This window comes from Geovibrio sp. ADMFC3, from assembly GCF_054687035.1.
In genome coordinates, this window is the sequence record NZ_BAAFZG010000002.1 from 1,607,283 (window position 1) to 1,664,953 (window position 57,671).

Consider the following 57,671-nt stretch of genomic DNA (forward strand, 5'->3'; position numbering starts at 1 on the left):
TTACGCTGTGACACTCTATACAGCTGTCTTCCTTATGGCAGGTCGTACATGAACTTCTGTCCCATCTCGCCTCAAGTCCGTGACCTTTCTTCGTCCACGAAGGCGTATGGTTTCTCGGAGATACCTCCTGATGACACTGGATACAGCTCACCTGATCCGTATGGCATTCAAGGCATTCCTGCTTGTTTACCTTGCTGGCTGAACCGTGTCTGTTCATCCAGGACATGTCATGGCTGGAGGGTTTATTGGATTCCACGGCAAAGGCATACATCGCTATAAGCAGCATACCCATTACCATAGAGAGTACAGTTATCTTCGCTTTCATAAATCTCCTCCCTAGAAAATAATGTTAGCCCACAGCTCTGCCGTGTAGTTCTTGTCAAGGCTGGAATCAACATCATCATAAAACTCTGTGTCTTCCATGCTCAAGTCAGCCATAAGGCTTAAGTACTGCACAGGCTGATACTGTCCGCCCACATAGTAGCTTCTCACGGAGTCCTTCCTCTTGTCGTTTACGTAGTCATACTCGTAACGGTTGAAGGAGGTTCCTGCCCAGACATCCATAGTGCGTCCTACTTTCTGGCTTATCTGAACACCGTACTGAAGACGCTCGTTGTCGTCTGAGTCCGCTGTGTTCTTGATGTCCCAGTAGTCTACACTGAACGATATGTAAGTGTTCTCTGAAGGGAGTCCGAAAATGTCGAATTTACCTTTGATTCTCGAATAATCACGGTTGTCGAAGTTCTCTTTACCGCCCACTGCCTTAGCCTCATAGGCGAGACCCGCTGCGAAGTTCTGAAGAAATGACTGATAAACTGCCGCTTCATACTTGTTGTACTTGCTTGCAGCAAGAAGAGTGTTCGTCAGAGGGTTCACTACGTAAGAGTTATCATAGTCAACCTCGTCAAGAAGACCCTCATACTTCAGGGTGACGATAGTGCCTGTGGCAGCTACTTCATACACGCCTTCGGCGTTCACTGTGGCTGCATCATTCAGAAGCGTGTACTCAAGAACAACATTACCGTTAGGGATAGCCTGATCAACTCTCAGCTTAGTGTAGTCGTCTTCTATGTCTGTTACATCAAGACGGACATACTCGGCACCTATCTTAGTTGTTTCCATCACCTTTACATTGATTCCGCCGCCGAAAACAGTGTCGTCATCAATATCGTAATAGTAGCTTACGGGCTTGCCTCCGAAGGCATAGACATCAACCATATCACCGAGTTTCACTGAAGCGTCTGCTCCGTCAAGCTGGAAGGTGTTCTGGTGTGAAAGATAGAAGCGTCCTACGTTGAGGACTGTGTTCTTGATTACGCCGTCGAACTGAGCGTAGCCGTGGTAAAGTCTCGGAGCCCAGTCATCGTAACCAAGCTGGGTATCAAGAGCGTCACGGTGATAATAGTAGTAATCATCGCCCCAGCTCTTCTTGTGGTCTCCGTCAATGTCATCAGCGAATCTTGCAAAAGCGGCAAATCTTACCGTTCCGTCTCCAAGCTTAACTGAATCTGTGTGGACTCTCAGATACTGATAAAAGTCCTGATCGTCTGCGTAGTCATTCGTACGCAGTCTGTAGCGTGACGTCAGCGTGAGGTAGACCTTAGTGTCATCTGTAAGACCTATACCTTCATAGCTCTCCTTAAACTGTCCGGGAGAGACCTGCTGCGTCCAGCTGTCCGGCGTGTTTGACGCGCCGTTCTCAAATGCTTCCGCCTTCATTGTCAGCGTGGACAATAAAAAACAGAAGAGCATACACATAACCGACAGGTAGCGCATACTTCCTCCTTAATGGATTTGAATAAATTTGCACATCAACGATGTTCTATTCAGAATAAACCTTTTTGATGCACGGGTAACAGTGAATAAACAGTAAAAAAGAAGGTACTAAGCGGGTAGAACAGCCATAAATAATTTCAATGCTAACAATAAGATATATCCCCATATAAATAATATTCATTAATAACTATATGCAGCTGTTAAACTTAGTGTTAAATATCAAAAGGATAGGCTGGCTGAATTTTCAAGAATGAATTTATTTACATAATGGAGCATTCGGGTTATTATTTTCGGCTCTAAATAACTTCGGGGACATTGCTGTGAGTACAAATATAAAGAACGAAATTTCAAGAAGACGCACATTTGCCATCATATCCCACCCTGATGCGGGTAAAACCACGCTCACCGAAAAACTGCTGCTTTACGGCGGGGCTCTGGATCTGGCTGGTTCTGTAACGGCAAAGAAAAAACAGCGTGAAACCTCCTCCGACTGGATGGAGCTTGAAAAAAAGAGAGGGATATCCATCTCCTCCACAGTTCTTCAGTTTGAATACAACGGCTACCAGTTTAACCTGCTTGACACCCCCGGTCACAAAGACTTCTCAGAAGACACTTACCGTGTTCTCCTTGCGGTGGACGCCGCCATAATGGTAATCGATGCGGGTAAGGGAATAGAAAACCAGACATTGAAGCTCTTTGAGGTTTGCAGAAAAAGGGGAGTACCCATTTTCACATTTATGAACAAGCTGGACAGACCGGCGAAATCACCCCTTGAGCTTATTGATCAGGTGGAAAAAGAGCTTAACATACAGACTTTTCCTGTAAACTGGCCTTTGGAAAGCGGTCCTTTTTTCAAAGGCGTTTATGACCGTGTGAAAAATCAGGTTCACCTTTTTGAAAAAGTCCCGGGCGGAGCTTACAAAGCACCTGTTTCTGTGCATGACTTCTCTGACGACAGTGTCAGGGAAAAGCTCAGCGAAAAAGCCTATGATGAAATAGCCGAAGAACTCGAAATGCTTGAGTTCGCTCACAACGGACTTGATATGGATGAAGTTCTTTCAGGCAGAACCACTCCTGTATTTTTCGGCAGTGCGGCAAACAACTTCGGTGTTGAGCTTCTCCTGAAAGGCTTTCTTGAATACTCCGGCGAACCGGTGCCCAGAAATGCAGGCGGCGAACCTGTACCCCTCGATAAACCGGGTTTCACAGGCTTTGTTTTTAAGATACAGACAAACATGAACCCCAAGCACCGTGACAGGATTGTCTTTATACGTGCCTGCTCCGGTAAATTCACAAGGGACATGACCGCCTACAATACCCGCACAGGCAGGGAAGTCCGCCTTGCCAACTCACAGAGCGTCTTTGGTCAGGAGAGAGAGATCAAGGAGGAGGCATACGCAGGCGATATAATCGGCTTTATCACCAACGCCGACCTCCGCATAGGCGACACCCTCACCACTGATCCCAAGATTATATATAACGAGATACCACGCTTCGCACCCGAAGTATTCGCATATATGGAAAGCAACACCGTATCAAATTACAAGGCATTCAGAAAAGGGATCGATCATCTTCTGGCGGAAGACCTTGTTCAGTCCTTCGAGCTTGCCGGCTCAACAAGCGCAACTCCTCTTTTGGGAGCTGTCGGTCCCCTTCAATTTGAGGTTCTTCAGTACAGGATGAAAGACGAATACGGCGTTGATGCGGTGCTAGTTTCAAAACCGTGGACAGTTCTCCGCTGGGTTGATCCTTCGGTTTCCGCTGATGATCTTAAACGTGTTGTCCCCTATGACTGTTCTTACGGAAAGGACGATAAAGACAGGCTCGTGATTCTCTTCCCGAACTCATGGACAATGCGTTATTTTGAAGAGAAGAATAAAGATATAGTTCTCCACGAGTCACCGGCATCGGAAGATTAGGGGAGACTTTCTTTTAGAATACTTTCCAGTTCCCTGTCCGCTTTAATTTTATCGCCAAGAGCCGCAGGCATCTCGTTCCAGAGAATATCCCTGTATATTTTCAGCAGGTTGTCGTCAATAATATCATGTGCGGCAAACTCTGCTGTCAGGCAGGCCGTGTCGTGAAAGAAAGCGGTATCCATTCCCAGGATACTCATGATTCGGAATTTAAGCTGATTTCTGTTTTTCATTAAAGACAATGTAAAATCTGGGCTTTTTTCTCTGCCGTAGTAGCCGTTTTCCCCATGAAGGCGGTAATAGATAAGCTTTTGATTCAAAAAACAGGTTCTTGACATAAAAGCAGACTGAATAACCACAGTGTCATCAGCCTGTATTCTCCAGTCATTTTCATTTTCCACAGGAAAAATTTTTTCTGCAAGACGTCTCGAGACGGAAAGAGTTGATGTGATACTGCCCGGATATGCGTATCCGTAATAAGCGGGGAACATATTCCAGCCGGAATACACGAATCTCTTCAAGGAATCGCTGCATTTGCTTCCGTCCTCGTTAAGACCCTGATGGTCGGTGTAAATATATTCACGCCCGCTCTTGTGAAGCTTTGCTGTCTCTTCAAGTTTTTCAGGGAAATACATGTCGTCACTGTCAAGAAAGCAGATGTATTCACCGGATGATGCTTCAAATCCGGCATTAAAAGCACTTGCCTGCCCGCCGTTTTCCTTGAAAACGCAGATAACCGATTCATTTTTGGCCGACAGCTTCTCCGCAATCTTTCTCGAATCATCAGTGGAACCGTCATCGACCAGAATAATCTCATAGTCAGTGAAAGTCTGCCTGAAAACAGAGTCAACAGCATCTTTTAAGTATCTGCCGTAATTATAGTTATTAACAATCACCGAAAAGAATGGTCTTTTTTTCATAGCTTGTTCCAAACTGTTTTTCAGGTGAGTTCTTTTTCTATCTTCTTCATTCTTTCTATGAGATACCTTTTAATAAGCGCTTCCTGTGAATGGTCGGGGAAGGTTTCCAGCCCCATTTTACATATTTCCTCGCAGAAAATATATTTGAGCTTTCCTCTGAGAATCATCTCCTTTCCTTCATCAAGCGGAAGAATGAAACTGAGCCTCATTTCTGATTCAACGGCTGCTATATTCTCCTTAAGACTCAAAGAAATGCCCCTCAGAGACACATCAACAATCTCAACATCCGTACGGTTTCCTTCCGCAAATAAAATAGCAGGAATAGGTTTTTCCGGCTGAAGACGGTATATCTTCCTTCTGTCAAAGGGTTTTTTAAGTACGACAAGATTAACAAACTCAACAACACAGGTTTTCTTGTCAATACTCTTAACATCCGCTGTGATCTGTTGTGGGAGGAGTTTATGGGTTATACATGTATATTTCTCTATCTCAAGGGCTTTTATCTGTTCGGGATGAACCTGCATAGTTATACGGTCATCTCCGAATATTTCAAGAATATCGGCAGAGTGAAACACCCGAAGCCCTTTATAGGAGTTGAGCAATTTTGCGGACGTGTCGCTGTTTTTAATAAACCTGAACATTTCACGTATTTCAGAGCTTTCAGTATCAAACTTTTTAAGGGGCTTACGCAGAACTTCAAGGGCTTCCAGAAGGCGGACATGAGTATCCGGTTCAAGAATGCTCTTTTCTATATCACCGCAAAGCCTGCACATTGCCCACGCTATGGTTCTGGTAAGAGGCATCACAGCAGCATTCCTGTTTAGTCCGGCGTCTCTCATTGCATTGCTAAAGTCCTCAGCAGGCTTATTTCCGGGAATATCAGTAAAGCAATTATCAAAAAACTGTCCGGCACTGAAGAGAACCTCATGATCGGGCATAGAACTGTTTTCTTTTTCGTAAAAGCCGCAGAACACCGAAATAAATTCTTTTTTCTCAAATGTGCAGTCTTTCAGCATAATCCACCCTCAGACTTTATATGTCAGGTAATTTTTATCGTATTATAGTGGCAAGAATACATTAAAACAATGATGAAACCAACAATCAATTCAGACAGTTGTAATTCTTGAGCATAAAACATGCTTATATTGATAAACTATTCGTTTATTAGTTCACCAGAGATAAATTGTTTTTTTATCAAAAAAGAAATTATAGCGATTTGATGTGATTTTATGAAAAATAAGTTTGAATTTCCAGAAATTATGTTATAGTAATTTCCGAGGGGGGAGTCCTTCTTCTTTCGGAAGGCTCTCATGGGAATAGCTTTATTTTCTTATTCAGGCTGTATTCCCGCATGTTTTCTTAAAATGAGTCCAAAAGAATGAAGGAGGCGTATGCCTCCTTTTTTACTATATGGATTTTTACTGAACAAAATTACTCTGCCATGTTCAGATATTATAACTCATATGAATACTTTTTAATTTTCGGAGGAGAAATGAAAAAGATCTTTATACCTGTATTTTTACTTGCAGTCGGTTTTTTGATTCTCATGAGTGCATGGCCGACCATAGTTGAATCCAGAAAACCGATTAACATGTTTATAGCAAAAGCGAAAGCAGAAGGCGCACTACCACTTCTGCAATTTGTAAATACTGCTGAAGAAGGCACAACTGCCGAGTCAGAAGTTGCTAAGTTTAACAAAATGTCCGGAGGGCTCACGCTTGCCGCAGGTGTTTTCCCTGCATCAGAAAATGCCGACTCACTTCTTCACTATAATATACAGTCCCCTTCTTTCATTATTTTCGATGCTGACGGGAAAGTAGCTGTTCAGCAGAACGGATTGGCAAATGCCGCAGAGCTGCTGAAAATGACACAGGATGTCCATACCCATTAAGAGGCGACATGCGCGACGACGCTGACATATGCCCGATATGCGGGAAAAACAACAAGTGTACTGCTCATAAGCAGGACTCCGGTAAAAAGTGCTGGTGTGTGGGCAAGCCTCCGCTCCCTTCTGAAATCCTTATGCAGTATGAGTGGCGTCCGTGTTTCTGTGAATCCTGTTACGATAAAATAATTTCGCAAACCAAAGATAATAAGCAATAGATACCCCCGGGTAAACCCGGGGTTCTATGCTTTCGCCATGCTATCGCATGTTTTTTACAGCTCAATCTTGAGCTGTCCTGAATCCTGTTGCCCTTGCATTTCGACGTAATTTTTAATTACGTCTTCATTCAAACCAATACTGCTAACGAAGTAGCCTGGCGACCACACTATATTTTCATTCCAGTATACTTTTTCTAACCAATCAAAAAATTTTCGCATACGGGAAGCCAATTGGCTTTTTAATCTACCCATAACATCTGAAATACTATATTTGGAAGGAATAATTATAACCATATGCAAATGATCTAAGTCAAAGCCAATGGCTTCTATTTCAACGCCAGGCATACTTCTCAATAAACTGGGCAACGTTTTACGAATATAAGAACAGACACCAGGCTTCAGGATCTTTCGACGGTATTTACAAACCCAAACTACATGATATTTCAAGTAATAAGCACTGTGAGAGGTCTTAATGATTTCCATAGAAAAGTATACCGTCGAAAGGCTCATTCATCCACGCTTAAAAGCGTGGTGTTCTGTCTTCGACCGCATAAAAAAGGGCGGCAAAGCCGCCCTTCGTTTTTTATAATCCAAGAACATCATACATATTGTAAAGCCCCTTACCTCTGCCCTTCAGCCATGCTGCGGCGGAGATAGCTCCTTGCGCAAAAGTGTCTCTGGTGTGCGCCCGGTGAGTTATTTCTATGCGCTCACCCTGCCCGCAGAACATTACTGTGTGTTCGCCTACAATATCTCCTGCACGGAGAGTCTGCATGCCGATTTCTCTATCAGTACGTTCACCGATTATACCTTTGCGGCAGAAAGCACCGTCCTTATCAATATTCCTGCCTGTGGCATTTGCCACAACCTCTCCCATCTTCATAGCTGTTCCGCTGGGAGCGTCTTTCTTCAGCCTGTGATGAGCTTCAACTATTTCTATGTCATATGTATCGCCGATGGCTTTTGCCACCATCTCAAGGACTTTGAAAGTAAGGTTTACGCCCAGACTCATATTAGGAGACAGAAGAAGGGGCATTTTTTCCGCCGCCTGCTTCAGCTTATCCGTCTGTTCGGGTGAGAAGCCTGTGCTCCCCACGACAACAGGCACGCCGAGGCGCACATAGCTGTCCAGAATATTCATTGTGGGCTCACATCCGGTAAAATCTATTATTACATCACAGTCTTTAGCCGCAGTCTCAAGATCAGAGGTTATAGCCACGCCGTTTTTGCCGCAGCCTGCAACTTCTCCGGCATCCATACCGAGAAAAGTGCTTGCAGAATGCTCAAGAGCACCCTTAAGCTCCGCCTTGGTGCTTTCCGCCAGAAGACATATTATGCGGCGACCCATTTTGCCCGCCGCACCGACCATACAAACTTTTGCTTTATCCATTAATAATTACCTTACAAGTTTTATGCCCGCATTAGTGAGGGCGGTTCTGAGTTTTGCTGTTCCTTCATCTGTCATGGGAACAAGGGGAAGCCTGATCTCTTCTCCGGCAAGCCCCATGAGATAAAGCCCCATTTTCACCGGAATGGGGTTTGTTTCAAGGAAAAGCGCCTTAAAAACTGGAAGCAGCTTGTAGTGCAGCTTTCTGGCTGTTTCCATATCGCCTTTTTCAAACGAGTCCCACATGTCGCCCATGTCTTTAGCCACAACGTTTGTTGAAGCAGAGATAACGCCTTTCGCTCCGATGCAGTAAAGGGGATATGTAAGAGAATCTTCACCGCTTAGGAGAGCAAAGGAGGAATCTGTTCCGTCAATAATTTCAGCCGCCTGATCCATTGAACCGCTGGCTTCTTTTATACCCACTATGTTATCAATCTTAGAAAGCCTGATAACAGTCTGCGGGAGGACATTTACCGCTGTTCTTCCGGGAACATTGTAAAGCAGAAGGGGTATCTTCACTGATTCGGCAATTGTTTTAAAGTGCTGATACAGACCTTCCTGAGTGGGTTTATTGTAATAGGGGGTGATAACAAGCGCACCGTCAGCTCCTGCTTTTTGTGCGTGCTGTGTAAGGAAAACAGATTCATGCGTGCTGTTGGAACCCGAACCGGCGACAACCGGAACACGCTTTTTTACCTGATCTATGACAATTTCAATTACTCTGCAATGCTCTTCATAAGTGAGAGTGGCGGATTCTCCGGTTGTTCCGCAGGGGACAACGCCGTCTGTTCCGTTCTCGATCTGGAATTCGACAAGGTTTCTTAAAGCCTCCTCATCTACTTTTCCGCTTTTCATGGGGGTCGCTATAGCTACAAAGCTGCCTCTGAACATCTATTCCCTCCGTTCATCAGTACATATATGATTCTTCGGTGAACTCTCCGGTGTAGATAACTCTTGCCTCACCTTCAAGGTAGACCTTTTCATCGCTTTCAATATAAACCTTAAGATCTGTCCCGCCCATTGTGCGGAGAGTTACCGGACTTTTCGCCAGACCGTCCTTAACGGCAAAGATGGCGCAGGCAACAGAGCCTGTTCCGCAGGCGAGAGTTTCATTCTCCACGCCTCTTTCGTAGGTTCTGATCCTGAAAGTGTCTTCCCCTGTTTTTGTATATGCGTTGAAGTTTGTTCCCTTCGGTGCAAAATACTCATGGTAACGGACTGCTCTTCCTGTGCCTGATATATCAAAAGAGTCAATATCATCGACAAGGAGAGAAGCATGGGGGACACCTGTATTTATAAAGGAAAGCTCACGTTTGCTTCCGGCAACGTCAAGCGCTATACCCTTTTTATAATCAAAAGGTTTTGTCATAAGCACCTTGACATTAACGTCCTCCCTGACCTCCGCCTCAATAATTCCCGCAAGGGTTTTAAAGCGCATGGTTTTACCGGCTATTCCGTTTAGGAATGCGTATCTGGCAACGCATCTTGCGCCATTTCCGCACATTTCCGCCACAGAGGCATCGGAGTTAAAGAACTGCCACTGAAAATCCGCTTCATCCGAATTTTCTATGTAAAATACACCGTCAGCACCCACAGAAAGACTTCTGGCGCATATTTTCGGTATAAACTTTTTAGGATCAAACCTGTTCATTTTGCCGTCACGGTTATCGACAATAATAAAGTCGTTTCCGCTGCCGCTCATTTTCCAGAACGCAATACCCATGTTCACCTTCTGCAAGAGATAAAAAGATTACGGGCTAAACTCCCGCATTCACGAATAACACTTTGAGGTAAAAATAACACCGAGGGCTTTTTTTGTCAAAATAACATTTGGAATTTATTCAGCCGGAATACGGGCAGAGAGAAAATTTTTTATTTCTTCCTCAATATATTTTTTTAATTTAGGACAACCTGAGGCAACTTCCGGTGAAAGTGTCATGTCCATTTGAATTGATTTTACCTGAATACCGTAGAGAACCACAACAGGCGGACGGTATCCGGCCAGTTCGGCTGTGAGCAGAAGATCTTTCATGCCCATCTGATGAGGGGAAAGTTTATTTTCAAATACCGGAGCAACATCCTCACCCTCAATCTTCACAACTGTTCCGGCGGGAAGGTCAAGATCCACAGCATCAGCGATCACAAGTCTGTCCGCCCACTCAACAAGAGGCAGTAGATCAAGCCCAAGTGTTCCTCCCTCAATAACACGCAGATTTTCATCCTTATCTGCATATTTTTCCTCAAGCTCACGGACAACCAGCGCACCTGCGGCATCATCATTCATAAGCACGTTTCCTATGCCAAGAACAAGAAGTTTCATCAATCACCATTTAAAATAAGGGAGCCCCGAAGGACTCCCCATAATTTGTTTAAAGTATCTGCACTTTGCTCTTAAGCTCATTTTTATCATCATACACATGAACGGCGCATGCAAGGCACGGATCATAGGAGTGTATGGTTCTGAGTATTTCAAGGGGTTTTTCAGGGTCAGCTATGGGAGTGCCGATGAGCGCCTCCTCATACGGGCTTCTCACACCCTTGTCATCTCTGGGGGCAGCATTCCACGTTGTAGGAACTACCGCCTGATAGTTTTTAATCTCTTTATTCTGGATAACGATCCAATGTCCCAGAGCACCTCTGGGAGCTTCATGCCAGCCGTAGCCCTGTGCCTGTACAGGCCATGTTTCAGGCTCCCACTTGGAGTTATCCTGTATTGCGTAGTCTCCGGAGCCGATGTTCGCCGCCAGAGCCATGAGCCATTCTTCCATTTTCTGAGAGACAACAAGAGTCTCCACAGCCCTTGCCGCTGTTCTTCCGAGGGTGGAGAAAAGAACCTCCGGTCCGACACCAAGAGTGGTAAGAACGTAGTTTACAGCATCCTGAACCTCTTTCTGTCCGGAAGCGTAAGCCACAAGCATCCTCGCCAAAGGTCCGACCTCCATAGGTTCGTCTTCATATCTGGGTGATTTTACAAAAGAATACTTCTGCTCAACATCAAGATATTCATAAGGCGGTTTGGGGCCGGTGTATTTTCTTTCAGTTTCTCCCTGCCACGGGTGGAGAGGACCTGTGTCCTCATACCATGAGTGTACAACATCTTCGGTAATCTTAGCCTGGTCAACAGGGTGAATTGTTGACAAATCACCGTTTTTGATTATTCCTGCAGGAAGCCAGAGATTGTTGGGGTAACCTTCTCTGCCGTCAGGGAACTCCCCGTAGCAAAGATAGTTGCCGGATGTTTTGCCTATTGAAGCCCAGTCAAGATAGAAGGGTGCAACGGCTATAATATCCGGTACATATACTTTTTCCACAAACTCTCTGGCGAGCTTGTTGCACTCCATTATCATAGCTATTTTATCAGCATTGATCGCATTCTGGCTGTTGGGGTCGCACGGGATAGACATTCCGCCAGTGAGGAAAGTCTGCGGGTGCGGGTTTTTTGAGCCGAGAATAGCGTGTACTTTTATTATCTCTTTCTGCACTTCAAGAGCCTGCAGATAATGAGACGCAGCCATAAGGTTTGCTTCAGGGGGCAGTTTATAAGCCGGATGTCCCCAGTAGGCATTGCCGAAGGGTCCGAGCCTGCCTGTTTTTGCAAAAGCGGCAAGCCTGTCCTGAACACCTTTGAAATAATCCTCGCTGCTGTATTTCCAGTCGGATATTGACTGCTGGAGAGCAGCAGTTTTTGCCGGATCGGCAGACAGGGCAGAAACTATGTCAACCCAGTCGAGGGCATGAAGATGATAAAAATGAACCATATGATCCTGAACATACTGCATGCCCATAATCACATTTCTTATCATCTCAGCGTTAAAGGGAACTTTCATCCCTACGGCATTTTCAACCGCCCTGATGGACGCAATGGAGTGAACAGTGGTACAGACACCGCAGAATCTCTGCGTAATGTACCATGCGTCACGGGGGTCACGCCCTCTGAGGATTTTTTCTATACCTCTGAACATGGTGCTGCTTGACCATGCGTCGGTTATTACTCCGTTCTCGACCTTTGCTTCTATTCTTAAATGCCCCTCAATTCTGGTAATGGGGTCAACGACAATTCTGTCAGCCATCTAAACACCTCGCCTACTTCTTCTCGTCTTTTTCGTAGTACTCTTCTTCCACACGCTTCACTGTTCCGCGGTTGCGTATAATGCTCACCACGCCGTGAACGGCGAAGAATGCCGTAGCCACACCCACAAGCTTGAGACCGACACTTGTTGCGCTGGATTCCACGCCGAAGCCCGGTACTTCCGGCAGCCTTCTGTAGAACGGGCTCATAGTGTCTATGAAGCCGGGCTCTGAACAGCCCACACAGCCGTGGCCAGCCATAACAGGCCAGCTAACACCGTCATTCCAGCGTATAGTGGGACAGTTATGCCATGTCTGCGGACCTTTACAGCCCATTTTATACAGACACCAGCCCTGTCTGTGACCTTCGTCTCCCCATTTTTCCACATACTGACCTGCGTCAAAATGACCTCTTCTTTCGCAGTTGTCATGAATGCGTTTGCCATGGGCAAATTTGGGACGAAGCTGATTATCAAGAGCGGGAAGTGTTCCGAATATGAGATAGTGTACGATGAGAGCGGTAAGATTGTCACAGTTCATGGGACAGCCGGGGAGATTAACCACAGGAACCCCTTTAACTATATCGGCAACGCCCTTCGCCCCAGTGGGGTTAGGATACGCGGCAGGAATTCCGCCAAAACTCGCACAGTTGCCCACTGCAATAACCATTGCGGCACCCGCCGCTGCTTTTTTAAGCTGGTTTTCCGCCGTGTCCCCTGCGATACAGCAATATACGCCGTCATCATCAACAGGTATTGAACCTTCAACTATGAGAACATATTTGCCTTTATTTTTTTCCATTGAATCATGTTTCGCCTGTTCAGCCTGATGCCCTGCGGCAGCCATAAGCACTTCGGCATAATCAAGGGAGATTACGTCAAGCACAAGATCCGCCGCCTTGGGGCGTCCCGAACGGAGAAGAGATTCAGAGTCGCCGGAGCAGCTCTGGAATTCGAGCCAGATCACAGCCGGACGATTATCATCCTCCAGCGCCTCTGCAACTTTGGGAGCGAGAGCCGGCGGCAAAGCCAGCGTTGCGCTCACGGCTGTACAGAATTTCAGAAAGTCTCTTCTGCTGACACCCAGCAGTTCCAGTTTCTCACGCAGTCCCATGAACAGTACCTCCATTTTACGATAAACGGGTTATCCTGTAAAAACTATTAAACCTACATATTTTGATATTACTAGCCCTATGCTGTTAACATAGAACATTTTTTTATACATAAAAAGAAAGCTGACACAACCCGCCGGCAACGCACAAAAACGGACTGTTACAATCCGAACACCCGCTTGAAACTTTTTACATATAAACATTTAACAAAGAGCATTTGCATCGCTTTTCTTATCTAAAGATTATCACCATATACTCATAAGATCAATGACAACAGCGTTATGAATTTACTTTATATGAATGGTTTAGAGTGTTACGAAAAACTGAAAACATGCTACTAAAGTGACTTATGTTCATAAACCCTTTAGAGACGGGAGTTGAGGATTGTTCTTATTTGAAATTATTATCTTTTGGATTATACTAATCTTTTGCGGAGAAACAGAATGACAAACAAATATATTTTCGGACCTGTACCCTCAAGAAGACTCGGACGCTCACTGGGGGTGGATATTATTCCCTCTAAAATATGCACTCTGGACTGTGTTTACTGCGAAGTCGGCAAAACAACAGAACTTACATGCGCCCGCGAAAGCTGGTTCAGCACTGACGATATAATAGATGAGTTCAGCAGAGAGTACGAAAAAGTTAAAGATAATATAGATGTAGTAACGATAACAGGTTCCGGTGAGCCGACTCTCAACAGGAATCTTGCGGAAATAGCACGGAGAATAAAAGAGGTTTCATCCCACCCGATTGCGATTCTTACCAACAGCACCACCCTGACAAACAAGGAAGTGCAGAACGCACTGATGCTTTTTGATATTATAGTTCCCAGCCTTGACGCGGCAACAGACGGCGCATTTCAGTCTGTAAACCTTCCTGCCCCTGAACTTGACATAACAGAGATTAATAAGGCTCTGGCAGAGTTTACGCACATCTTCAAAGGAAAAATCTATCTGGAAGTGCTTCTTGTAAAAGATATAAATGATTCAAAAGAGGAAATGTCCGCAATTGCCGATGTAATAAAGAGATGCAGATACGATATGGTTCAGGTGAACACAGTGTTCCGTCCGCCAGCATACTCAGGCACAAAAGGGCTGAACGAGGAAGAACTTATTGATGCATTCCTTTATTTCAAATCGTTCGGAATAAATGTGGAACCTGTGGGCAATTTTGTTAAATCCCTCGGCGGAACAACAGACGAAAACCTTCCCGAAAGAGTTTCTGCCCTGCTGAGAATGCGCCCCTGCACGGTAAATGATATCTGCGCCGTATTCGGCTCTGATGAAGCTAAAACCGCAGCAGTAACAGACAGCATGCTCAAAGCAGGACTGATAGAGGAAAAAATTTTTAAGGGACAGAAGTTCTACTTCGGGCGCCGCTAAACCTCTATAACGTTAAAGCCGTGACCTGTTATGCTCCTTCCGCCTTCAGGAGTGACAACAAAAGTGTTTTCAACACCCACCATACCGAGACCCTCGATACCCCTTTTAGGCTCAACAGCCAAGACCATGTTTTCCTCAAGGGGTTCATCAAAACCCTCAGCAATCACAGGATACTGGTCTATGTGCAGACCTATTCCGTGACCTAGGAACTTGACCTTTCCACTGCCGAAGCCGTTGTATTCTCTGAGAAATTCTTCGCTGACACCTTCGGTGTGTTTCCTGAATATATCTGCGGGCATAGCACCGGGTTTAAGCATTGCAGCCGCTTTATTCTGCATATCCACGCAGATCCGGTGAAATTCAAGAGCTTTTTCAGGCAGCCTGCCTACTGAATAAATGCAGGTCTTATCCGTGTGATACCCTCCGACATTACAGCCAATATCCACGAAAACCGGCGAATGCTTTTTAAGCTTTATATGGTGATTGCCGAACATCGGAACAGCAGGATGCAGACCCCTTACTCCGCCCGGCCCGTCGAATGTGTTGAAATAAAGAGCGCTTTCGCCGAAGCAGAAAAGCCCGAGATGCAGCTCAGTTCCGAAGCCTCCCGTTCTTGTAACAGCGTGGTGTCCTCTGCGGAGCATCTCTCCCTGAACAAGGGCTCCGAGTTCAACCTCGCTCATTCCCTCTTTCAGTACAGAAGGAATAAACTCCTCAAGAACACTCCGGTGGATCTCCCCACACGTTTCCATGAGTTTAAGCTCCGCCTCCGACTTAACTGCCATGGTTTTTGCAATGGCAGCGTCAGCAGGCTTAACTGCATCAAATGTGAAATATTTTGTGAAACGTTCAAAATGGGCGAGGGGAATTTTTTCCATATCGCAGTAAAGTGTTCCGCCGCCTTTGAGCTTAAGTTCCCTGAAGCTTTTGAAAGGAGTTATTTCAGGAAATGCTGATTCCTCCACCGCTCTTTCAAAACTGCGGCGGACATAAAAAACGGCCGTGCCCTCACGGGGGATGACAAGCACGCCGTTCTGCAAAGTTCCTGTAAAGTAATAATTGTTCAATCTGTCCATGAGGACTGCTTTTTCCCAGCCCGCATCCTGCTTTGTGAGGTTAGTTTTGAATTTTTCCAGCCTGTGAGCAAGTTCTTCGGGCGTAAATGTCATTAAAGCAGTTCCTCCAATGATATATTCTTTGTTTTAAGCAAGTTTCTTAATTTGCTGAGAACTCTTTTCTCTATCTGGCGTACCCTTTCACGGGTTATGCCCAAGTCTCCGCCTATGGCCTCAAGAGTTTCGGGATCGTTTCCGCTTAATCCGTAGCGGCGTATTATTATCTCTCTCTCGTTGTCACTCAAAAAAGTGAGCCATTTGAAGATAGTGTCCTTCTTACTTTCAGATTCTATTTTCATATAAGGATCGAGATATTTTTCATCGTCAGCTATAAACTCATGCAGAGTACTGCTTTCATCGCCGCCCACAGGCATATCAAGGGAAGTGTCCTGTTTGATGGCGTCAAAAACTTTTTTAAGTGCGGAAAGAGGCATCTTTGCCGCTGTGGATATTTCAAGGATAGAAGGCTCACGCCCGAACTTCTGCTGCAAATCAGCCTGAACTTTCAGCACCTTACTGATATTTTCAGACATATGAACAGGTATTCTCACCATGCGGCACTGGTTGATTATGGCACGCTCAATAGCCTGCCGTATCCACCATGTTGCGTATGTGCTGAACTTAAACCCTTTGGTATAGTCGAACTTTTCCACTGCTTTAAGAAGTCCGATATTCCCTTCCTCAACAAGGTCAACAAGAGTCATGCCTCTGTTGATGTACTTTTTTGCTATGGAAACAACAAGGCGCAGATTGCACTTTATCATCATTTCCTTAGCCGCCTTGTCAGACTGTTCTATCCCCTTTGCGAGATCGACTTCCTCTTCCCGCGTTAAGACAGGATAACGTGAAATTTCGTTAAGATATATTTTGAAAACTTCTAAATCTTCAGAATTATAGTCGGGCTTTATGTCCTCAACCTCGACTTCCACCTGAAGCTGTTCTTCTTCAATGTCGATTTCGACATCAGCTTCGTCAATTTCAGGCATACTCTTCTGCAGTAAATCATCGTTGATCATAATCGCTCCATAAAAAATAAAATAAAAACATGATCAATACTGTTCAGCCGCGAACCGTTATAATAGTGAGATCGCACACTATTTCTGATACACGAAACGTGGCAAACACTGCCGATAGACTCAGGCAAAGCAGTGCAGAAATTCTGAAAATTTCAACCTAACTTCGCTTGACAAGTAATAATTTAACGCAGTTCTATTGAAATGGGAAGGGGAAAATTACCATAAAGATAAATTTGATCCGATTTAACAAATACCAGACATGGGTTTGATACACAAAAGAAATTAAAACATATTAAACGGAAGTTCCAAAAACCTCTGCTGTCTAAAGAAAAATAATGTTCTATTTTCCGCAAACAAAATCAACAAAGCTGCAGTCAGCAATTTTGCGCTGCCGTATCTCGTCATTTTCTTTAACAACCTCAATAATTGAGCCGTCAAGAGGGATAAGCATTATGCCGCCTTCTGCAAGCTGGGCTATAAGCTCCTGCGGAAGATTTTTTGCTTCTGCCGTAGCTATTATCCTGTCATAAGGGCCATTTTCCGCCCAGCCTAAATTTCCGTCATCCAGCTTAAACTTAATATTATAAATACGCATTTTGTGAATGATGCCCATGGCCCTGCGGTAAAGCTCAGGTATTCTCTCCACTGTGTACACTCTTGCACAAAGCCTGCTGAGTATCGCAGCCTGAAAGCCTGAACCGCTGCCTATTTCAAGCACTCGATGGTTAGGCTCAAGCTGCAGGGCTCTGGTCATCAGCGCCACAGTTGACGGTTTTGAAATTGTCTGTCCGAACCCGATGGGCAGAGCATCATCCGCATATGGACGGCGGCACATTGCCTCATCTATAAATTTTGCACGGGGGGTTTTGAGAAAAGCCTCAAGAATCTTTCTGTCATTTCCGCAGGCAGGAGCGACAATGTCCGTTATGAAGCTCTGGGGTATAAGGTCTCTGTGCATTATTCCACTATCTGCGTGCCGATGCCTGATGTGGTAAACATCTCAAGCAGCACAGAGTGCTGAACACGCCCGTCTATTATATGTGCTTTTTTAACGCCGCCCCTTACTGCTTCTGCGGCGCAGTCGACCTTTGGTATCATTCCGCCGGTAACAACTTCGTCTATTTTCATTTTATCAATATCATCAAGATGGATGGTTGAGATGCGGTTTTTGTCCTTATCCATAACGTAAGGTACGTCCGTGAGCAAAACAAGCTTCTCTGCCTTAAGAGCAGCGGCTATACTGCCTGCGACAAGGTCGGCGTTGATGTTGTAAGCCTCGTAATCATCGCCCACACCCACAGGGGCAATTACCGGAATATAGCTGTCCGCAAGTCTTTCAAGAACGCCGACGTTCACATCCTTAACCTTTCCGACATGCCCAAGGTCTATTATTTCCGGTGTTCTTATGAAGGTGGGGTCATCTTCAAGGCGGAGCTTTTCCGCACGGATAAGGTTTCCGTCCTTGCCGGAAAGACCTATGGCAACACCGCCGTTTTTATTTATCATTCTTACGATATCTTTATTAATCTTGCCCGCCAGAACCATTTCAACAACATTCATAGTTTCGGCGTCTGTGACTCTCATTCCGGAAACAAATTCGGTCTTTATATTAAGCTTTTTCAGCATATCGCCTATCTGCGGACCGCCGCCATGGACAATCACAGGGCGTATGCCGATATACTTCATGAGCACTATGTCGTTGGCAAAGCTGAGTTTAAGCTGTTCATCCACCATTGCATGACCGCCATATTTTATAACAATAGTTTTGCCGTAAAATTTCTGAATATAGGGCAGTGCCTCTATCAGCACATCCGCTTTTCTAATGAGTTCTTCCATCTTTTCTCTCCGGAAAAATATGTAAGGGAGTCTTCATGTATAAACCGAAAACGGAATGGAATAAAGCACATTTATTCTCCAAAGGACTTATTAACTCACCATCGGTTTAAAAGTTGAAGAAAAAGAGCCGGCTTTATTTCATAACAGTTAAAAACAGGCCGAAGACATGAGAAGGAGTCTCTTTAAAACATTCTTTAATCAAAAAAGCCTCCGCAGGTTTGTGCGGAGGCTTAGAATTTATTCCACCGTGACAGATTTAGCCAGATTTCGGGGCTGGTCAACATCAAGTCCCAGAAGGTTGGCGCAGTGGTAGGCGAATATCTGAGTTGCTGTAACTGTGAGAAAAACGGAAAGCTCTTCAGACACATCAGGAACTTCTATTATATGATCCGCCTTGCCTGCAAGCTCGGTATCACCTTCGGTGACAATGGCTATCACTATGCCGTCTCTGGCTTTAACTTCCTCTATATTAGAAGCGGTTTTATCATAAACCGAACCTTTCACTGCTATCACAAACACCGGAAGCTCGCTGTCTATGAGTGCTATAGGACCATGCTTCATCTCCCCTGCGGGGTATCCTTCAGCATGAATATACGAAATCTCTTTAAGCTTCAGCGCACCTTCCAGAGCTATGGGGTAGTTTACATTTCTGCCCAGATAAAGAAAGTCCGATACATCCTTGTATTTTTTGGCGAGTTCCTCTATGCGGTCATCCTGTTTGAGAACATGCTCAAGTTTATCAGGAATACCCACAAGTTCCTTGAGGTATTCTCTGCATCGGTCTGCGCTCACTTTGCCGTTCTGCCTGGCAAGATACATTGCAAAAAGAAAGAGACTCGCCACCTGTGTGGTAAACGCTTTTGTGGATGCAACGCCTATTTCAGGTCCGGCGTGTGTGTATATAACACTGTGGGATTCTCTTGCTATGGATGAGCCCACAACATTGCATATGGAAATGACCTTTGCACCCATTTTTTTGACCATACGCAGGGCGGAGAGGGTGTCCGCAGTTTCGCCCGACTGGCTTATGGCAACAAAAAGCAGCTTTTCATCAGCGATGAGATCCCTGTAGCGGTATTCCGAAGCAATATCCACCTCAACGGGAATACGGGCGAATTTTTCTATGTAAAACTTGCCCACAAGCCCCGCATGCCAGCTTGTTCCGCAGGCGACTATTACTATTCTGTCTATATCTTTCAGGGATTTTTCCAAATCTTTTGAGAGATCAAAAAATACATCTCCTGATTCAAGGCTGTATTTCCCTCTGATAGTGTCGATAAGCGCTCTGGGCTGTTCGTTTATTTCCTTCTGCATAAAATGGCGATACCCGGCTTTCTCCGCCATGACAGGGTTCCAGTCTATATTTTTAGTCTCTCTGTCCACTGCGCAGCCTTCGGCATCGTAAATTTTGTAGCCGTTTTTGGTTATGACCGCTATATCGCCGTCATCCAGAAACACAAATGTGCGTGTATGGCTTAACACTGCCGGAATATCACTTGCGGCGAACATCTCACCGTTGCCTACGCCGAGAACAAGCGGGCTGTCTTTTCTTGCAACTATAACCTTATCCGGTTCTTTTTCTGAGATCACGCCAAGGGCATAAGACCCCTTAAGCTCCGCTAAGGCAGCCTGAACAGCTTTGAGGAGATCACCGTCATAAAGAGATTCTATAAGATGCGCTATGACCTCTGTATCGGTTTCAGATGCAAAAGTGAAGCCCTTTGATGCGAGTTTTTCTTTTATTGCGAGGTAGTTTTCTATTATACCGTTATGTACCAGTGAGATATATTTTGATTTATGGGGGTGGGCATTTTCAAAAGAAGGTTTCCCATGGGTTGCCCAGCGGGTATGTCCTATACCCACCGTCGCCGTAAAATCCCTGTTTTTAACAGCTTCTTTAAGGTTTACCAGCTTGCCCACACTGCGTGTTATCTCTATTGTTCCGTTTTCCAGAAGGCAGAGCCCTGCCGAGTCATAACCTCTGTATTCGAGTTTGGAAAGACCTTCAAGAAGGACGTTTGATGCTTTTGAATTTCCTATATATCCTACAATTCCGCACATAATAACCTGCTTATACCATTTTATAATCAGAATCTGCACACCCTGTCAGATTCTGATACACGCTCGCACTTTACTCTATTTCCCTTTGTTTTTTGCATTTTTCCAGCGGGAGACCCAGCCTTCCTTAACCTTCATCTCCGCCCTTGTCATGGCGAGAGAATCTTCGGGAACATCTTTTGTAATCGTTGAGCCTGCGGCAAGCAGAGCGCCTCTGCCTATCTTTACGGGTGCCACAAGCTGAACATCGCTGCCGACAAAGACTCCGTCCTCTATCACTGTTTTATACTTCGAGATACCGTCATAATTACAGGTAATAGTACCGCAGCCGATGTTTACGTCTCTGCCGATTTCCGCATCTCCAAGATAAGTGAGGTGGCTTGCCTTGCTCCCAAGACCAAGAACAGCTTTTTTTGTTTCCACAAAGTTTCCTATCTTATTTTCACCTTCAAGCACTGTACCGGGGCGGAGCTGCGCCATGGGCCCCACAGAGCTTCCCGCACCGACCTTGCTCTCAGTGATATAGCAGTTATCCTTTATTTCACAGTTTTCATCTATCAGAGAATCGGTTATACGGCAGCCGGACATAATCACGCTGCCTGTTTTTATTACATTTTTCCCATGGAGGTAAACATTGGGATATATTTCGGTGTCAGATTCTATCTCTGTTTCTTCATCCGCATAAAAAGTGTCCGGATCAAGTATGCTTACCCCCTGCTCCATAAACTTAACTGCTCTGCGCTTCCAGAGAGCTTTTGCACTTTCTGCAAGCTGAACACGGTTGTTCACTCCGAGGAACTCGCTCTCATCATTAGCTTTATAGGCAAATGCGCCTTCCTTGACTATATCTGTGAGATAAAACTCATTCTGGGCATTATCGCTCCCCACACGGGAAAGTCTGTCCAGCAGAACGGATGATTCGCAGAAATATATTCCGGTATTTATTTCATTTATTTTCTTTTCCTGTTCGCAGGCGTCTTTTTCTTCAACTATTCTTATCACAGAACCGCCTCCGCCACGGACAACACGCCCGTAACCGAAGGGATTTTTAACGCAAACACTGATAAAACTGACAGGATGCACCTTTGCAGCCTCAATAAATCCGGCAAGGGTTTCCGCCCTTACAAGGGGCATATCACCGCAGAGTATAAGCACATGACCGCCGTGCTGCTTTATGGCGTCTGCCGCTGCAAGTACAGCATCCGCTGTACCACGCTGATTTTGCTGAAGGCTGAACTGCGCCTGCCCGCCCACATAGGCTTTAACTTCCTCAGCACCGCTGCCTATAACTATATTAACAGCATCCGCACCGCATGAGCCTGCGGCATTTATCACATAATCTATCATCGGCTTTCCCGCCGATTCAAAAAGGACTTTAGGTTTGGATGATTTCATACGGGTTCCCTTACCCGCAGCAAGAATTAAAGCAAGAATCTTCATTATTTCACCGTACAAAAAACAATAAATAAGAGTTTAGGCAAATGACACAGAAAAATCAATTGTGGAATATAATTGACAGTGTATAGAAAACTATTTATTCATCATCATATTCTTTAAGATAACCGAATTCCACCTCGGCTTTTTCCTGGCTGTTTTCTCTCTGTACCAGAAGTTTCATAACATATAGTTCATCATAGTTATTATTAAAACGCTCACACTTGAAAGCAGTTACAGTTACATTGTGAGTTTCCGTATCCTGATCATAGGGAGAGAGATAAGCGTTTACATCATCCAGATCTGAATCGCAGTCGATATGACCGAAACCGACCAGTTCATTGTAAACCCCTGCAATGAGAAACTCTGAGGCTCCTTTAGCGATTTCAAGGGAGCTTTTATAAGACTCTAAGGAAGCCGCAGAACGGGAACCTGACTGAACAAAATAAACAAGGGCACTGATAAACGCCAAAGCCACAGCAGATAAAATCAGAGTGGTAAGAAGGGAGAATCCTTTATTGCCAAGCCTAATCATATTTTTTTCCTATGTTATAAGTACGGGCATCAATTGTCATGATATTCCAGCGGTAGTTTCTTCCGTCTTCAGGGATAGGAAAGCTTATCTGGTCAAGCAGGCTATCTTCTGCGTCAAACCCAAGCTCCTTCACCATTTCATCCGCTCCGAAGTTGAACTTGCGGTCAAACTGCCCCTCCTGAACAAGAACGTAAACAATCAGCCTGCGAAGTTTAAAAAAATGACTGCGGTCATCATTAACAATACTGGTCAGGTTGTCGTAAACGATGTTTCCGCCTTCCTCATAACCTGCATATATCTCAAATCCGCCGGCACAATCCACAAGTGCTACATTATTTCTGCACAGAACAGAGGTATTTGCGTTGCACCTCGCTCCTCTGTCCGGTGTTCCGTCACCGTTACAGTCATCATCGAGCCTATAGGTAACAGTGATATATTTATCAGCCGCAGCAGCATCATAAGGATAGCCTACAGCATAGTAGTAGTCTGCTGCTGCCACAGTTCCTTCGTCATAATCTATCTCTTTATTATTGAGTGAGCTTATCATTTTGAGAGACGTGAATGAGTCTGCGCTGAGTCCGCTTTGTTCATTATCCTTTTCACAGGTAATATTGCTTGCGTTGTCTGATTCGCATTTAAAAAGTGCCCAGCCGTGGGTTTTCGGATTAAGCCTGTCATAAGTTGTATGTATAAAAAGAGTTCTGTTGTCAGCGTCCCAGTTTATAGGATAAAGGTCATCTGATGTGCCTGTGACTTTTTCATCTTTGGCAAGTCCCAAACCGATGTTGACAAGATCAGTTCTGATTATTTCAGAGTTTATAATCCCTTCTATCATAGATTCCGCTATCTTAGACTGGGTCTTGGAACCGGAATAAAGATTCATGTAAGTGGAGTAAAGAGCGGTAATCATTACGCCCGAAATCACCATAACCACAAGAAGCTCAATAATGGAAAAACCTTTTTTCATTCTACAGACCACCTTTCTGTATAACTGTTTTCCTTGTAATATATTTCAGGCTTCCTTTGAATCTCCAGCAGATCGTGGCAATGACAGTTCTTGTCCCTTCCAGTTCGACTCCGGCATCAGAAACCGTTTCAAAAAGCTTATAAACAACCTCATAGTCCACACTGCCTCCGTCTTCACCGCTTGCTTTGCGAAAAACAAAAGTTCCGGTGCAGACAGGATCCGAAGGGGTATCATTATCAGAGGGGTCACAATATTCATTGAGGTTCTGCGTGTCTTCAAGATCCATCTCCGGCAGGGAGTCCGGCTGATCAGTGAGGTCATCAAGTTCTGCACTTCTCATGGTTTCAAATACACTCTGAACAGTTTCCTCACCCTTCTGACGGAGCAGCCCGGCTAGGTTTCTCTGCTGAACAAGGATATAGCCGTAAGCCAGACCAAGCATTACCACAGCCATAACAACCATGGAAACGAGCACTTCCATAATAGTAAAGCCCCTGTTATCTGACATTGCAGTTCTCCCCGTCATATCTTCCTGCGCTGACACTGTTTGCTTCATAAAGCACACAGTCATACTCCGCTCTTGTATCATCGCCTGAAGAGCGGATCATCCCCGTTACTGTGGAGAAGCCGCCTGTAAAAGTAATATCGTCGTCTGTCTCAAAGGGTGTTTTTGCTGTTAATGAAAGACCTTCATAGTCGTTTCCGTCTGCATCTACTATTTTAATCACTCTGTCATTCACACTCACCCTCAAAGTCACCTTTCTGGTGAAGGAATACTGCCTTGCCATATTGGTGAGGGCGAGGATCTGCCTTGTGTCGGACTCCACATTAGCTTTCACGGAAAGCTGTCTGTACCCGATTGTTCCCATTGTGAGCAAAATACCCACAATGGTCACTACAGCAAGCAGTTCGATCAGAGTAATGCCTTTGTTATTCATCATTTCTCAATCCAGAAAAGAAGCCTTCCTTTTCTTTCTCTGTCCTGTTCAGCCGCAGACTGTATATCGCCTATAATTGCGCCTTCCTTCCAGTCAGTGGTTTCATCCTCAGGGCTTGAAACCTTGCTTATATCTCCCGGAGTTCTGGGAACCCATATGGGCGGAACCTTTGAAACATCCACCTGATATTCGCCGTCGCATGAAAGTGCTATGGCGGAGCCTGTGGCGCAGTTAAGCCCCCATACTCTGGAACGCCCGCCGAAGGAACATATGTCTGAGTTCGGCTCTGTTGTACCGAAGAACACAACATCGGCATAATCAACAGGTTCAGGATCTGATAAAAGCCTTTCCATAAGATAATTACCGCTCTTCGGTTCAAGCACCTTTGACCATGCGAAGCTTCTGTTTTCGCTGAGAAGCTGACTGCATGACTCTTCACTGGTGTGGGCGTTATTCAGGTTGCAGTTTCCGCCGATGCAGTCATCAATCCGCACACCGTAAAGGTAGTTGTGCTCATTGGCGTTAATGCCGGCTTCATCTATTTTATAGAACCATCTGCCTGTACCGAAATAAATATATTTCATGTCAAAGCAGCTCATATATTCAACTTTCTGTGTCACAGGTTTCTGGGCGCTGTTGAAAACATTGCCGAATTCCCATGCTTCAGGGTTTTCGCTTGTTATCCTGACCCCCATGACATTACCCGACCAGTTGGGGCTGCCTTCGTTACCTGTCATCTGGTTTATACCGAAGAAAACAACATCCGTGTCGCCGTCACTTCCGTAGTCAACCCCGTTGGTAAAAAGCTTGCCGCCGAATGCGTTGCTGTAGGAGCTGAGTGCCGAAACCCTTGTGTAGCCGCTGCGGTTGGCACCGCTAAACTTATGCACCTGATTTACCGTGTAGTTAACAGGATCAAGGTTCAGGATAAAAATGTTCAAGTCCTGCCCTGCTGTTCCCGCATAGTTTGTGGGACCGGAGAGGAACATAATATATTTGCTGTTCCCTTTGGTGATAAACGCCGGTCCGGAAAAACTGTAAGCAAGATACGGGTCTGTAAACTCCCACAGAAGAACAGGGTTGTTCTGATCCGTAACATCCAGGGCGTAGTAGGATGAAAGTCCCACACAGTCAGAGCTTGCGGGATCTGCACAGGTGTCCGCAGGCGGTTTCACAGTGCTTGAAGCGGTTGTTCCGCATGCCCCGCCGAGCCTCATTCCGCCTATGAGTATTCTCTTGGTGACATACCCGGCAGAGTCTTTAACTTCAAGGATGTAAGGAGCCAGGTCATTATAGTATATATGGCAATAGTCAGGATCAGCCAGATAACGCAGATAGGGCAGAGCATTCTTCGGTATAAAAGCCCATTCCTCACGTCCGATCTTGTCTGTAGAGCAGTCAGCAGAGTCGTTGCAGAGCTTCACCGCCTGATAAGAGACAAGACCGCTTGTAAGCACCTTACCTGCTCGGAAAGCGTGGAGCATGCCGTCATTGGCGCCAACGTACGTCATGGTATAACCCGGTTTACCTGTTTTGTTCGGATAATCGACCATCACAGGGCTTGAGTTAAGTATATCGCCCAGCTTATATGTATTACCGTTAAGGAGCATTCTTGAGCGGCATCCGTTGAAATCAGTTCCGAGTATGTAGCTGATAAGATTATCTGCCGTACCTAAGCATGCGGGGAACGATTCGGGCAGACCGAGCATGTCAGAGAATTCAGCCTGATTAGCCGTATTGAACTGAACAAGGCTGCCGTCAACATTAGTATAAACCACTCTGGAAGCAGCGGAGGTCTGTGACAGCTTTTTACCGCCTTCCCACAGATAGGCTACATCATCAATGGATATGTTGGAGTTGGAGGGAGCGTCAAGGTCTTTACTTCCCTGACAGTTGGCAGTGTATCTGTCTATCTGGAGAGAGCCTGCTTCATCAACCCTGAATTCGAGTATTTTATCTCCTGAATCACACAGATCGAGGCGGAAGTTGCTGTTGCTGTCTTCCATGATGTTCTGTGTGTTTCTGTGGGTGAAGAACCAGTAAGTAAATAGCTGACCCGCCCACTGGATATTATTTGACTGAACAGAATCTCCGAAGTCCTTTTCAGGATAAAAAAGGGCATGGTTGATCAGTGTTCCTCTGTTTTTACCCAGACCGATTGCAGGAGCAGTACCTGATGCTGTTCTTTTTAATATATCAGTAAAAACTTTTGCAAACTTCTGTTCAAGGAGCAGCGGGTTTGTTATGTAGTGGTAATTATCGGGAATACCGTCGCCGTCCTCATCCCATTCCGACTGAACATCAGGAATACTGTTGTTGCCTTTTTCACTGAACCCGCCGTATTTAGCCGCATACCAGAGCGGATTTTTAAGTAGCTGAGCGGAGGCTCCGCCCTCGCTGACTGAAAAAGTTTTGCTCCATATCAAAGGCATGTTGCTGCCGTTCTGCGGAACAACGTTGCCGTCCCTGTTTCTTATGGGTATATAAACGCCGTCTGAGGTTGTGCCTGTTATGACGAAGCCCATTATCTGGTTTATTCCGCCTGCGGCATATTCAGAGGTGAGGGTTATTGTTATGGTGTCATCGTCATTTACTTCATAGTCATAACGGGCAATGGCATCCATATCATGATCTGCCCCCTGCTCAACGTCTTCAAAGTTGATGCGGAAACGTCCGGATGTTTCGGTTATGGACTCTGCATAGAAGTCTACGATCTGGTTTGATGGGCAGAATCCAGTTCCTGTAAAACGAACGCCGAAATTCTCATCATATCTGAAACCGCAGTTTATATCGCTGCCGCTCACAGACTTACCCATAGGTATCATCTGCACTGTTCCCCTGCCCGTGGCAATTTTGATCTCCGGCAGAGGCGAGGCGAGGGCAACGGCGTGGGTATCTATATTCGGCAGCGTTCCTGCGCCGGTTACAGTATTTTCATTCATTTTTGTCTTAGCATAATAGGCTAGTGCGGCAGTGCTGTATGTGCCGTTTTTAGTAGGTTCTTCAGGGCAGAGCCCAAGTGCGCTGCCAATATCGGAAAGGGGTTTTTCGGAGCATGCAAAGTCGTTTGTGCTTCCGTTGCTGCCGATGAAATAGTTGCCGCTGATCCCTTCATTTTCTGATATGTCATTGTAGAGCGAGCTTAATGAATAGTCGGTAAATGTGCCGCTTGCAGGAACATTGTTATCGTAACTGGGGTTAACATCACTGATTATGATAATATTCGGCTTGGAACAATACGGGAAATCACCATAAGGGCTCCGCCAGTCAGGCTTGGGCAGACCTAAGTTGCTGTCTATGCCGGATGTATAGTTATAGGCGGAGGTTCTGTCCTCTCCTTTGAAATATCTGAGAGTTTCCCAGAGCATCTCGCCTATGGGGTTACCCCACATTTTACAGTTTCCTTCCGTAAAAGGACCGTTAGTTATCCAGCCGCAGTTGCCGCTGTAATCTATCTTAAGGCTGTTAAGGGTCTTGATTATACTTCCGTTCGCAGGTGTTGTGCTTTTAAAGGTTCCGTCAGAGTTAATTTCATCCATAATGGAACCGATGTTTTTGCGCACTACTCCGCCGCTGATATTTTTTTCATAGGAGCCTGTGAGCATTCCGAAATACATGGGGGATTCTTTTAAAAGAATACCCTCATCACCTGAACATAAGCCTGATGCCTCATAGGTTTTGGAGCATATGTCCGCTCCGCTGCCTGTTCCGTATCTCTGGAGAAGACCGGTGGGTTTTTTACTTCCTGAGCCATAGTCATAGCAGTTAGTTTCTTCTCCCACTGATGAATCGCAAACCTTAACACGAGTGTAATAATCCGTAGGACTGATACCCGTGTCTGCGGTTCCGTCTGCATTGGAGTCAATGGATGTTCCGCAGGAGCTGCCTTCTATGGAAGCCCACTGCCATATGCGTTCTGTACGGTTCTGAAGAACTCTTATTGAATGGTCATTATTTTCATTATTCTTTGATGTAACACAAAAAAGGTGGCGTTTATCCTGAAATGTTCCCGATGAAGGTGTACCGGATTCAACAAATTCTGATGTTTTAAGACTGCACATGCCTGTTGAGCTTGCAGAGACATTAGGCGCACGAAGGGAAACACCGTCATTATTCAGGTTGCTGTAGGAAAAATTTCTCCATGTGCTTGAGCTTGGTCTTCGATAGCTGATTCTGGCACCTATGTCATCGCCGCTGTTGTCTCTTCTCACCCTTACAACTATACGGTGCCATCCGCTGTTGAGATAAACGGAGCCCGTAAGGGAGCTGGATGTGTTATTGCTGCCGTAATCATTGCAGCCGTAACGGGAAGCACGCACCACACCGTCAACTTCGATTTCGCCGCCGTCAGAGGAATTAATGGCAAAATACCACGTACCGCTCCTGTTATACGGAACATTAATCTCCGTAACATACATCAGGTTGCCGTGGTTTACCGTCCCTGCCTGAGAATCCCATATTGTGTTCACATATTCATGGGAAACGTAATCACGGGGGCTGAAAGCACTCATCATTGTGTCGGCAGTGCCGCATCCGTTATTTAATCCGTCCACATACTTAACCATGAGAATGCCTTCATTCCCTGTTCTGTTCCATGAAGCAGCAGAAGAGGGGAGCACACATGAAGCAGGGGGAGCATTAAAGGGGGTAAGCTGTCTGGTGTCGCCTCCGGCGTACTCCTTACCCCATGAGTGAGCATCGTTGGGGATGTATGTTCCTGCAAGAACCGAGAGGGAAGATGTATCTGTTCTGCGGAAGCCCCCGTAAAGAACTTTTCTCAAAACATCAATACGTGACATGGACATCCAGTTAAGGAAGTTGCCGCTCCACTCACTGCTGCCTCCGCAGTATTTATCATCTGTGGTGCGGGAGGGATTAAAACGCCCGTCACCGGAGCTGTATGTGTAGCATTTATAGGAATCGAAATAACCGTAATAGTCTATGGAGTGTGTGTAGCCGATGTCGATAATTCCGTCACCGTCAAGATCCGTGGCATCGTTGTACGCTTCGTAATAGAGCTTGTGATCCCTGCCCATAACGAACATTACCAGAGGCGATGCTCCTGCGGATATAAACGGCGGAATACTGATATTATTTCCCGAACCGCAGTAGTCTGTCATGTCTGCCATTGATACTGATGTTAAAATGAAGAAAACGGCAAGAACCGCAAAAGTTTTTCTCATATCAATAGTCCTCATAAACTATACGGGTAATATATGCGCCGTATGTCTGGGCTGTAATTTCAGTTCCTGAACGAAGGCTCCGTAAATCAGAAGTCTCCTCATAGAATGCGCCTCGTCTCTTAATAATTCTGATAACAGTGATATTTTCAGGAGAAAAAGAGTACTGGTCGCCTTTTAAAATAATTTTATCTGATCTGACACCGCTGAAAACACCTTCGACAATCACAGGAGCCCTGCCGTATGATTCGGCAGAATACATGATAATTAATAAAAGAACCGCAATCAGGGATTTTTTCATAAAAAGACTCCAGCAGAAACTGCACGGAAAATAAAACTTTCCGTTATTAATTATATTTCATGCCCGAAAGGTTTGCCATAGGAAATAAGGCAGACCGCCGCCATGTTATAATCAACGGATTTATACAGAAAACAAAGGTAAACTGCACAAATCTGTGTAAATTTAAGAGCTATCCGAAGAGGTATGAGTACGCAGCGGGGATGAATGCGGCTTCAGGCTTAAGCATAGGGAGCATATCCTCCGCAGAGTTCAGCTTTTTAAAACCCATCCGTGCGCAGTCTTCTCTGCTCATGCTTCCGCAGAGATAAACATTAAAACGCTCGGTAAGCGTGCGCAGGTTGTAGGCTGTCTGCCTGTTGATCTGGTAGTCAGTGAGAAGGCTCTCCAGCATGGTTTTTGAGGACGGCATGTCAAAGAAATCACGGAAATAGCTGTTGCCGAAGCCGTCGGCACATTCTGCGAAGAAGAAAATATCCGCTCCCTCTTCCGCCACAGATGCAGCCCTGTCCAGAGACTTCTGCGCCTGAACCATATTTATATCCTTAGGGAATCCCCCGCAGGAGACGATGAGCGATCTGTACTTCTTTTCAGGGGTGATGCGGAACATTGAATCCAGAAGCTCACATGCGTTATGGTGCGCCATGAATAGATCACCGCAGACCATGCCGATCAGGCTGCCTTTTTCATCAAGCACAGTATTCACTGTAAAGAAGTTTCTTCCCGCACGGCTTATCATCAAAGCATCAACAATATCACGGTGAACAGGGTTGTGGTTAAGCTCCCCCGCCTTTGCCAGCGGGTGTCTTCTGCCGCCTGTAAAGTCAAGAGCAAGCATATGATTGCGCAGAATGGATTTTTTTGCGGCAATACCGGGGAAGATAAGCTTTCTCCCGCCGCCGTAACCCGCAAAGTAATGGTGGCTTACAGAGCCTATCGGAACTATCAGATCATGTTCCAGATAGATTTTATTGATAAAAACTGGTGTTTTAGCTTTTGTGATACCGTAAAAGGCGTGGCTTTCCATATTCTCACAGTCGTGATCGAAAAGCCTGTTTTGATATTTAAGGTAGATTTCCTCACCGAGAATCGTCTTCTTCTCATCCTCGGTGACGGCTCTGTGAGTGCCCACAGCGAATATTATGCTGATCTCTTTTCCGAAACTTTCCGCTTCGGCAAGCATCATGGGGAAAAAATGCTCCATGCCGCTTCTGCGGGTTATGTCGGGAACGATGAAGAGTATCTTCTCCGCTTTTTCAACGCACTCGCTGTATGATTCTGAATAAACGCAAACGTCAAGCGCCTCTTTTATTCCTTCTTCACTAAGAGGCGCATATTCGGCACCGGCAGACAAAACATCCACAGGAAATTCCGTATTTACAGTAAAAGTCTGCTGCCCACAGGCAATTTCAAGCCTATCCGCCGATTTTTGACATTGTCCGTTTAAATTTTTCATTCCTTCTGTCCGCCACTATGTGATGTTCTTCGTCTTTTTTGCCGAGAGCGTCCATAATGGCAGCTTTGAGGGCTTTTTCGTCCCTGCTTTTAACAGCGTCCACTATGTCCGTTTCCTGATCCGTAAGCAGGCAGGGGCGTATTTTGCCGTCAGCCGTGAGCCTGAGCTTATCACATTCGGAGCAGAAGTGGTTTGAAATGGGCGTTATTATACCGATTGTCCCGCCGTTTGAAAGTTTATAGTTCTTGGCCGGACCGGCGTTCTTATCTTTCTCAATAGGAACGGCTCTGTACCTTTTCTTGATAAGGTCAAGAATCTCCGCCCCGTACATTATGTTCTCTTTTTTCCATTCACAGGAGTTACCTATAGGCATAAACTCTATGAACCTGACCACAATGTCTGCCCTTGCGGCAAACTCGCAGAAGTCATATATCTCGCAGTCGTTAAAGCCTCTAATAAGCACGCTGTTTGTCTTCACAGGGCGCAGTCCCGCCTTCTTAGCCAGAAAAATGCTCTCCATAAGCTTCTGAAGGTCAAACCCGCCTGTTATCTCTTTATATTTATCTGCCTTGAGAGAATCAAGGCTCACGTTGATACGCTTAACGCCTGAAGCGGCTATATCTTCGGCATATTTTCCCAGAAGAGCCCCGTTGGTGGTGAGGGTCACTTCGTCTATGCCTTTTATCTTGTTAAGCTCGCCCAGAAAGTCGGTAACGCCTTTACGGACCAGCGGTTCGCCTCCGGTCACACGCACCTTATGAACGCCAAGAGAGGCAAAAACCTCTGTGGCAAAAAGCATATCCTCAAACCTGAGTATGCTCGAATGTGCGAGGTGCTTAAACTCATCGCTGGGCATACAGTATTTGCATCTGAAATTGCATCTGTCGGTCACGGAAATGCGCAGATAGCGTATCTCCCTTCCGAATCTGTCTTTAACGCTACTCATATATCTCTTCTTCCGTTATTTCTCTTTTGCGCCCGAAAATTACAGCGATAAAAATGCTCATTTCATAAAGAAGCAGAAGAGGACCTGCCATCATAAGCTGCGAGAAAACATCAGGAGGCGTCATGACAGCGGCAACAATAAAAATTCCCAAAACAGCATATCTCCGGTATTTACGCATCATAGAAGCAGTAACGATGCCCATCTTCGCAAGGAAAAAGGTAAACACAGGCAGCTCAAAAACAATGCCGAAACCGAGAATCATCTTGGTGACAAAGCTTAAATACCACTCAATAGAAAGGTTTGCGATGACGTAGCCCTGAGCGTATTTAAGAAAGAAAGCAAAGCCGAATGGAAAAACAAAGTAATAAGCAAAGCCTGCACCAAGGAAAAACAGCAGAGAAGCGCTTATTACAAATCCAATAATATATTTCTTTTCATGCACATACAGACCGGGAGCAATAAACTTCCACGCATGGAAAAAGATGAAAGGCATACTGAAAAAGAGTGCTGCCATAAAGCAGAGCTTAAGCTCCATAAAAAAGCCTTCAGTAAGTTTCAGCATAGCCATGCTGGATTTCTCCGGCATTATCTGCACGAGAGGTTTGGTGATAAAGTCCATAAAAAACTGGCTCTGCCAGTAGCAGACAGAGAAAACCGCAATCAATATTATAAGTATATAGAGGATACGCTTGCGGAGTTCTTCAAGATGCTCCATCAGAGGTATCTGGGCTTCAACGCCCTGACTTTTGTTTTCAGCCATTTGTGTCCTTCCCTTTTACGTCTTCAGGGGCAGATGCTTCGTTGTTTGCTGCTTGCGCTGCTTCCGCTTTAGGTTCGGCGGATGCCTCCGCAGAGTTTTCTGTGTTCTGTTTCTTCTTTTCCCAGTGATCCCTGTACGCATCTTTTACTGTCTTATTGGGAGCAGCGTCAAGATCGTCTATATTTACCGCTGATTTAAGATCGTTCAGCGAGCGCTTGAACTGGGAGTAACCTTTTCCCAGTGTTTTTGCCAGTTCGGGCAGTTTTCCCGGTCCAACAACCAGAAGAGCTATAACAAGAATCAAAAAAACTTCAGACATTCCGAATCCAAACATGTGATCCACCTCAAAAGAGCATAATATGTATTTGCCGCCAAAAATCAAGACAAGCTTGAGCCGTAATTAGTTCCATGCCTTCTATTCAGTACCTGACAGCTATTTACACAGGCACTTTCAGGTGCTATTCTTCTTCGATGGATGATCATAAAAAAGGGCACAGGCAAAGGCTTAAGGAAAAATTCAGGAGCGGTCCCCCGGCGCTGCATGATTATGAGATCATGGAGCTTCTTCTCTCCTATATAATCCCCAGAAGGGATGTTAAAGCTCTCGCAAAGAATATAATAGATAAAACGGAAAGCCTGCGTAAAGTTTTTAAAACAGATCTTACGACAATAAGTGGAGCAGGGGAAGAAGTTCAGCTTTTTTTTAATATAATGCGGGAGTTTTATGTCCGCATGGAACACGCTAACCTCAAGTTTGAGCCCCTGGTTCTGGATTCCGGCAATATTATTTTCAAATTTCTGCGGATGCTCATAGGCATCTCAGAGAAGGAAAGCTTCGTCAGCCTCTTTGTGGATAAAAACAAACGGCTGATAAGCTATGAAGTGGTTTCTTCCGGCACAGTGGACAGAACCGCAGTCTACCCGAGAGAGATAGCGGAACTTGCTCTCCGCAGAAAGGCGTCATACGTAATTATCGCCCACAACCATCCTTCCGGTTCGCTGATACCTTCCGAAGAGGATATACACATCACGGAGCGCATATCAAAAGCCCTTGAAACTCTTGATATTAAGCTTCTGGATCATATCATAGTTACAGATACATCTTTTTTAAGCATGAAAGCTCAGAAACTTATCTAAGGAGACTTCCAATGAAAAAAGTTTTTGTAACGGGCGGAACAGGTTTTGTAGGTTCATATGTTATCAGCAGACTCATTGAAAAGGGCGTTCATGTCAAAGCTTTGGTAAGGAACAAAACACCCCACCCTGATGCAGAAGCTGTCAAGGGTGATATACTCCGCCCCGAAACCTATGCAGACAGCCTGAAAGATGTTGATGCGGTAATAAACCTAGTGGGAATCATCAGGGAGTTTCCTTCAAAAGGGATAACTTTTGAAAACATGCACTATACCGCAGCTAAAAGTGTTGCCGATGCAGCAAAAACTGCCGGTGTGAACAGGTTTATCCATATGTCTGCCAACGGAACACGGAAAAACGCCGTTTCCGGCTACCATATTACAAAATATATGGCTGAGGAATATATCAAGGAAAGCGGGCTGGACTTCACAATATTCCGTCCGTCACTTATCTACGGAAAAGGTGACTCCTTTATCTCCATGCTTGCAGGATACATGCGGAAAACTCCGGTATTCACATACTTCGGCGACGGCTCATACCCTATGCAGCCTGTAAGCGTGTACGAAGTGGCAGACGCATTCACGGAAGCCGTTTTCAGGGACAGCTCCATCGGCAAAACCTATCCCCTGTGCGGAAACAGAGTTTATTCATATAAGGAACTCCTCATAGAGATAGCTGCGGCAATGAACAAAAACATCACTCTGATACCCGTACCGGAAGTTTTCATCAAAGCAGGGATAACCCTTTTTGGCGGCTTTTCATTTTTCCCGATAACAAAAGATCAGTTCACCATGCTGAAAGAAGGAAACACCTGCCCCGAAATGACAGCCTTTTCAGAATTGGGGATTGAATTCAGAAACTTTTCCGAAGAAATAAAAAAGTATATTAAGTGAACATTTTTAAAGTTGAATAATCGTATTATTTGAATATTATTACACTTTGACCCGACAAGGGTGAAAGGGAGCAGAATTAATGAAAATCAAAGTATTATTTTTGGCGGCTTTCCTTCTGGTGTTTGCCGCATGCAGCAGGCAGGAAACCGGGGATACTGGCGTTTCCGTATCCGGAGATTCTATCGAAATACTTAAATCAGGCGCAATGGCACGCATAAAAGAGGAGCATCAGGGCAAAGTTCTGCTGGTGAACTTTTTTGCATCATGGTGCCCGCCCTGCAGAGCAGAAACGCCTGATTTTGTTAAGGTTTACGGTGAAGAAAAGGAACGCTTCTCCATAGTCGGTCTCTCCACAGACGCAGACAAGGATGACATCGCTAAATTTATAAGCGAGTTCAACGTTAACTACCCGGTTTATATGTCTGATCAGTCACTCAGCATGGAGTTCGGCATCAGCACTATACCCACAAGCATAATCTACGGACCCGACGGCAAGCTGGTTGATATAATCGTTGGCGGAATCCCGGAAAAAGACCTGAAGAATATAATCAGTAAACTGTCAGCCAACTGATAAAATTTGCGCAGCGGGTGCCAGCCGCATTCCGCTGCCTTTTAAAATCCTGATTCATACATAGCGCCTGAAGATCATTTTCTATTGAACTTTAATCGCATGCGTGTATTTTTAAATTGTCACCCACATGCAGATTCCGGAGGTCAACGCTTTATGTTTGAAGCGGGAGTTAAATGCGTAATAAAAGAACCAATTACATCTCGTTATGTAATGATGCTCGAAACTATATGCGGTCAATACCTCATTCCCATAACAATAGGAACTTTTGAAGCAGAAGCCATATATCAGGAGCTTAACCGAATCCCCAGCCCCAGACCCATGACCCACCAGTTCATAGGAGGCATATTCGGCGCTCTGGACGGTGTGTATGTGGAAAATGTGATCATTGACAATGTTGAAAAAGGCGTTTTTACCGCAAAGCTAAGTCTTAATACTAACGGCAGCTCCAAAGTAATAGACTGCCGTCCGTCTGACGGTGTTGCTCTGGCTCTTCATCTAAGCATACCGCTTTTCGTTGAGGAGCAGGTGGTTTCCAAAAGCTGCTGTATAGAACGCACAGGGCTCACAATGGCTGAAGAAAGAGCGCTTTTCGGCATTATAGACGATCAGGGCACTACTTTCTGGAATGTTTAGCAGAAGATTAAATTAGAAGTGATAAAAAAATCCCGCTCACTTTCAAGTTAAGCGGGATTTTCTATTTTATTTTAGAAAACCGTGTTTCAATGCGGTTTTTAAATGAGGTTAACTAAGCCTGGAATTCCAGTTTAAAGCGTTTTTCCAAGTACGAACAAAATGTATTGTTCTGTGTCATTAAGTTGTCATTTATTGCGCTTTTCTACTACAGCCCCTTTATGAATAGGGGTTTCACCAATGCCGAAAGAGATATGCTCTTCTGCTTTATCGTCTGTTTCGTCATTGAGCTGCCTGTGGAGCCCTTCAAGCCACGCCGGATCTGATACTGCGTAGTGAACCAGAATCTCAAGACGGGGAAGAACTCTTCCGCTGATAAGATGTTCAAGCCTATGCACCTCCGGATCTGCTTCTTCGGGTTCCATTCCGAGTATATCAACAAGTAGCTTCGTAAGGCATTTATCTCTTCTTACTATGGATTTGCCTACGGTTCTGCCTTCTGCGGTCATTCCAATTTTGCCGTATGACTCATGGGTGAGAAGTCCCATTTTAGCAAGGGTGCTTACTGCCCTGCTTACACTGGGAAGACTCACACCAAGTTTCTTTGCTATATCGCTTACTCTTACATCACCGTTTTCGGAAAATCTGTATACCCATTCCAAATAATTCTCCTGACTGGGAGTAAGAGGGGCGGAATTCACTGTGTTCATCGGAAACCTCCCGACTTGTATTTATACATTAAGATATGAAGGTTTCGATTTTAGGCAAGGGGCAATTAAGACTTTTTTAATCTTTAAATAAACATCCGTATCAATAATTATAAAAAAAGGCGGGGAAACCCCCGCCATGAAACACTTTATCTTCTACCGCCATCAACCTCAAACAGTGACCACAATGGCTCCTGAGTTACGTTATCTTCAGCATACTCAAAATAGTAGCCGGAAAAGTAATCACGTGCTACTGATGGTGAAGACTTATCAGCAACCTTGAAGTCCCCTAAATCATCCATTTTAATTATCATAGCAGCATAGCTTCCGTCATTTTTACTTTCAGAGAGGAATATGCTCTTCTTGTCAGGGTCATAGTAGCCTTTGAAGCTCTTTTCATAAAGAGTAACAGTGCTGTAGGTTTCGTTATCCCCAAGGAATACCGCATCAGCAGTGAGGCTGCATCCATCTGCTGCTATATCAAGCTCGGCACGATAAGGAACACCCACAGATGTGTAGTATTCATAAACGTTTGATTTAGCAATATCTACGCTGATTTCAGAAAGAGTTTCATTGTCAAAGCTGCATGATACGTTATCGCTCACAGCATCAGCCTGCCTGACGAGGAGTCCTGTGCCGGAGCAGGTTTTGTTATCAGAGGAGATAACCGTATTAAGCACTTCGGTTCCGACAGATGAGACATTGTAAATAAGATTTGAGCCGTCAGAAATTTCTGTAAAATTAAAGGAACTTTCAGATGTTCTCACGCCTTCGTAAATCTTAATTTTCTTAACTCTTGACACAATATCCATAACAGACGAAAAGCCATCGGGAAGATCTATGTCCTCATACTCATTATATATGTTGAAAGCAAAGGTATTGCCTTTGTCCACAATCATAATTGAAGAGACAGACTTGTAGCCTTCGGATTCGCAGCGTATTGCGCTGTAGCCTGCGTATCCGCCGTAGATAGATTTATCCTTCATATGCTCAAGAGCGTCTTCCGCTGTTTCGGTGATAATCTCTTCGTCTTCAAGAGCGTCAAGAGCCTCACGCAGAGTCATATTATCCGTAACGACATTATTTACTGCCTGCGACCTCTGGGAATCCAGAACAATAAGACCTCCGGTAACAGTACCCACACTCTGAAGAAGGCGTGCTATATCGACTGCATCGTCATATGATGCTATGTCAAAGGGCGTAACAAATGCTGTTGCCCTCACTGAACCAAGAACAAGATTGCCCACACGGAACGTAACATTGTCACCTTCCTGATACTCAAACTCTCCTTTAGAGTTTGTAAAGCCTGAAAGACCGCTGGGCATAGCAGAATATGCCAGCCCCTGTACAGGTGCATCGGTAAAAATACCTGTAGGATTTGAAGGACCGGGTTCTGCACCGGTATCATCACTACTGCTTCCGTTACAACCTGCTATAAAAACAAGCATAATCATAGCAACTAAAAAGACCAATTTTCTTTTCATCACACACACTCTCCGCATTAATATTAATATTCATAACGAACTAAAGAATTAAACCTCTGTATAATAAATACGTCAACAAAACATACATAAGTAATGGAGAAAATATAAAAAAATCAGTCTCTTACTATTTTGAGATATAAGCGGATGCTTCCTTCTTAAACTCGTAAAACTCTTTGACAAATGCGTTGTAACAGTCCTCTGCGCCTTCCATATCTTCGGAATCAGCGCATTTTTCCATGCGGTCGGCGATACTTTCCAAACCATATGCAGTTAGATCACCTGAAGATGACTTAAGATACACAGCAATCTCAATAATCTGCCACGGACTTGCTTCTGCAACTGCACGGCGCAACTCGGCAAGCTGTTTTTCTGTGTCATTTATGAATATCTCTAAAACTTCAACAAAATATTCTCTGTCACCCATGATAGACATAAGCTCATCCGAATTAAAAGTTCCGCCCCGTTTTTCGGAAAAGGATTCGCCGGTTTCCGTGTTGTAGAGATATTTATTGAGGATCGCCACAAGCTCCTCATGTTTAAAGGGTTTGGAAAGGTAATCGTTCATACCGGCTTCTATAAATTTTTCCCTGTCGCCTTTGAGGGCGTGGGCTGTCATGGCGATTATGGGGATATCCGGTCTGCGGACTCCGCTTTCACCGCTTCTTATTGCCTCAACAGTTTCTATCCCGTTCATAACAGGCATCTGGATATCCATAAACACAAGATCAAAATCATCATTACGCAGCGCCTCAAGAGCCTTGAAGCCGTTTTCTGCTGCTGTCACCCTATAGCCCAAACGTTCAAAAATTGTAACCGCAAGCTTCTGGTTGACAATATTATCTTCCGCCAGAAGAAGTTTTTTACTTCGCATTTCAGAAACGTGAGGCATAAAGCCTCTTCCGCCGGCACCGTGGGGAGAATCATTTTCAACCTCATAACCAAAAAGCTCCAGAAGACATTTTTTAAGATGCCCGGGCTTCAGTGGTTTAAAAATCCGTCCGTTAAAACCTTTTTCCGTGAGATAATCAGCGGGCACATGCTGCCCCATGGGATACATCAGAACTGCCTTTGTTCCCGGGTAGTTTTTTATCTCTCTCATGAGAGCATCAAATTCTGCTTCATTTCTTTTTATAAGCGTATCTGATACAAGAACAGCCTCAAAGGCTCTGTTTCCTGCCGCAGATTTGCGTATCAGCTCTGATGCTTCCTTAAATGTTTCCGCACTTTCCGCAGCAGCACCCAGACTTCTCAGTTTTTCAGCGCCGGAACAGGCTGCAAAACGGTTAGGGTCGACCAGAAGAACACGTCTTTTATCCAGCCTTCTGTCGGTTTCAGGAATATTCTCAGCACCGGCGATACGCTCAAACACCGCAGTAAACCAGAACTCAGAACCTTCTCCCACTCTGCTTTTACAGCCGATTTCACCGCCCATCATCTCGGTGAGTCTTTTTGCGATAGCAAGCCCAAGACCCGTACCGCCGTATTTTCTGGACATAGACAGATCCGCCTGTGAGAAGGAATCAAAAAGATTTCCCATACGGTTTTCAGGTATGCCTATGCCTGTATCTTTTATTTTGAATAACAGCCTGGCGTAACCGTTTGTCTCCTTGCTGATTCCTACCTCTATGGACACAGAGCCCTCGTGGGTGAACTTAACGGCATTGCCTATTATGTTAAGGAGAATCTGCCTGAGCCTCCAAGGATCACCTGCCAAAAGACGTGGTATTTTGTCATCCACATGAAAAGCTATATCCAGATCTCTCTGAAAGGCCTTATATGCTATGGAATCAACGCTGTTCTCCACCACTTCTCTCACCGAAAAGTCAAGATACTCAAGCTCAAGCTGCCCCGCCTCAATCTTTGTAAAGTCGAGAATATCGTTAATAACCACAAGCAGCGCCTCTGCCGATGAGGCGACAGTTTCAGCATATTCCCTTTGTTCATCAGAGAGTCTGGTGTTAAGCAGAAGGCTGTTCATGCCTATTATGCCGTTCATTGGTGTTCTTATCTCATGGCTCATATTGGCGAGGAACACATCTTTGGACATACTGGCGACTTCCGCTTCCTCCTTCGCCTCTTTAAGCTCTTTCTCAAACTCTTCCTGTTCTTTGATTTTCTGTTCAAGCTCACTGTTTGCCAGAACAACTTTGTTTCGGTTGGAGTCCATTACAAGAAGAACCATAAGCAGAAGAAGCAGAGATAGATTATATGCAACCGCCTGCTTTATAAATCTCAGGTATGCTCCGTCAATCTCGCCGTCTATCGCATAGCGTACAAGATAGCTTTCGTAATCACCGGAAACACTCCTTATGGGCATAAAAGATGTTATAACACTTATGCCGCCTGATTTTTCATAAACAGAAAAGGTTTCATGAGCCGCAAGCCGGGGATCCACCTCATTCTTAAGAGAGTTGTTAACCGAATCAAAGATACCTGTGGGCATTATATCCTGAGACAATTCAAAATCATAATCTGACAGCCTTGATTCAGTTATGTATTCATCGGAAAAAGCACTTTCCGTACATTCGCTGAGACAGACCTCAAAGAGCTTTCTCTCTGCCACCTCTTTTTTAATGCCCATGGAATAGTAATTCCCGTAACTCTCCAGCATTCCGGTTATAAAGCCTCTCACATCTAAGCTTATTTCCAGAGTGCCTATATGAACGCCACCATGGGAAAGGGGATAAACAAAACGGAAGGCGTTGCCGCTTCTTCCCACCTCAAGTCCTTCGGTGAAACCGTTATTAATATTGGCAATATACACTGAGTAGCGTTTGTCCCCCAGCACATCGCCGTAAATATTTCTTTCATGAAGACGCAGAAAACTCACGGTATCCGGAAAATGAAAGTGTATCTTAGTGTATCCAAGCCTCTTCACCGTGTTATAAATTACAGATGTTTTGTTGAGGACATCTTCTCTCATGGCGTCCCTTTTTTCAGGGTGAAGCCATGCTTCAGCAACAGATTCGCTCAGACCGGGAATGTTTACAATTGACTGATAAACCTCATCAACATATCTGGAGTACATGGAAAGAGAGCGGCTGTATTCACTCCGGAGAGAGGATGCAGCGTTTGCAAGCGCACTTTCACGGGATTCCTGAAGCTTACCGTAAAGGAAAATACAGCCTGCAATATCAATAATAAGCAATAAAACTGCTATGGATCTGCGAACCACCAGTTAACCCCGCAATGAACATGTAACCATACTAATAAATGATACAGCAAATTTATCATCACATACAGTCAAATAATTGAACCTATGCGGATAAACCAGATAAGGCAAACAGGTTGACATAGCTGTGTATTATGGGAAATACTTAAAAGAAGACGAAAATATGGGGTGCCTCACAATGAAAAAAATTTTAATCATCATTCTCCTGCTTACTCACCAGCCGGTCTTCGCAGAACTGCCCAAAGGGTTTGTTTATCTGTCTGATATAAACTCATCCATTGTTCAGGAAATACGCTACGCAACACCCCACAACTTCACAGGCACAAAGGTTGACGGCTACGAGAAAGGTGTGTGCATCCTCACACATCAGGCAGCGAGTGCCCTGAGCAATGTTCAGAAGGATCTGGAGCTTATAGGCTTCTCTCTGAAAGTGTATGACTGCTACAGACCGCAGAAAGCTGTGGATCATTTTGTACGCTGGTCAAAAGATCCGTCTGATATAAAAACAAAAATGGAATTTTACCCTGATGAGCCTAAAGAAACCCTTTTTAAAAGAGGGTTTATAGCCACAAAATCCGGTCATTCCAGAGGGAGTACGGTGGATCTTACTGTCATTCCTTATGATGCTCCGGAGCAGGAGGAGTACATACCCCATGTACGGCTGCGGAGATGCGACAGCAGTGCTGAAAACCGTTTTGGCGATAACAGCATAGACATGGGCACAGGTTTTGATTGCTTCAGCCCTGTTTCCGCAACAGAGAGTGATGCGCTCACCGAAAAACAGCTCTCCAACAGGCTTCTCCTGAGAGATTTGATGAAAAAATACGGCTTTGTCAATTATTCAAAGGAGTGGTGGCACTATACTTTGCAAAAAGAGCCTTTCCCAAAGAAATATTTTAATTTTGATATAAAATAACTTGCAAACAAATGAAGTATCGCTGAAAATATTGACGCTATGTCAAGAGAACCCGCAGCAGAAAGAAACACTTTTCATGGTTTTAAAGCGGCTGAATTTTACCGATGTTTCAGCCGTGTTACAGCAGGCGCTTATGATGAAGGCGAGCTGCTGGATGCCCTGTGCCGTCTTTCCGTTGAAATCCTCGGCTACGGCATGTCCTGGGCTGGTTTTGTTGTGGAGTTCGCCGATAAACGCATCATCCCTTCCTCATACTCCGGGGAGTTTGAAGGCTACATAAACCCGCAGGATATCTGCATCTGCTGCACAGACCCGGGCTGCGGTCCGGTAGGTGAGGCGGTGATAACAGGCGAGGCGATCGCAGTCAATGATATCTCCCTTATGGAAGACTTCTCCTTTTGGCAGTATAAGGCTATGGGGTTCGGCTTCCATTCCTTCTGCGCTATCCCCATGATTACCAACGGTAAAGTCACAGGCGTTTTCACAACCCTGAGCCGTGAAAAAGATAAGTTCTCCTCCGATGAAATTGCGCTTTTGAAAGAGATAACGGCTGAAGTTACAGCCTGCATGAATACCGTATGCGCCAGAAGCAGGATGCTTTCTGCGGAAACAGGGAACAGGGATCTGATTGAAAAATTCGGAGTGCTTTTCAACAACACATCTGATGCCATATTTGTCCACGAAATGCCTGAGGAAAGAGTTTTCGGCGGCAGATTTGTGGAGGTGAACAAAGCTGCGTGCGACAAGCTGGGCTACTCTCAGGAGGAATTTTTCAGCCTCAGCCCGGAAATGCTAAACAGCCCGTGCGGTAAATTTGATATGGACGAAGCCTCTTCAATTCTTATCAAAACCGGACACGTCCATATAGAGGCGCTTATCCGGTGTAAAACAGGCTCGCTCCTGCCCGTGCGTGTAAGCAGTCATACGTTTTCCATGGGCAAAAACCGCTATATTGTATCCATAGTCAGGGACATTACCGAAAAGATCCGCACAATCAAGCAGCTTAACCTCCTGAAAAATGCCATCGAACACAGCACGGTGTCCGTGGTGATAACAGATAAGGACGGTAATATAGAATACGTTAACCCTGTCTTTGAAACCTTCACAGGGTACACCTCCGAAGAGGTTCTGGGGCAGAATCCCCGGATACTGAAATCTGAAAAAATGGATCCAAAGGTTTTTATCGACCTGTGGGCGTGCATATCCGGCGGAAAAATCTGGAAAGGGGAATTCTGCAATAAGAAAAAGAACGGTGAACTATACTGGGAATCAGCAATTATATTCCCCGTAAAAGATCAGAATGGTGAAATAGTTAACTACATAGGGCTCAAGGAAGACGTAACAGACAAGAAAATCCTTGAGGAGCAGGTACGCCACGCTCAGAGACTTAATATAATAGGCGAAATGGCAGGCAGCTTTGCCCATGACCTGAAAAACATCATTCTGGTTATCGGCGGCTTCGCTAACAGGCTGCAAAAAAAGCTGGATGAAAAATCACAGGAACACGAATACGCCGTGCATATAATGAAGGCTGTCACCAGAGCAGCAAAGCTCACCAACGGTCTGCTCACCTTCGGCAGACGGCAGCCCAACCATCCGGAATGTCTGGATATGAACATTCTTCTGCGTGAGTATGTTGATCTGATAGAGAAGATTGTGGATAAAAATATCAGCGTGATCCTTCACCTTTCCGATGAGCATATGCCTGTTATGGCAGACTATATCCAGCTTGAGCAGGTGCTTATGAATCTGGCATCCAACGCTAAGGATGCCATGCCTGACGGCGGTAAACTGATCATCACCTCATACATCAAAGAAAACGACGAAGGACAATACGCCTGTATTATATTTGAAGACACAGGCTGCGGAATGTCCGCAGGAGTTCAGGGCAGGATATTTGATCCCTTCTACACCACAAAAGACCCCGGCAAGGGCACAGGGCTGGGACTTTCAATAGTTTACGGCATCATCAGACAGCATGGCGGCAGTATAAGCTGTACAAGCGAGGAAGGCATGGGAACCAAGTTTGAGATATGCCTCCCTTTAAGCGCCCTCTACGAAGCGTAGTAAGCGGAACACACCTCGGAGAACAGATAGTCTCCAAGCTCCTTTCTGTCTGCGTGTGAAGCATCGGCTGAAGCCATGACACGCAGAGACGCCTTGACCGACTCCATCCTGAAAAGTGATTCAAAATGCGGCTCAAACTCCATATCCCCGTACCAGCAGACCAGATCCCTGTTGAGATCGCTGAACGGTTCTCCGTTTATGCTCTCATATTTCAGACAGCAAGGGTAAACAGGCACACCGGCTTTCCGTGCCGATTCGATGAAAGGAGCCCTGAACGGCAGAACCTGCGAGCCGTCTGTGCTTGTTCCTTCGGGGAAAAGCACCACAGCAAACCCTTTTTCCATAAGAGAGGCTATATCTTTTATTTCATCCCGAAGGCGTGATGCGTTCCGGCGTTCCACAAAAAATGTACCGCCCAGCTCTGCTATTATTCCCACAAAGGGCTTCTCACGCATATCCACAGACGATACAAACACAAAAGGACGCAGGGATGCCATAACTATTATATCCAGATATGACATATGGTTGCACACCACAAGGCATCCTCCGGCATTTTTAAGCTCTTCAGCACCGCTGAAAGAGGGCTTCAGACCGAGGGGCTTAAGCCCTATGCGGCAGAAGAATGATGTGAGGGCTAAGCGCAGCCTCCGCTTATTCACCTCATCCGTTACAGCCGTACTCAATATTTTGCTGCTGATAATATACAGATATATAAGAAACTTAACAGCAAACTTCCTCATGTTTCTTCTCCGTAAATTTCTTTCTGAATGACTCGTCCATCGATCTCACGTCAAGATAAGTGAGATAGTCATAACATTTGAACGTCTTGTCATACGCCGGTTCACCGCATATGACTCCCCCGGCCTTGAAATAGGAGAGCATAAGGGGCGGAACAAGGTTTTCCGCTGCTTCACGGAAAGGCGCAAAGCGTTTTTCCTGAATCATTTCAAGCATTTTATGGTATCTGTCAGTACGGAATTTTGATTTAGGCACAGCACGGAGTTCCTCCGGCGCAAGGAAGTTTTTATTCAGGTAATAATGCACCAGAGCGATGGTGAGATTGTCCGTGGTTTTCACTGATGAACAGCCGAAGAGGCCGTCCGTGGCTGTTTCTGTGATATAGGTTCCCAGCCCCTTCCAGAGAGCGGCTATGGTCGCCCCGCTGCGGTAGTCAGGGTGTATGCAGGCTCTGCCAAGCTCAAGCTTGACCCCCGGCAGACTGACTATGCTCTCCATCTTAAATTCCGAACATGAATAGAACTTATCGCTGAAAAGCGAGCTGTTCAGCCTGTATGTTCCGATGACCTGCCCTGCCTCTTTATCTATCACGGCGAGGTGGTCAAACAGAAAGTCATATTTATCTATATCCTTACCCCGAAAACGCTTTTTATCCAGAAGCTCACGGTAGAAAACCTCATGGCGCAGTCGGAGAACATCGCTGAGTTCATCCCCGTTTTCCACAGTTTTAACAAGATACTTGCGTGAATCCAGATTGATTTTTACGTGGGGTCTGTAGGTTCTCAGGCGGAACCTGAATTTTTTGGAAAGTTCCTGAAGAAAGTCTGCGGCTTTTCTGATTTTTCCTTTTTTTACAGCGTTCATCTGCCACTCCCTGCATCTTCGTTATGTCAGGAGGATATGATTTTGTTGTCAGGGATTGTTGCGTCCGTTGTGAAAAATATTTAAAATTAAACAAACCTGACATTTGTTTTACACCGCTGCGACAATAAGCTGACAAAGGAGGCATATATAGCAAACAGATGACAAGATATATGATATGAGGAGAGAAGATATGGCAAAGGCAGATTTGCACTGTCACTCCAAGTTTTCCAACCATCCGACCGAATGGTTTCTTCAAAGGCTCGGCTCTGCCGAATCATACACCGAACCGGAATACATTTACCGCACAATGAAAGAAAGAGGGATGGACTTTGTAACAGTCACAGACCACAATAAAATGGACGCCTCCCTTATTCTCAATGAAAAATATCCCGAAGACACATTTACCGGAGTGGAATCCACAGTTTATTTCCCTGAAGACGGCTGCAAGATTCACTGCCTTGTTTACGGGCTGAATGAAAGCCAGTTTTCCATGATACAGAAGATACGCAGGGATATATACGACTTCCGGGACTACATCAGGGAGCAGAACCTTGCATATTCTGTGGCGCACGCCACATACTCCGTAAACAACAGACTCACCATAGAGCATCTGGAAAAGCTAGTGCTGCTGTTTGATGTGTTTGAAGGCATAAACGGCGGGCGGGGCAAGCTCCACAACATGACATGGGTTAACGCCCTTGAGGGACTTTCCCCCGATAAAACAGACGAACTTGCGGCAAAATACAAGATAAAGCCGTTCGGCACATGCCCGTGGATAAAGGGCTTCACAGGCGGCTCGGACGACCATGCAGGGCTCTTCCTCGGCAATACATACACAATCACCAAGGCAGGGACACCGCAGGAGTTTCTGGAAAAAATAAAATCCAAACAGACAAGGCACGCCGGGAACTACAGCAGTTTCCACTCCCTTGCCTTCACAGTGTATAAAATAGCCTACGACTTTACCCGCACCCACAAAAACATGGCGGAGGCGGAAGGGCTGTTCAATAACATCACCTCTTACATTTTCGATGATAAAAAACCCACTCTCCTTGAGAGGCTGAAGCTTAAAAGCATGAAGATGCGCAGGAATGCTGACGGCAGCAGAGTGAGGAGGCTTGTCACAGAGCTGATAGAAGATATGCGGAGCCTCCACGGCGGCGGAGTAAACAAAAAGCTCTCTGTGGTTTTTGACAAAGCCACAGACATAGCGGATGAATACACCAAGATGGCACTCTCCGGACTGACGGGAGATGCCAAAAACTACCGCCCCGAAGAGCTTGTGCGGAGTGTCACCTCATCTCTTCCGGGAATATTTTTAAGCGTGCCGTTCTTCACATCCTTCGGGCATATGTATAAGGACCGCCATCTGGTAAACGAGATCGAACAGCACTTCTCTGTCCGTTCCGGCAGAACTAAAAAGAAGATTCTCTGGTTTACAGACACCATCACTGATCTTAACGGAGTTTCCGTCACTCTCCGCACCATAGGCAAACTGGCACACGAACAGGGGTATGACCTCAGGCTTATCTCATGCCTCGCAGAAGATGAAATAGACCACCGCCTACCGCCTAACTATGTGAATTTAAAGCCCATATATTCCTTTGCAATGCCCTATTATGAAAAGCTCACTGTGAAGATACCCTCTGTGCTTAAGGCATTGGAGGACATATACGCATTCGACCCTGACGAGGTGTATATATCAACTCCGGGACCTGTCGGGCTGGTGGGGCTTCTGGCGGCAAAGCTTCTTAATGTGAAATGCTCAGGCATTTACCACACAGACTTCACCAAGGAGGTCTACGAAATAACCTCCAACGACTCCCTAAAGGTGCTTGTGGAAACATATACACGCTGGTTTTTTGATTCGGTTACGGAACTTAAAACCACCTCAAGCGAATACATGAGCCTGCTTTCCGAAAGAGGGATGGCACGGCACAAAATGAGCGTTTTCCACAGAGGCATTGATGCAAGGCTCTTCTGTCCGATGAAAAAACAGGATGACGGCTTTTTCACCCTCGCATACGCAGGGAGAATATCAAAGGACAAGAACCTCGATTTCCTTCTGGATCTTGTGTCAAAGCTCAATGAAAAATACAGCAATCTCAGGCTTATAATGGCGGGTGACGGTCCGTATCTGGATGAAGTTAAGCGGAGAACCGCAGGCATGAAGAACATCCAGATACTCAATGAAGTTGAGCATGACCGCATGCCGGAGATATACGCAAAGGCGGATCTTTTCCTTTTCCCCAGCACAACAGACACCTTCGGAATGGTGGTGCTTGAGGCGCAGGCGTGCGGAGTGCCCGCCATAGTTTCAGACGAGGGCGGACCAAAGGAGATTATCTCTGACCGAGAGACAGGGTTCGTTGCATATGCAAACAATATGGAGGACTGGCTCTACAAAGTCTCCCATATGATAGATATTGCCATGACAAAGCCAGCCGAATACCGCAGATTCTCCGAAGCAGCAAGGACAAGGGTTATGTCTGTTTTCAACTGGGATACTGTGCTCAGGGATATATTTTTGAAGAATACTCCCGAAAAGGCTGAAATAAAAATACGTGAAATCTCCGCTTCGGTTGCCTGATGTCAGTTAAAGTAAGTGATTTTCTTAAAAACGCCGGAACATTCCTCAAGGGCAGAGCACCCGGACAGGCGATTATACAGATGACAGACCACTGCAACGCAAGATGTCCCCAGTGCGGAATGCGGGTGCAGGAGAAATTTCAGCGTCACAGGCTGACGGATGAAAGACTGTTTGCAATGATTGACCGTGCCGCCGAAAACGGCGTAAACGCCATCTCTTTCACCGGAGGCGAACCCTTTCTTCACACGGAAACCCTTATAAACTGCATAAAACGCTCCACAGAACGGGGAATAAAATTCATCCGCACAGGCACCAACGCATACTTCCTCACCGGACATGATAAAGCGGATTTCACCGATAAAGTGAAGCGCATGGCGGAGAAAATCGCCGCAACAGAGCTCTACACACTCTGGTTCAGTCTGGACACATGGAACGCAGAACTGCATGAGGAGTGCAGGGGGCTGAAAGGCGTGGTGAAAGGGATGGAAAAAGCTCTCCCTATATTCGCAGAATACGGAATCTACCCTTCGGCAAACCTCGGCATTAACCGCAATGTGGCATACGGAAAAACACCGGAACCTACCTGCACTGAATCCGGAGCGGAGTTCAGGGAAAGCTACACCGAAGGTTTCAGACGCTTTTACTCATTCGCAGAAAGCCTAGGCTTCACCATAGTAAACGCCTGCTACCCAATGAGCGCAGACGGAAACACAGTCTATAAGGCGGAATCTTCAGACCGCATAGTCAGATTCACAGTGAATGAGAAGATCGAGCTTTTCACAGCACTTTTTAACGCCATACCTGAATACCGTTCACGTCTGCGTATATTCACTCCCCGTTCCTCACTCTTAAGCCTTCTTCGGCAGTACAAGGGGGATGAAACTGCTGATTACGGGTGCAGAGGCGGAATCGACTTTTTTTATATCGACGCTGCAAAAGGACACGCCCACCCCTGCGGCTTTCGTGAGGGAGAAGATATGGGAGCTTATGAAAATTTTGAGGCAAAGGGCTTCGGCATGAAAGCAGTTTGCCGCAAATGCGACTGGGAATGTTTCAGGGATCCTTCAACGCTTCTTTCCCCTTTTACCGAATTTTTTGAACATCCCGCAGGGCTGATAAGCCGTATTGCCAACGACCGTGAATTCTTCCGTTTGTGGAAGGAAGACATAAAATATTATTCAGCATGCGGCTATTTCAACGGCAGAAAAATGCCTGACTTGGCAAAAATGTCAGCATTTGCACCTAAAATAAAGTAAAAAACCTCCGTCCGGTTTTATTTTTCCGCAATTCAGTTGACTTTTATTGCAGGAAATCTTACAACATTCCCAACTGGACGAGGTATTTTTGAAATGAACACCGAAAGCACTGTAAATATTATTAATGAAATCAGAAAACTATCAAGATATTTGGACAAATACTCAAAATACCTCAGCAACAAGTATCACATCACACTGCCTCAGCTTCTCTGTCTTAACGAACTCCGCACAGAAGAGGAGCTGAACCTCACCGAACTCACCAGAAGGCTGAACCTTAACAACAGCGCCATAACCGGAATAATAGACAGGCTTGAGCTTAAAAACTATGTTCAGAGAGTTAAAACTGGGAAAGACAGAAGGGCAATCCATCTTCGTCTCACTGACGAAGGAAAGGTCTTTGCTGAGAAATCTTTCCAGATTTTTGATCATGACTGTTTTTTTGATAATACAAAGATTACTGTTCAGGAAGCAGGTGATCTTCTCACCAGTCTGGGCAAGATAATCAGCCTGCTTGATCCCGAAGTCAAAAAGATAGATTTATAACTAAACTGACCCCTGCTTTAAAAAAAGCAGGGGAATCTTTCTACGAAAAGCTCGACAGATAATGCAGAATTTGCCGTCCATGGAAATTCTGCATACACGCTCGCGGGCGGATGAACCGCCCTTCGCTTCGCACGGCGGCTTTTCTTCCTGAAAAGCTTATTACTTCGCTGCTTTCAAAAGTTCGTTTATTTTTGCTCTGTTGGCTTTTACGAATTTTTCGGCGCTTCTCTTGGGATCCATGCCGTTTTTGTTGTCCACAAGAGCAGTGCTGAGGTCAAGCTGTTTCCAGTCAAACTTGCTGAAAAATGCAAAAACTTCAGGCATATCTTTATCAAGCCCCTTCCTTACGATGGTATTGATAGTTTCAGCTCCGCCGAATATTTTATTCGGATCATCAAGAATTTTAAGATCCCACTCGCCGAACATCCAGTGAGGCTGCCAGCCGGGAACAACTATCCACTCTTTTCTTTTGATAGCGTTAGAGAGCGAAGCAACCATGATAGCATCGCTGCCGGAGACATATTTAAACTTGCCTATACCGGAAATATTTTTTGCAATAGCTTCCTCTGCTGCCTTTGACATCCCTGCACCGGGGTCGATACCGATTATTTTGCCGCCGAACTTATCAATATTGGCAGCCATTTCCGTTACGGAATTTATTGTAACGTACGAGGGTACAACAAAGCCAAGTTTGGCATCCACATAGTTTGGTCCGAGATCCACGACTCTGTTTTTATACTTGGCGTAGAGGTCGGCATGGGTTGTGGGAAGCCATGCACAAAGCAATGCATCTGAATCACCCTCCGCAACCGAAGCCCACATGGCGGCGTTTGCCACTGAGCTGGTTTTAACATCGTACCCCATCTCTTCGAGCAGCACCCCCGCCACATGGGTTATGGCAACGGCCCTTGCCCATTCAACATATACTAACTCCACTCTGTCCTTAGCCTGCGCTGCCCCTGTGAAAACCACAAGACTGAGCAGGGCGGCGGTTAAAAGCTGTGTTAATTTCTTCATAACTTCCTCCTGATTGATATTTATTTCTTCTTAGACGCTGTTTTCTGTGTAACCCTGTCGAGGATCATGGCGATAATAACAACCGCTATGCCCGCTTCAAACCCTCTGCCCATCCAGAGTCTCTGTATAGCTCTCCACACCTCGCCTCCAAGACCGCCGGCACCGATCATAGCAGCAATAACCACCATAGACAGCGCAAGCATAATTGTCTGGTTGACACCCGCCATAATTGTAGGCATGGCAAGGGGGAGCTGAAGCTTAAACAGCTTCTGTTTTTTGGTTGAGCCAAAGGCGTCTGCCGCCTCAATAAGTTCCGAAGGAACCTGACTTATGCCGAGGCAAGTGAGTCTTATGGAAGGAGGCATGGCGAATATTACTGTAGTGAAAATTGCCGAAACCGGTCCCAGACCGAAAAACGGAATAGCGGGTATAAGGTAAACAAAGGCAGGCATTGTCTGCATAAAGTCAAGCAGAGGCATAAGCACCCTGTTGAATGGTTTATACAGCGCAGCCATAATTCCCAGAGGAACTCCCATTGAAACAGATACCAGCGTGGCGGAAAGCACCAGTGCCAGTGTTGAGATTGTTGCATCCCAAAGCCCTAGGTTCAGAATGAACAAAAGCCCTGCCACACTGCCAATGGCTATTTTGCGTCCGGAAAATTTGAACAGAACCATGCCGACTATGGCAATGAATACTAAAGGGTGAAAAAACAGCATCCCGTCTATGAGATGTTCCAGAGCCGTTTCGGTAATATCCGAGATAGCCCTTGTAAAAACAGAAAAATGCTCCGTGGTAAAATCTATAAATTTTTCGATAATGTCCCCGAGAGGAAACTTTGGTATGCTATCCATTGCCTATACCCCCTTCGGATGATAATGCGGAGAGAAGCGAACCTCTCACAACAGCGCCTTTCAGCACTCCTTTTTCGTCCACAACCGCTATGGGGAATTTCTCTTCCGTAAAGAGGCTGCTTATGTTTTCATCCGGCAGAACAGTCACAACATCCCTGTCCAGAACTTCTTCGAGGGTTTTATGATTAAGCTCTGCCGCCTTGCGCACATCACGCACATGCACAATACCTATAAACTGCCGCTCTCTGTTAACTACCATTACGGAGGAAATCCCCGCCTCTTTCATTTTAAGCAGAGCGGATTTAGGACCATCCTTCGGATAAGTAACAGCAAAAGGCTTCATCATTACGCTTGAAACCGTAAGAACCTTGGAAAGATCCACATTCTCCACAAACTTCTCTACATACATATTTGCAGGGTTTGTGAGTATCTCCTCCGGTTCGCCTATCTGAACTACCCGGCCGTCTTTCATAAGAACGATTCTGTCGCCCAGCTTCAAAGCTTCATCAAGATCATGAGTAATGAAAACTATGGTTTTATTAACCCTTGCCTGAAGAGCAAGCAGTTCATCCTGCATTTCACGCTTTATAAGCGGGTCAAGTGCGCTGAACGCCTCGTCCATCAGCAGTATGTCCGGCTCCACTGCCAGTGCCCTCGCTAGCCCGACCCTCTGCTGCATACCGCCGCTGAGGTTTTCGGGATAATACTCTTCCCAGCCTTTCAGCCCCACAAGCTCAAGAGATTCCGCAGCTTTTTTAAGCCTTTCATCTTTAGGCACATTTTGTACCTCAAGCCCATAGGCAGCATTCTCTATTACACTTTTGTGAGGGAAGAGAGCAAAACGCTGGAATACCATGCCGAACTTCTTCGAGCGGAGTTCACGAAGCTGGTCTTTGTTAAACTTAGTTATGTCCTGCCCGTCCACAAGAACCGAACCTTCAGAGGGTTCAATAAGTCTGTTCAGGCAGCGGATAAGCGTGGACTTGCCCGAACCGGACAGCCCCATAACCACAAGTATCTCCCCCTCCTTCACAGAGAAGGAAACATTGTCAAGCCCCACGGCAACGCCGTGCTTCTTCATAATTTCTTCTTTTCCCATACCTTTCTTCATGTCGTTAATGGCATGAGATGCATGTTCTCCGAAGAGCTTATAAAGGTTCTCAACCTCTATTTTACACATAATACTTTATCCTTATCAAATATGAATAACTGAATATTGGTTATTGTTATATTTGATATATAAAACACTTTTTGCTTTACAGATCAAGTCTTTTATTTGTCTATGTGCGAAAATACTCTTAACTGTTAATTGTTTACCAGCTATGACTTACAGATTTAAAAACTCTTGTTTTCAATACAGCAGAAATTGAAAACCCTTCCCCTCTGCTGATGCAGAAAGGAAGGGCTCAAAGGAGAAATCTATGAAGGAAAGTTATGCTGCCTGCCGCTTATAAAACGGAGGGTCTCTTGTTTTTTATTATCAGGGCAAACGTCAATACAGTCACCGCAGTTGTGGCAGAGAAGGCTGCTTCCGTCTGTTACCGGATCAAGCCCCATGGGACAGGCACGCTTGCAGGAACCGCACATGGAACAGCTTGAGGAGACACGCTTAAGGTGCATTCCTCTTTCTGATTTAAACAGAGAGAGAAAAGTTCCCGTGGGGCAGAAAAGCCTGCACCAGAAAAACGGAAAAAATACGAACTCCGCAATTATAAGAACCACTATAAACACAAGCTCAAATGTTACATAGTGAAACTTCACAAGCACCAGCGCCTGTGATGATATAATCCCCGGTGCTGAAATAAGATTCAGCAGAGGAATCCCCGCAACACCTGCCAAAGCAATAAAACAGACGAGTATGATAAGCCTCGCCGTTTCGGTACGCCTTTTCTTTTCAGGAGTATGCACGGGAAAACTTTTTTTCATTCCGAGCTTTCTTTTAACAAAGCTTACTCCTTCCACGATGAAATGATAAGGACACATCCATGAACACCACACTCTGCCTGCAAACAGCATCAGCAGGATCGGTATAACAACGGAAAGCGCCATATATATATTCACCGACTTTGATGACATTGCCGCCTGAAATACAGCAATAGGATCCGCAGCAACGGCATTGCCCACATCAATGGAATAGAATGTGCCTTTGATGAAGTATATTTCAAGGATGTTCAGCGCCGGTATGATGAACATCATCATAAAAACCGCTGCCTGAACAAGCCGCCTGTATCTTTTTATCTTACTCTGTCCAGCCATCTATCTTATCCGTGGTTTCATAATCAAACTTAAACTCCGGCTTTGAACCGGACGCATCTATGCTCATTTTTTTCTTAATGGCATCATCACCGCTGTATCCTTCTGCGTCTCCTGCTTTTTTAAAGTTTTTGCGGGAGCGCTGATAGTAAAGTCCGGCAAGGTCTTCATTCCCCATTCCGGCGGGGATTATGCTGATGGACTTAGGGTCGGTGGGGCATTTTTCCACACATATACCGCAGCCGGTGCATTTATCTGTTATTACCGGAAGAAGAAACTGCTCCATCTTAATAGCCTCGTCAGTGTAGGGGCATGTGTTGTAGCATGTGGAGCATATCATGGCGAACCCTTGAGTTCCTCCGGCGTTTTCATCCTTTACATAAAGATAGTTCAGACATTTGTCCTGCTCTATGTAGGCAATGCCCATCCGCACTTTTTCCGGCTCTTTCAGATTAGGGTCAAGGGCTCCCGTCGGGCAGACAGAAGGACAGAGCATACAGAGATAACACGCACGCTCATCTGCATAAACATACGGAGTACCTATCTGAAGCCTGTCAAAAAGGTCTGCTCTTTTCACCGATTCATATGGGCATACCTCTATGCACCTTGCACAGCGGATGCACAGTTCCATAAACTTCTCTTCCATCACAGCGCCGGGCGGGCGCAGCCTATTCCGCCTGAAATAGCCCTTAAACGGGTTTTTATTCAGGTGGTTTTTCACTTTTTCACGCAGACTCATAATGCTTTGCCGTTTTTAATCCTTGCGCTTTTGAAGAATGCTCCGAGTTCCGTGGAGGCAGCGTCTTCGGTGAGAAGTTTTTCAGTTTCTTCACCGAAATACATGTAATGATGGGCTATATCTTTGATGCCGTCTGCTTTTTTAAGTTTATCCGTAATGCTTTCCAGTGCCTTGCTGTCGTTTGTCTCTATTGAAACCACTGCATTGTTTCCATCTTCAGAAAATGTGTGGACTTCTATTTCCGGAAATTTTTCCAGCAGCTTAAGGGCTTCCGCACTCTGTCCTGCCTCAAAAGAGATTATGCTGCCTGTAAATATCATAATAAATACTCCTTAATATAAGGCCGTATCCGCCCCGCCGGTCGAGAGCGGGAACGGATACGGGAAGAAATAGAGATGGAGGTTTAAGCAAAAGGAGCGTTTACATCGTCTATTATGTACTTATCCGCAACGTCCTTCGGTCCGCTTACCCTGTTAATGCGCACTGCGGCAACTTTGTATTCCGGTTCTTTTGAATCGGGGTCTACAACGTCGTTGCATACGAAGTTGATCATCCTTGCCATTGCCTGATCATGCCACGGAACAAAAGCAACACCCGGAAGAGTGCCTTTTGTTATTACCGCCGGCATGACGGACTTGCCTCTTCTGCTCACTATCTCCACCATGTCCCCTGCGGTTATACCAAGCTGTTTAGCATCGTCAGGATGCAGTTCTATATATGCGTTCGGGTGAGTTCTGGCTATTTCGGGAATACGCATTGTCATTGTTCCCGTGTGCCACTGCTCCACAACTCTTCCTGTAGTGAGGAAGAAAGGGTATTCCTTGTCAGGCATTTCGCCCGGTCCATCGTACGGACGGAGGAAAAGATTAAGCTTGCCTTCCTTTTTAGCATCCGCATAGAAGTAGATTGTTGCATCAGAAGGGATGTGATCCTTTTCAGCGGGATGCTCAAACATAGGGTCCTGTCCTCTGACATAGCGTCTTTCCGTTCCGGGGTGGTCAACAGAGGGGCAGGGCCACTGTATGCCTGCTTTCTCTTTTTTGAGCCTGTCGTAAGTTGCTCCCCAAAGGGTGTGTTCAGTGTCTTTTGTAACTGTTATATAGTCTGTCCATGCCTGCTCATTTGCCTTCATAGAGTCGTTTCCGTTCCAAGGAATGAGCTTTTCAAGCCCCATTCTTTTTGCAATCTGAGCGGCAATCCAAAGGTCAGGCTTTGCCTGTCCCACCGGTTCAACAGCTTTTTCCGTAAGCTGGCTTCTGCGCTCTGAACATCCGTAAACTCCGCCCTTTTCATAAATGAAAGCAGCGGGAAGAATAACGTCAGCAAGCTGTGTTGTTCTTGTGGGGAAAATATCCAGAACCACAAGGAAACTGTCCTGCATTCCCTTAACATATTTGTGCAGGTTGGGCAGAGACTGTGCAGGGTTTGTGGTGCTTACAAGCATTCCTTTAATCGGCTTTTCAGCATCCTTTTCACCGCCGAGTTTTTCAAACATCAGCATAGTATGGAATCCCGGTTTGGGATTGATTGTACCCGCAGGAATATTCCAGGCTTTTTCCACATGAGCGCGCCACTTATCGTTCGCCACGGGTTTTGTTCCGGGGAGAAGGTGGGAAAGGGCGCCCGTTTCACGAACACCGCCGCAGGCGTTAGGCTGACCTGTGAGCGAGAAGGAATCTGCACCGGGTTTGCCCATTTCCCCTGTTATTATATGAAGGTTGTGTACAAGGTTGTTTGCCCACATTCCTCTTTTACGCTGGTTGAGACCCATGCACCACATGGAGAGAGTAGCACCGCTTGTGGCGAACCATTCGGCAGCCTTAACTATATGATCAGCAGGGCATCTTGTAAGTTTTTCAACTGCTTCCGGTGTGAACTGGGCAAGGAATTTTTTGTATTCCTCAAAGTCAACAACATCCTTTCCTGTGGTAATGCGTGAATGTTTATTGATGAAATCCATGTTATGAAGATTTTTTGCTATGATAACATTTGCCATTGCATGAAACACTGCAAGATCTGTTCCCGGGTCATTGGGGAG

52 protein-coding genes (2 of these 52 cut by a window edge) are annotated in these 57,671 nt (G+C 45.4%); 13 read left to right on the plus strand and 39 right to left on the minus strand.

Going from position 1 to position 57,671, the window contains the following annotated elements:
- Together ACYRYY_RS08095 and ACYRYY_RS08100 are read right to left on the minus strand one after the other, a co-directional pair.
- A protein-coding gene (locus ACYRYY_RS08095) for a hypothetical protein (protein WP_460213486.1) crosses the window boundary here: on the minus strand, positions 1–325 show its 5' portion. Its footprint begins 140 nt before the window's first position; only the first 325 of its 465 coding nucleotides appear in the window; its start codon is at positions 323–325; its stop codon lies beyond the left edge, outside the window.
- Between the two features lie 11 nt (positions 326–336).
- Positions 337–1,776, minus strand: a complete 1,440-nt coding sequence (locus ACYRYY_RS08100; protein WP_460215096.1) for a hypothetical protein — start codon at positions 1,774–1,776, stop codon at positions 337–339.
- Between the two features lie 320 nt (positions 1,777–2,096).
- On the opposite strand from ACYRYY_RS08100, the gene ACYRYY_RS08105 reads away from it, so the two are divergent.
- Positions 2,097–3,695, plus strand: coding sequence for a peptide chain release factor 3 (locus ACYRYY_RS08105; protein WP_460215097.1), 1,599 nt, complete (start codon positions 2,097–2,099; stop codon positions 3,693–3,695).
- Here the strand turns inward: ACYRYY_RS08105 and ACYRYY_RS08110 are convergent.
- Both ACYRYY_RS08110 and ACYRYY_RS08115 read right to left on the minus strand, forming a co-directional pair.
- Positions 3,692–4,612, minus strand: coding sequence for a glycosyltransferase family 2 protein (locus ACYRYY_RS08110; protein ID WP_460215098.1), 921 nt, complete (start codon positions 4,610–4,612; stop codon positions 3,692–3,694). The genes ACYRYY_RS08105 and ACYRYY_RS08110 overlap by 4 nt on opposite strands.
- 20 nt (positions 4,613–4,632) lie before the next feature.
- A complete protein-coding gene (locus ACYRYY_RS08115; protein WP_460215099.1) occupies positions 4,633–5,628 on the minus strand; it encodes a PilZ domain-containing protein in 996 nt (331 codons plus the stop codon).
- 476 nt (positions 5,629–6,104) lie between these two features.
- Here ACYRYY_RS08115 and ACYRYY_RS08120 point away from each other — a divergent pair, with 476 nt between their 5' ends.
- Positions 6,105–6,503: a hypothetical protein gene (locus ACYRYY_RS08120; protein WP_460215100.1), complete on the plus strand. Its 399-nt coding sequence runs from the start codon at positions 6,105–6,107 to the stop codon at positions 6,501–6,503.
- Positions 6,504–6,511: 8 nt separating this feature from the next.
- Positions 6,512–6,715 (plus strand): cysteine-rich CWC family protein, encoded by a 204-nt coding sequence (locus ACYRYY_RS08125; protein WP_460215101.1) that lies wholly within the window; start codon positions 6,512–6,514, stop codon positions 6,713–6,715.
- A 54-nt stretch (positions 6,716–6,769) separates the two neighbouring features.
- Here ACYRYY_RS08125 and tnpA read toward each other — a convergent pair whose 3' ends face one another.
- The 7 genes from tnpA to ACYRYY_RS08160 form a co-directional block, all read right to left on the minus strand.
- The gene (gene tnpA / locus ACYRYY_RS08130) at positions 6,770–7,225 is read right to left on the minus strand and encodes an IS200/IS605 family transposase (protein WP_460213869.1); all 456 of its coding nucleotides are present in this window, start codon (positions 7,223–7,225) and stop codon (positions 6,770–6,772) included.
- Between the two features lie 73 nt (positions 7,226–7,298).
- The gene (gene dapB / locus ACYRYY_RS08135; protein WP_460215102.1) at positions 7,299–8,105 is read right to left on the minus strand and encodes a 4-hydroxy-tetrahydrodipicolinate reductase; all 807 of its coding nucleotides are present in this window, start codon (positions 8,103–8,105) and stop codon (positions 7,299–7,301) included.
- Positions 8,106–8,111: 6 nt separating this feature from the next.
- On the minus strand, positions 8,112–8,993 hold the full coding sequence (dapA, locus tag ACYRYY_RS08140; RefSeq protein ID WP_460215103.1) for a 4-hydroxy-tetrahydrodipicolinate synthase: 882 nt from the start codon (positions 8,991–8,993) through the stop codon (positions 8,112–8,114).
- A gap of 16 nt (positions 8,994–9,009) precedes the next feature.
- Entirely contained in the window at positions 9,010–9,825 is an 816-nt protein-coding gene (gene dapF / locus ACYRYY_RS08145) for a diaminopimelate epimerase (RefSeq protein ID WP_460215104.1), read from the minus strand.
- Positions 9,826–9,939: 114 nt separating this feature from the next.
- Positions 9,940–10,422 carry a hydrogenase maturation protease gene (locus ACYRYY_RS08150; protein ID WP_460215105.1) on the minus strand — a complete coding sequence of 161 codons (483 nt, stop codon included), beginning with the start codon at positions 10,420–10,422 and terminating at the stop codon, positions 9,940–9,942.
- Positions 10,423–10,471: 49 nt separating this feature from the next.
- Positions 10,472–12,172, minus strand: coding sequence for a nickel-dependent hydrogenase large subunit (locus tag ACYRYY_RS08155; RefSeq protein WP_460215106.1), 1,701 nt, complete (start codon positions 12,170–12,172; stop codon positions 10,472–10,474).
- Positions 12,173–12,185: 13 nt separating this feature from the next.
- Positions 12,186–13,283, minus strand: a complete 1,098-nt coding sequence (locus ACYRYY_RS08160; protein ID WP_460215107.1) for a hydrogenase small subunit — start codon at positions 13,281–13,283, stop codon at positions 12,186–12,188.
- 441 nt (positions 13,284–13,724) lie between these two features.
- On the opposite strand from ACYRYY_RS08160, the gene ACYRYY_RS08165 reads away from it, so the two are divergent.
- On the plus strand, positions 13,725–14,666 hold the full coding sequence (locus tag ACYRYY_RS08165) for a radical SAM protein (protein ID WP_460215108.1): 942 nt from the start codon (positions 13,725–13,727) through the stop codon (positions 14,664–14,666).
- Here ACYRYY_RS08165 and ACYRYY_RS08170 read toward each other — a convergent pair.
- From ACYRYY_RS08170 to ACYRYY_RS08245, 16 genes are all read right to left on the minus strand, one after another.
- Positions 14,663–15,835 (minus strand): M24 family metallopeptidase, encoded by a 1,173-nt coding sequence (locus tag ACYRYY_RS08170; protein WP_460215109.1) that lies wholly within the window; start codon positions 15,833–15,835, stop codon positions 14,663–14,665. The two genes, ACYRYY_RS08165 and ACYRYY_RS08170, sit on opposite strands and share 4 nt — an antisense overlap.
- Positions 15,835–16,767 (minus strand): sigma-70 family RNA polymerase sigma factor, encoded by a 933-nt coding sequence (locus ACYRYY_RS08175; RefSeq protein WP_460215110.1) that lies wholly within the window; start codon positions 16,765–16,767, stop codon positions 15,835–15,837. The genes ACYRYY_RS08170 and ACYRYY_RS08175 overlap by 1 nt, the downstream gene beginning before the upstream one ends.
- Before the next feature lie 370 nt (positions 16,768–17,137).
- Complete coding sequence (locus tag ACYRYY_RS08180) at positions 17,138–17,755, minus strand: protein-L-isoaspartate(D-aspartate) O-methyltransferase (protein ID WP_460215111.1); 618 nt, start codon at positions 17,753–17,755, stop codon at positions 17,138–17,140.
- Positions 17,755–18,633 (minus strand): acetylglutamate kinase, encoded by an 879-nt coding sequence (gene argB, locus ACYRYY_RS08185; protein WP_460215112.1) that lies wholly within the window; start codon positions 18,631–18,633, stop codon positions 17,755–17,757. The genes ACYRYY_RS08180 and argB overlap by 1 nt, the downstream gene beginning before the upstream one ends.
- A gap of 237 nt (positions 18,634–18,870) precedes the next feature.
- Positions 18,871–20,694 (minus strand): glutamine--fructose-6-phosphate transaminase (isomerizing), encoded by a 1,824-nt coding sequence (gene glmS / locus ACYRYY_RS08190; RefSeq protein WP_460215113.1) that lies wholly within the window; start codon positions 20,692–20,694, stop codon positions 18,871–18,873.
- A gap of 75 nt (positions 20,695–20,769) precedes the next feature.
- The gene (gene glmU, locus ACYRYY_RS08195) at positions 20,770–22,131 is read right to left on the minus strand and encodes a bifunctional UDP-N-acetylglucosamine diphosphorylase/glucosamine-1-phosphate N-acetyltransferase GlmU (protein ID WP_460215114.1); all 1,362 of its coding nucleotides are present in this window, start codon (positions 22,129–22,131) and stop codon (positions 20,770–20,772) included.
- A gap of 94 nt (positions 22,132–22,225) precedes the next feature.
- Positions 22,226–22,660 (minus strand): hypothetical protein, encoded by a 435-nt coding sequence (locus ACYRYY_RS08200; RefSeq protein ID WP_460215115.1) that lies wholly within the window; start codon positions 22,658–22,660, stop codon positions 22,226–22,228.
- Positions 22,653–23,627, minus strand: a complete 975-nt coding sequence (locus ACYRYY_RS08205) for a PilW family protein (protein WP_460215116.1) — start codon at positions 23,625–23,627, stop codon at positions 22,653–22,655. The genes ACYRYY_RS08200 and ACYRYY_RS08205 overlap by 8 nt, the downstream gene beginning before the upstream one ends.
- Before the next feature lies 1 nt (position 23,628).
- Complete coding sequence (locus ACYRYY_RS08210) at positions 23,629–24,135, minus strand: prepilin-type N-terminal cleavage/methylation domain-containing protein (protein WP_460215117.1); 507 nt, start codon at positions 24,133–24,135, stop codon at positions 23,629–23,631.
- Complete coding sequence (locus ACYRYY_RS08215; RefSeq protein ID WP_460215118.1) at positions 24,125–24,568, minus strand: pilus assembly FimT family protein; 444 nt, start codon at positions 24,566–24,568, stop codon at positions 24,125–24,127. Before ACYRYY_RS08215 ends, ACYRYY_RS08210 begins: the two co-directional genes overlap by 11 nt.
- On the minus strand, positions 24,565–29,748 hold the full coding sequence (locus ACYRYY_RS08220) for a pilus assembly protein (RefSeq protein ID WP_460215119.1): 5,184 nt from the start codon (positions 29,746–29,748) through the stop codon (positions 24,565–24,567). Before ACYRYY_RS08220 ends, ACYRYY_RS08215 begins: the two co-directional genes overlap by 4 nt.
- Position 29,749: 1 nt before the next feature.
- Entirely contained in the window at positions 29,750–30,046 is a 297-nt protein-coding gene (locus ACYRYY_RS08225) for a hypothetical protein (protein ID WP_460215120.1), read from the minus strand.
- Positions 30,047–30,215: 169 nt separating this feature from the next.
- Positions 30,216–31,499 carry a nickel-dependent lactate racemase family protein gene (locus tag ACYRYY_RS08230; RefSeq protein WP_460215121.1) on the minus strand — a complete coding sequence of 428 codons (1,284 nt, stop codon included), beginning with the start codon at positions 31,497–31,499 and terminating at the stop codon, positions 30,216–30,218.
- A complete protein-coding gene (moaA, locus tag ACYRYY_RS08235) occupies positions 31,459–32,445 on the minus strand; it encodes a GTP 3',8-cyclase MoaA (RefSeq protein ID WP_460215122.1) in 987 nt (328 codons plus the stop codon). The genes ACYRYY_RS08230 and moaA overlap by 41 nt, the downstream gene beginning before the upstream one ends.
- Entirely contained in the window at positions 32,438–33,205 is a 768-nt protein-coding gene (gene tatC / locus ACYRYY_RS08240; RefSeq protein WP_460215123.1) for a twin-arginine translocase subunit TatC, read from the minus strand. Before tatC ends, moaA begins: the two co-directional genes overlap by 8 nt.
- Entirely contained in the window at positions 33,198–33,539 is a 342-nt protein-coding gene (locus ACYRYY_RS08245) for a twin-arginine translocase TatA/TatE family subunit (protein ID WP_460215124.1), read from the minus strand. The genes tatC and ACYRYY_RS08245 overlap by 8 nt, the downstream gene beginning before the upstream one ends.
- Before the next feature lie 137 nt (positions 33,540–33,676).
- Between ACYRYY_RS08245 and ACYRYY_RS08250 the strand changes: the two genes are divergently transcribed.
- From ACYRYY_RS08250 to ACYRYY_RS08265, 4 genes are all read left to right on the plus strand, one after another.
- Complete coding sequence (locus tag ACYRYY_RS08250; RefSeq protein ID WP_460215125.1) at positions 33,677–34,342, plus strand: JAB domain-containing protein; 666 nt, start codon at positions 33,677–33,679, stop codon at positions 34,340–34,342.
- 11 nt (positions 34,343–34,353) lie between these two features.
- Positions 34,354–35,232 (plus strand): complex I NDUFA9 subunit family protein, encoded by an 879-nt coding sequence (locus ACYRYY_RS08255; protein ID WP_460215126.1) that lies wholly within the window; start codon positions 34,354–34,356, stop codon positions 35,230–35,232.
- Between the two features lie 79 nt (positions 35,233–35,311).
- Entirely contained in the window at positions 35,312–35,803 is a 492-nt protein-coding gene (locus tag ACYRYY_RS08260; RefSeq protein WP_460215127.1) for a TlpA family protein disulfide reductase, read from the plus strand.
- 153 nt (positions 35,804–35,956) lie between these two features.
- Positions 35,957–36,436 carry a bifunctional nuclease family protein gene (locus ACYRYY_RS08265; protein ID WP_460215128.1) on the plus strand — a complete coding sequence of 160 codons (480 nt, stop codon included), beginning with the start codon at positions 35,957–35,959 and terminating at the stop codon, positions 36,434–36,436.
- A 185-nt stretch (positions 36,437–36,621) separates the two neighbouring features.
- On the opposite strand, the gene ACYRYY_RS08270 is transcribed toward ACYRYY_RS08265, so the two are convergent.
- The 3 genes from ACYRYY_RS08270 to ACYRYY_RS08280 form a co-directional block, all read right to left on the minus strand.
- Positions 36,622–37,143, minus strand: a complete 522-nt coding sequence (locus tag ACYRYY_RS08270; protein WP_460215129.1) for a metal-dependent transcriptional regulator — start codon at positions 37,141–37,143, stop codon at positions 36,622–36,624.
- A 146-nt stretch (positions 37,144–37,289) separates the two neighbouring features.
- Positions 37,290–38,624 carry a hypothetical protein gene (locus tag ACYRYY_RS08275; RefSeq protein WP_460215130.1) on the minus strand — a complete coding sequence of 445 codons (1,335 nt, stop codon included), beginning with the start codon at positions 38,622–38,624 and terminating at the stop codon, positions 37,290–37,292.
- 124 nt (positions 38,625–38,748) lie between these two features.
- Positions 38,749–41,799, minus strand: coding sequence for a hybrid sensor histidine kinase/response regulator (locus tag ACYRYY_RS08280; RefSeq protein WP_460215131.1), 3,051 nt, complete (start codon positions 41,797–41,799; stop codon positions 38,749–38,751).
- Between the two features lie 175 nt (positions 41,800–41,974).
- On the opposite strand from ACYRYY_RS08280, the gene ACYRYY_RS08285 reads away from it, so the two are divergent.
- Both ACYRYY_RS08285 and ACYRYY_RS08290 read left to right on the plus strand, forming a co-directional pair.
- A complete protein-coding gene (locus tag ACYRYY_RS08285) occupies positions 41,975–42,712 on the plus strand; it encodes a M15 family metallopeptidase (RefSeq protein WP_460215132.1) in 738 nt (245 codons plus the stop codon).
- Positions 42,713–42,751: 39 nt separating this feature from the next.
- Positions 42,752–44,779 carry a PAS domain S-box protein gene (locus tag ACYRYY_RS08290; RefSeq protein WP_460215133.1) on the plus strand — a complete coding sequence of 676 codons (2,028 nt, stop codon included), beginning with the start codon at positions 42,752–42,754 and terminating at the stop codon, positions 44,777–44,779.
- On the opposite strand, the gene ACYRYY_RS08295 is transcribed toward ACYRYY_RS08290, so the two are convergent.
- Positions 44,767–45,519, minus strand: coding sequence for a lysophospholipid acyltransferase family protein (locus ACYRYY_RS08295; RefSeq protein ID WP_460215134.1), 753 nt, complete (start codon positions 45,517–45,519; stop codon positions 44,767–44,769). The genes ACYRYY_RS08290 and ACYRYY_RS08295 overlap by 13 nt on opposite strands.
- A complete protein-coding gene (locus tag ACYRYY_RS08300; protein WP_460215135.1) occupies positions 45,500–46,381 on the minus strand; it encodes a GNAT family N-acetyltransferase in 882 nt (293 codons plus the stop codon). The genes ACYRYY_RS08295 and ACYRYY_RS08300 overlap by 20 nt, the downstream gene beginning before the upstream one ends.
- 190 nt (positions 46,382–46,571) lie before the next feature.
- On the opposite strand from ACYRYY_RS08300, the gene ACYRYY_RS08305 reads away from it, so the two are divergent.
- The 3 genes from ACYRYY_RS08305 to ACYRYY_RS08315 all read left to right on the plus strand — a co-directional run bounded on the left by ACYRYY_RS08305 (position 46,572) and on the right by ACYRYY_RS08315 (position 50,770).
- Entirely contained in the window at positions 46,572–48,971 is a 2,400-nt protein-coding gene (locus tag ACYRYY_RS08305; RefSeq protein WP_460215136.1) for a glycosyltransferase, read from the plus strand.
- Positions 48,971–50,227, plus strand: coding sequence for a radical SAM protein (locus ACYRYY_RS08310; RefSeq protein ID WP_460215137.1), 1,257 nt, complete (start codon positions 48,971–48,973; stop codon positions 50,225–50,227). Before ACYRYY_RS08305 ends, ACYRYY_RS08310 begins: the two co-directional genes overlap by 1 nt.
- 93 nt (positions 50,228–50,320) lie before the next feature.
- Positions 50,321–50,770 (plus strand): MarR family winged helix-turn-helix transcriptional regulator, encoded by a 450-nt coding sequence (locus ACYRYY_RS08315; RefSeq protein ID WP_460215138.1) that lies wholly within the window; start codon positions 50,321–50,323, stop codon positions 50,768–50,770.
- Positions 50,771–50,929: 159 nt separating this feature from the next.
- Here the strand turns inward: ACYRYY_RS08315 and ACYRYY_RS08320 are convergent, their stop codons facing one another.
- The 7 genes from ACYRYY_RS08320 to ACYRYY_RS08350 form a co-directional block, all read right to left on the minus strand.
- Entirely contained in the window at positions 50,930–51,787 is an 858-nt protein-coding gene (locus ACYRYY_RS08320) for a glycine betaine ABC transporter substrate-binding protein (protein WP_460215139.1), read from the minus strand.
- A 20-nt stretch (positions 51,788–51,807) separates the two neighbouring features.
- On the minus strand, positions 51,808–52,641 hold the full coding sequence (locus ACYRYY_RS08325) for an ABC transporter permease (RefSeq protein WP_460215140.1): 834 nt from the start codon (positions 52,639–52,641) through the stop codon (positions 51,808–51,810).
- Positions 52,634–53,821 carry a quaternary amine ABC transporter ATP-binding protein gene (locus ACYRYY_RS08330; RefSeq protein WP_460215141.1) on the minus strand — a complete coding sequence of 396 codons (1,188 nt, stop codon included), beginning with the start codon at positions 53,819–53,821 and terminating at the stop codon, positions 52,634–52,636. The genes ACYRYY_RS08325 and ACYRYY_RS08330 overlap by 8 nt, the downstream gene beginning before the upstream one ends.
- Before the next feature lie 239 nt (positions 53,822–54,060).
- Positions 54,061–54,897, minus strand: a complete 837-nt coding sequence (locus ACYRYY_RS08335; protein WP_460215142.1) for a 4Fe-4S binding protein — start codon at positions 54,895–54,897, stop codon at positions 54,061–54,063.
- A complete protein-coding gene (locus ACYRYY_RS08340) occupies positions 54,881–55,633 on the minus strand; it encodes a 4Fe-4S dicluster domain-containing protein (protein ID WP_460215143.1) in 753 nt (250 codons plus the stop codon). The genes ACYRYY_RS08335 and ACYRYY_RS08340 overlap by 17 nt, the downstream gene beginning before the upstream one ends.
- Complete coding sequence (locus ACYRYY_RS08345; protein ID WP_460215144.1) at positions 55,630–55,953, minus strand: chaperone NapD; 324 nt, start codon at positions 55,951–55,953, stop codon at positions 55,630–55,632. The genes ACYRYY_RS08340 and ACYRYY_RS08345 overlap by 4 nt, the downstream gene beginning before the upstream one ends.
- Positions 55,954–56,036: 83 nt before the next feature.
- Positions 56,037–57,671, minus strand: partial view of a molybdopterin oxidoreductase family protein gene (locus ACYRYY_RS08350; RefSeq protein ID WP_460215145.1) — the 3' portion only. 747 nt of this gene lie beyond the right edge of the window; the window shows 1,635 of its 2,382 coding nt (coding positions 748–2,382); its start codon lies off the right edge, out of view; its stop codon occupies positions 56,037–56,039.

Bases quoted from the DNA above. Each gene is read 5' to 3' on its own strand.
- ACYRYY_RS08100 (WP_460215096.1), bottom strand. From the start codon at position 1,776: ATGCGCTACCTGTCGGTTATGTGTATGCTCTTCTGTTTTTTATTGTCC.
- ACYRYY_RS08110 (WP_460215098.1), bottom strand. From the start codon at position 4,612: ATGAAAAAAAGACCATTCTTTTCGGTGATTGTTAATAACTATAATTAC.
- ACYRYY_RS08115 (WP_460215099.1), bottom strand. From the start codon at position 5,628: ATGCTGAAAGACTGCACATTTGAGAAAAAAGAATTTATTTCGGTGTTC.
- ACYRYY_RS08120 (WP_460215100.1), top strand. From the start codon at position 6,105: ATGAAAAAGATCTTTATACCTGTATTTTTACTTGCAGTCGGTTTTTTG.
- ACYRYY_RS08125 (WP_460215101.1), top strand. From the start codon at position 6,512: ATGCGCGACGACGCTGACATATGCCCGATATGCGGGAAAAACAACAAG.
- tnpA (WP_460213869.1), bottom strand. From the start codon at position 7,225: ATGAGCCTTTCGACGGTATACTTTTCTATGGAAATCATTAAGACCTCT.
- dapB (WP_460215102.1), bottom strand. From the start codon at position 8,105: ATGGATAAAGCAAAAGTTTGTATGGTCGGTGCGGCGGGCAAAATGGGT.
- dapA (WP_460215103.1), bottom strand. From the start codon at position 8,993: ATGTTCAGAGGCAGCTTTGTAGCTATAGCGACCCCCATGAAAAGCGGA.
- dapF (WP_460215104.1), bottom strand. From the start codon at position 9,825: ATGGGTATTGCGTTCTGGAAAATGAGCGGCAGCGGAAACGACTTTATT.
- ACYRYY_RS08150 (WP_460215105.1), bottom strand. From the start codon at position 10,422: ATGAAACTTCTTGTTCTTGGCATAGGAAACGTGCTTATGAATGATGAT.
- ACYRYY_RS08155 (WP_460215106.1), bottom strand. From the start codon at position 12,172: ATGGCTGACAGAATTGTCGTTGACCCCATTACCAGAATTGAGGGGCAT.
- ACYRYY_RS08160 (WP_460215107.1), bottom strand. From the start codon at position 13,283: ATGGGACTGCGTGAGAAACTGGAACTGCTGGGTGTCAGCAGAAGAGAC.
- ACYRYY_RS08165 (WP_460215108.1), top strand. From the start codon at position 13,725: ATGACAAACAAATATATTTTCGGACCTGTACCCTCAAGAAGACTCGGA.
- ACYRYY_RS08170 (WP_460215109.1), bottom strand. From the start codon at position 15,835: ATGACATTTACGCCCGAAGAACTTGCTCACAGGCTGGAAAAATTCAAA.
- ACYRYY_RS08175 (WP_460215110.1), bottom strand. From the start codon at position 16,767: ATGCCTGAAATTGACGAAGCTGATGTCGAAATCGACATTGAAGAAGAA.
- ACYRYY_RS08180 (WP_460215111.1), bottom strand. From the start codon at position 17,755: ATGCACAGAGACCTTATACCCCAGAGCTTCATAACGGACATTGTCGCT.
- argB (WP_460215112.1), bottom strand. From the start codon at position 18,633: ATGGAAGAACTCATTAGAAAAGCGGATGTGCTGATAGAGGCACTGCCC.
- glmS (WP_460215113.1), bottom strand. From the start codon at position 20,694: ATGTGCGGAATTGTAGGATATATAGGAAATTCAAAAGCATCAAACGTC.
- glmU (WP_460215114.1), bottom strand. From the start codon at position 22,131: ATGAAGATTCTTGCTTTAATTCTTGCTGCGGGTAAGGGAACCCGTATG.
- ACYRYY_RS08200 (WP_460215115.1), bottom strand. From the start codon at position 22,660: ATGATTAGGCTTGGCAATAAAGGATTCTCCCTTCTTACCACTCTGATT.
- ACYRYY_RS08205 (WP_460215116.1), bottom strand. From the start codon at position 23,627: ATGAAAAAAGGTTTTTCCATTATTGAGCTTCTTGTGGTTATGGTGATT.
- ACYRYY_RS08210 (WP_460215117.1), bottom strand. From the start codon at position 24,135: ATGTCAGATAACAGGGGCTTTACTATTATGGAAGTGCTCGTTTCCATG.
- ACYRYY_RS08215 (WP_460215118.1), bottom strand. From the start codon at position 24,568: ATGATGAATAACAAAGGCATTACTCTGATCGAACTGCTTGCTGTAGTG.
- ACYRYY_RS08220 (WP_460215119.1), bottom strand. From the start codon at position 29,748: ATGAGAAAAACTTTTGCGGTTCTTGCCGTTTTCTTCATTTTAACATCA.
- ACYRYY_RS08225 (WP_460215120.1), bottom strand. From the start codon at position 30,046: ATGAAAAAATCCCTGATTGCGGTTCTTTTATTAATTATCATGTATTCT.
- ACYRYY_RS08230 (WP_460215121.1), bottom strand. From the start codon at position 31,499: ATGAAAAATTTAAACGGACAATGTCAAAAATCGGCGGATAGGCTTGAA.
- moaA (WP_460215122.1), bottom strand. From the start codon at position 32,445: ATGAGTAGCGTTAAAGACAGATTCGGAAGGGAGATACGCTATCTGCGC.
- tatC (WP_460215123.1), bottom strand. From the start codon at position 33,205: ATGGCTGAAAACAAAAGTCAGGGCGTTGAAGCCCAGATACCTCTGATG.
- ACYRYY_RS08245 (WP_460215124.1), bottom strand. From the start codon at position 33,539: ATGTTTGGATTCGGAATGTCTGAAGTTTTTTTGATTCTTGTTATAGCT.
- ACYRYY_RS08250 (WP_460215125.1), top strand. From the start codon at position 33,677: ATGGATGATCATAAAAAAGGGCACAGGCAAAGGCTTAAGGAAAAATTC.
- ACYRYY_RS08255 (WP_460215126.1), top strand. From the start codon at position 34,354: ATGAAAAAAGTTTTTGTAACGGGCGGAACAGGTTTTGTAGGTTCATAT.
- ACYRYY_RS08260 (WP_460215127.1), top strand. From the start codon at position 35,312: ATGAAAATCAAAGTATTATTTTTGGCGGCTTTCCTTCTGGTGTTTGCC.
- ACYRYY_RS08265 (WP_460215128.1), top strand. From the start codon at position 35,957: ATGTTTGAAGCGGGAGTTAAATGCGTAATAAAAGAACCAATTACATCT.
- ACYRYY_RS08270 (WP_460215129.1), bottom strand. From the start codon at position 37,143: ATGAACACAGTGAATTCCGCCCCTCTTACTCCCAGTCAGGAGAATTAT.
- ACYRYY_RS08275 (WP_460215130.1), bottom strand. From the start codon at position 38,624: ATGAAAAGAAAATTGGTCTTTTTAGTTGCTATGATTATGCTTGTTTTT.
- ACYRYY_RS08285 (WP_460215132.1), top strand. From the start codon at position 41,975: ATGAAAAAAATTTTAATCATCATTCTCCTGCTTACTCACCAGCCGGTC.
- ACYRYY_RS08290 (WP_460215133.1), top strand. From the start codon at position 42,752: ATGTCAAGAGAACCCGCAGCAGAAAGAAACACTTTTCATGGTTTTAAA.
- ACYRYY_RS08295 (WP_460215134.1), bottom strand. From the start codon at position 45,519: ATGAGGAAGTTTGCTGTTAAGTTTCTTATATATCTGTATATTATCAGC.
- ACYRYY_RS08300 (WP_460215135.1), bottom strand. From the start codon at position 46,381: ATGAACGCTGTAAAAAAAGGAAAAATCAGAAAAGCCGCAGACTTTCTT.
- ACYRYY_RS08305 (WP_460215136.1), top strand. From the start codon at position 46,572: ATGGCAAAGGCAGATTTGCACTGTCACTCCAAGTTTTCCAACCATCCG.
- ACYRYY_RS08310 (WP_460215137.1), top strand. From the start codon at position 48,971: ATGTCAGTTAAAGTAAGTGATTTTCTTAAAAACGCCGGAACATTCCTC.
- ACYRYY_RS08315 (WP_460215138.1), top strand. From the start codon at position 50,321: ATGAACACCGAAAGCACTGTAAATATTATTAATGAAATCAGAAAACTA.
- ACYRYY_RS08320 (WP_460215139.1), bottom strand. From the start codon at position 51,787: ATGAAGAAATTAACACAGCTTTTAACCGCCGCCCTGCTCAGTCTTGTG.
- ACYRYY_RS08325 (WP_460215140.1), bottom strand. From the start codon at position 52,641: ATGGATAGCATACCAAAGTTTCCTCTCGGGGACATTATCGAAAAATTT.
- ACYRYY_RS08330 (WP_460215141.1), bottom strand. From the start codon at position 53,821: ATGTGTAAAATAGAGGTTGAGAACCTTTATAAGCTCTTCGGAGAACAT.
- ACYRYY_RS08335 (WP_460215142.1), bottom strand. From the start codon at position 54,897: ATGGCTGGACAGAGTAAGATAAAAAGATACAGGCGGCTTGTTCAGGCA.
- ACYRYY_RS08340 (WP_460215143.1), bottom strand. From the start codon at position 55,633: ATGAGTCTGCGTGAAAAAGTGAAAAACCACCTGAATAAAAACCCGTTT.
- ACYRYY_RS08345 (WP_460215144.1), bottom strand. From the start codon at position 55,953: ATGATATTTACAGGCAGCATAATCTCTTTTGAGGCAGGACAGAGTGCG.